The sequence below is a fragment of the Okeania sp. SIO2C2 genome, assembly GCF_010692625.1.
Classification (GTDB): Bacteria; Cyanobacteriota; Cyanobacteriia; order Cyanobacteriales; family Microcoleaceae; genus Okeania; species Okeania hirsuta.
Genome location: NZ_JAAHGM010000005.1, coordinates 1 through 57,671, shown reverse-complemented (window position 1 = coordinate 57,671; position 57,671 = coordinate 1). Strand labels below are relative to the sequence as shown.

The following is a 57,671-nucleotide window of genomic DNA, read 5'->3' as shown; positions in this document are numbered from 1 at the left end:
TAGAAGTAATAAAATTCTTACTAATTATCTAGGGCTATTTCATTCTAAACTGTGCCATTTTATTTATTGACAAAACCAAGTTATTTCAAGCTTTAGTAAATTTATCTTTCACTGCTTGAAAATCAATAATGAAATAACCCTGCTAACTATCTAGGATTCCTATCAACCAAATTATCATGAATATTTGTACCTCATATACCAACGAATCTGCTGTATATTATCACCTATAGGGAGTATATAGAATATTAGTTTATATTTTATCTTTTTATTTTGGGTTGAATACCCCGCCGTCATCCGCAGTTTTTACAAGCTTGTTGGGGTTTGTAGACAGGAAGTGGTAGGTCGTTTGCTGTCCCAATCCACTTTTTCTTTCTTCCTTCTTCAATTCAAATAATTTTTCTATTATTGGAGTTTTTTATGGCTCGCTATACTGGTATATTTACTGTCGCTGTTGATGTAGAAAATCTACAGTTAATTTTGACAGATATTTTAAGTTCTTGTGGTTTTGAAGTTGTGTATATTCGAGGCAACTATTTAATGGCTATTGAAGTTCATGGTCAAGTTGTTTTCTCTCAACTTGTTACTATAGATATCAATTTTGACATTGCAACTAATACTGAAAAAATACGCATAAATATAGTGGCTAGAAATGAAGAAATTCCTTTAAAATCAGATAATCATTGCCGTCAAAAATTTGATTTGTTAAGTAAGTCGATAATAGAAAATCCTAATTGGGAATTTATTGGCAGCATTTAATGGAGGAGTCAGGAGTCATTTCAGTTATCAGTTAGCCTCCTATCGGAGGAGCTACGCTATCAGTTATCAGTTAGCCTCCTATCGGAGGAGCTACGCTATCAGTACCTCTAGTTAAAGTCAGAGGCTTGAAATATTGAACTTTATTTTTTTTCATCCCCTTGAAAGATGAGGCTATTAACCTTATTTTTTGGTCAGGAGTCAGGAGTCAGGAGTGAAGAAAGAAGAAGAAACAGGAAGAAAAGGAGAAAGTCTTTGACCGCTAATTATCCGGACATGATATAACCAGTGGGAGCATCTTGCTCCCGTTCTAAATATTCCTTATCTCCACTTACCATTACTATGCAAGACTACCAAAAAATGTTTCATCTGAGCGCCAGAGCGCAAACCTTCCTAAATTCTCTTCACTTCTGGGTAGTCCTGCATGGTCATTTCAGTTATCAGTTATCAGTTATCAGTACCTCCGACTAAAGTCAGTGGCTTAAAATACTGAATTGAATATTTTTTTCATCCCCTTAAAAGGGGAGACTTTAGACCTCATTTTTTGGTAATGGTGAGGATATATATTTTTTAATTTCTCCCACACTCCCCATCTCCCACACTCCCCATCTCCCACACTCCCCATCTCCCACACTCCCCATCTCCCACACTCCCCATCTCCCCATCTGACTCCTAATTATCTAAATGTTCTACGCAGCAATAAAGAGTTTGTCACAACACTCACGGAACTAAATGCCATAAAAGCACCCGCTGCAGCAGGGTTGAGGATAATACCAAAACTCGGTAACAACACCCCCGCAGCTACAGGAATACCCACAATATTATAGGCAAAAGCCCAAAATAAATTTTGACGAATTTTGTTGAAAGTAGTACGACTGAGTTTAATTGACTGCACCACATCCATCAATTTATCCTGCATCAACACAATATCAGCAGCTTCCACTGCCACGTCTGTACCAGCTTGCATCCCAATACCCACATTTGCTTGAGCTAGAGCAGGAGCATCATTAATACCATCTCCCACCATTGCCACTTTTCCAGCATTTGACTGCAAAGAAGCGATCGCTTCTGCTTTTCCAGATGGTGCCACTTCTGCCAAAATATCCTTTGAATTTATATTTAACTGTTGGCCAATAGTTTCGGCAACAGAAGAGCGATCGCCTGTTAATAACATCACTCTTAAACCCATACTTTGTAAGCATTGCACTGTTGCTTTAGCGTCATCCCGAAGCACATCACTCACTCCAATAACTCCAACTAAAATTCCATCCACAGCAATATAAACTGTGGTTTTGCCGTTTAAAGTGGGGATATTTTCAGCATTCACAACAATTTCATGGCTTTTCAACCATTCCAAATTTCCTACTAAAGCAGGTTTACCATCTACAACAGCAGATATTCCTAAACCAGCTTCGGTTTGAAATTCTGTTGCTGTGAGTAATGAGATATTCTCTTGTTGAGCTTTTTGTAAAATTGCTTTTGCCAAGGGATGACTCGCACCACTTTCTACCGTCGCTGCAATTTGTAATAACCATTGCGGTTTATCCCCGACAATATCTGTAACGGTGGGATGACCTGTGGTTAATGTTCCAGTTTTGTCAAAGACAATAGTATCTAATTCATGTACTTTTTCCAGCACATCCCCACCTTTAATTAATAAACCTCTTTCTGCACCGACACCCGAACCTACTAATATTGCTGTGGGTGTTGCTAAACCTAATGCACAAGGACAAGCAATAACTAAGACGGCGATGGTTAATTTCAAACTTAATAATAGTGGGGAAGTGGAAGTGGAATGTGCCATCATCATCCCTTCATGGTCGGTCATCTGCAACACATTCGGCCAGATATTAGTACCTGCTAAATACCAAAAGAGGAAGGTTGCGGAAGCTATAGTCATTACGCCGTAGGTAAAATAACCTGCCACGGTATCTGCCAAATTTTGAATGGGTGCTTTGCGGGTTTGAGCGGTTTCGACTAATTTAACTATTTGAGCTAATGTAGTTTCCGAACCTGTGTGAGTTGCCTGGATAACTATAGCGCCTGAGTTATTGATAGTTCCAGCAGTAACTTTAGCACCACATTCTTTTGTTACAGGTATGGACTCCCCAGTCAGCATCGACTCATCTATTGTTGTTTTGCCACTGTATATTTCCCCATCCACAGGAATTTTTTCTCCGGGTAATACTTGGAGATATTCTCCGACTTTGACTCGCGAAGCTGGAATTTCTACAGACTCAAAATTATTCTCCCCATTTGGTGGTGGGATTAAATGTGCGGTAGCAGGTTGGAGTGCTATTAATGACTGGAGGGTAGATGCTGCTCGATATCTTGCTTGTTGTTCGAGGGTTTTGCCAAGAAGGATGAAACCAAGGATCATTACTGGTTCGTCAAAAAAGCATTCCCAACCTAATTCGGGAAATAGTAGAGCAACAACACTGGCAATGTAAGCGGTCATGGCACCGAGACCAACTAGGGTGTTCATGTTGGGAGCATTTCGCCAGAGACTTTGAACACCGTCGATAATAATTTCGCGTCCTGGTAGTAATAAAGCTAAGGTTGCTAATGCTGCATGAAACCAAATATTGCTCACAATGGGAATTTCTAGACCAATGAGGTGACCCAAATGTCCGATACCTGAGAGAATAATCAGGAAGGCAGCGATCGCTATTCGTCTAATTTGTTGTTTAATTTCTTGGTTATGGCGCTCGGTTTGTTTTTTGGTTGCGTCTATTTCGGAGGTGTCGAGACGTGGTTGAGTAGGGAAACCGTTATTTGTGAGTTTTTCAGCGAGAGTGTTTGGGTCGATCGCTCCTGTTTCACATTGGACGGTTGCTACTTCGGTTGCTAGGTTGACTAGAGCGGAGATAACACCTGTTTGTTGGGTGAGTTGGCGTTCGACTGCTTTGACACATCCGGCGCATTTCATCCCAGTGACATCTAGGGTGATGGTTTCTGATGGAGAGCGATCGATATTTGTTGTTTCTGGTTTGGAGGCAAGTTGCATAAAATTTTCTCTACTAATTAAACTATTGAAGAAGAAGTTATTTCAGTTATCAGTTATCAGTATCTCCTATTAAGTAGGAGGCTTGAAATACTGAGTCAGGAGAATGGAGTTAGGGGAATTATATAAGGAGATAGTAGGAAGAATTGTCCCTTGATTTTTCTGCCCAACTCTTGACCAAAATCTTAATTTTTTGAACCATTAGCACCTAAAACCTCGCATTTTTTGATACTTAAAAAGGCACTTACCTCTATCTGTAAAGACTTTTAGATTTAATCAGCAAGCCCTAATATTAAGATGGGAAAAAGAACATAAAATGGATTTAAACTTGAGTAACCGAGTATTCAAATTTTTAATGTTAAATAACTTCCGTAAATTACTCTAACATCAAAGTTTTGAACTGATAAAATCTTATTTTTGACTTTTGACTTTTAATTAAGGATGAGATTTACCTGTTCAAAAAAGATTCATCCCTTGATTCAGCAATGCCCAAACTTTAAAGTTTTGAGCGGATAAAATCTTACTTTTGACTTTTGACTTTTGAATTTTGAATTTTAACTTCTGCGTAGCAGCACTACTGTCCGACTTGAAATATTTGTTCTGCAGTCAAATTGAGTTCTGGAAAAGTCGGGGAACTTACTACATCTTGACCTCTAAATAAATTAATTGCATATTCACTTTCCACTAAATTACAAACCGAAATAGTTGGTTGTTTGGGGTCTCCAATATATCGGCGACCTCCTAAACCTAAATAGTCAACTATCCAATATTCGTTTATTCCTAATCTTTCATATTCTGCAAGTTTTATTAAATAATCATCTTGCCAATTGGTACTTACTACTTCTATGGCTAATTTAATACTTTTACCTTGAGTAATAGTCGATCGCTTATTCCAGATTGGTTCATTTTCCATAGCATTATCATCCAATACCATTACATCAGGAATATAAGCCGATTTATCCGAATCTATAGCTTTAATTAGTCCCTGTCGAGGGATAAAAAAAGGTAAATTCAGGCGTTTAATTTCCACACCTAATTCCAAAGCTAGAAAACCAGCTACTTTTTCGTGAGTTCCAGTAGGTTGCACTTTAACAATTTCTCCATTATGTAGTTCAAATCGACCATAACCATCAGGATACCAGTCCCAAAACTCCTCTAAAGTCATTAACTTAATATCCGGTTTTTCTGCTGAAATAACCATCTTAAATACTCCTAATAATTTCAGTTATAAATCTATTTGGTCGTCAAGAAAAATTTACGGAGGAAAAGCAGCAAGAAAGTGAGATTATTTCTGTGGCTTGAACTTGCTTTTTTAAGTTATTTTCCAACAACTCTAATAGTAAGCGTTCAGCTGTCAGCTATTAATTTTGGGGAAGGTCATTTCAGTTAACAGTTATCAGTACCTCTGCAATAAGGAGGCTTGAAATATGGAATATGCTCTTTTTTTATCCCCTTAAAAAGCTATGCTTTATCAACATTTTTCTTAACATAAAATTTGACAACATAGACAAGTTATGCGTAAGTCTTTAAAAGGTTTTTGTCAGAGAAAAAGTGTATTAAAAAGTACATTTTTTTTTGATAACTTAAGTAGTTTTTCCTATCTACTATGATTCTTTCTCCTTTCTCCCCTGCTCCCCTACTTCCCACAAGGTTTTCAGGAGTTATTTATAAGGGATAGCTTAAAAGGGGAGGCTTTAGAGCAGAATTTTTCGGTAAAAATAATTGAGAAATTGAGACAGAATAAAAGTTACTGTTAAAGTCCCCTTCCTACACCTTAGAAGTAATGAATAATTACTAATTGCTGATAGCTGACTGCTGATAGCTGTTTGCTCCGCATTCCGCAGGAAATGCTTACCTCTAATATAGGAAAAAAAATAGCGATCGCTCCATAGTTAACTTAATTTTTTAACATTTTATTCAGGCAACTTTTATTTATTAATTCAAATCCAATTACAGCACTTCCCACTGCCCGTATATGTAGCGGGCAAGATGCCTACATCACAAGAGTTTTACTATTCACGCCATATAAATCAGAGACAACAGGCAGCAGGCAACAGGGAGAAATAATTGATAATTTCTGGATAAGAATTGATTTTATTTTTAATTTTTTGAGATGTCTAATTGTTAATTGTTAATTATTAATTGTTAATTAGGGCTTGCTAATTAAATATAAAAGTATTTACATATAAAGGTTTTAGCCTTTTTTGGGCCTTTAAAAAGTGCCTGGTTTTCAGCTCTTCACGCTCAAAAAGGAGGGTATTTTAGGCTCATAGTTGGGCAGAAAAATCACTCTTACAAAACTTAGCTCCTATCTCCTCGCTCATTCCCATTTCTCCTGTCTCCTGTCTCCTGTCTCCTGTCTCCTACCCCAGCAAAAAGACTTTTTTCAGCAAACCCTAATTATTCATTATTCATTATTAATTATTAATTATTGAATGCCTTCTTCATTTTTGCTGATAAGCTAAATAAACAGCTTCTAAAAATTCTGTAGCAGAAACTTTTTGTGGAGTTTGTGTCAATCCAATAATTTCTTTTGCTTGAGATGCTAATTTTTTACTCAACTCTATTTTTGCTTGTTTAGTCATTAACTTAGAACGTTGTAAATATTCTCGAATTACAGCAAAGTCTTCAGGCAATAATTGAGAAATATCTGCTTCTTCTAGTAAATATTTTGCCAATTTTTTTGCTGTTTGGGAAGTTGAAATTATATCGGCAACTGCCTTAATCTCTTGAATAACAATTGTACCTGCCATCCAGTCTCCTAAACGTTTTTCTTTTTTACTAAATAAGATTAATAACATTCCAATAAATAAAGTATCATCTACCGGACGGAATAAAGCTCTCAGAGTTGTTTGTTGTAATCTAACTGGTCTACCATCATCACGAATAACCCTAATTTTCACATAACGTTTTCCCGGTGTTTGCCCTTGCCAGATAGTTTCAAAAATTACAAAATATCCGACATAGATAATAAATAAAATTAATAACAGAATTGAACTTATCCACAATGATGCCTGCTTATTATTACCTCCAAAAGTTTTCCATATATCTAAAAATTGAATAGAAAAAAAGATGCCAAACATCAGGACAAAAAGTAAAATCAGACTCCAGATAATGTAATCAATTAATAAAGCATAAGCACGGTTGCCTACTCCGGCTAAATTAAAATCTAATTCCACACTCTCTGGAGTTTGTAGAGAGATTTGATTAAAAAATTTCATTGTTAATATTGATGAGATTTTCTGCTTACTTCTTTGCTGCTAATAAGATTAAATATTTTGTTTTCTTAACTGTAAATCTATACCTTCTCTACGAGTTCGGAGATCATAATAAATCACAGCTTTTATTGCTTGCCAAAATGGTAATATAAGTACATTGCTTAAAGAAAAAATGACATAAGAAAATACCAATAATAGCAGTAGAGAAGTTGGATTGTTTAGTTCAATATCTAGCATAACTCCTACAGGAACTAAGATTAGCCCCAAAGTCATACCAAATGGCAATATTAATATAGTTGCTATTATCAATATGTCAAAAACTATCTCCAAACTGGAATCAATTTTTGAGCCAGAAGATATAGGTGGTTTTAGTCTAAAAATTTCATAGAGTATTTTGAAAATATCATAGAATATTTCAGAATAAATATACAATATTACACCAACAGGTAATGCAACTAAAGTTGCTACTAGCAATATCACAAAAATCCGCCTTATATATCCTTTAGTTAATGCCCAACTGCGTCCTAAACTTCGAGTTGCAGTCATATTTTCTTCAACAACCAAAGGCATTTAAAAAAAAATAAAGCGATTCAATAATGTCATAAACAAAATCAAATAAATAGCCCAAAAAGTAATTCCTACAGCTAAATAAGTTAGATCGTTATCTACCGGAAAATTTGTAAAAATACTGATAATAGCAAAAACAAATGCTATGAAAACAAAAACTACAAATGCAACTCCAATCCCAATTAAAATCCCAATTAAAAATAATCCCAAAAATGCCCATAAAAAAATCCACAGTTTCGGGGCTAAAGTCCGTCGAGTTTCACGAACAGTTTCTGGTTTATTTGCTAATACTCCAAATACTAATTTACCAATTATCGCACGATTAACAATTGATTTTGTAGTACAAAAAGCAAATAATAATAACCAAACAGGAATTAACAATAAAAAACTTGAGTTATTGGCTCGGTCGTCAACCAAAATTAGAGGTATGGGAATGATAGCTAAAAATGGCAACAAAAACCATAAAGTTGCTCTAATAGCTACACCACAATAAGACTTAAAATTATCTCGATAAATTCGGATACTAGCACTAACAATATTGCCCACGCTTAACAGTTTAGTTACTGTTATTAGATTTTGAGACATGACTAAATTTACCTTGCTACAAAATTAAATATCTTGTTTTCTTAACTGTAAATCTATACCTTCTCTACGAGTTCTGAGGTCATAGTAGACGACAGCTTTTATGGCTTGCCAGAATGGTAACAAGAATACATTACCTAATAATCCAATAGCATATCCAAGTAGAAATGATAGAAACTGAATATTTGGATTTGTTGCATCTATTGGTTGAGTGGGAGAAATAGCTAATAGTAGAATACCTTGAAGCATTGTGGTAAAAATTTGTAAAATTATCCCAACAGGAAGAGTTATCAAACCTGCTATTACTAATATAATAAAAATTCGTCTCACATATCCTTTGGTTAATTCCCAACTCCTTCCTAAAGTTTTAGTTGCCCCGGCAACTTCTTCAACCGCCAAAGGTATTTCAAGAATAAAAAAACGAGCCAATAATATAGCAAGCACAATGAATAAAATAGCTAAAAAAGTACTTCCTAAAATTACACTACCTAAATCATTATTATTTACTGACAAACCTAAAATAGTTATGATAATACCACCAATAAATGACATCAAAAACAAAAGTATAAATGGAACTAAAATTACAATTAAATAAAATAGAAAAAATGCCCATAAGAAAGACCATATTTTCGGTGCTAAACTTCGCCTAACTTCACGAACAGTTTCTGGTTGATTAGCTAATATTCCGAATACTAATCTACCAATTATTGCACTATTAACAATTGATTTTGCCGTACAATAAATAAACAATAATAACCAAACAGTAATTAATAATAAAAAAATTGAATTTGAGATATTTGCTTGACCATAAGCCAAAATTAAAGGTACAGGAATTAAAACTAAAAATGGCAATAAAAACCATAAAGTTGCTCTAATAGCTACACCAAAATAAGACTTAAAATTATCTCGATAAATTCGGATACTTGCACTAACAACATTCCCCACGCTTAAAAGTTTAGTTAGTGTTATTGGATTTTCAGACATAACTAAATTTACAACTGATAACTGATAACTGAAATGACCTTGCTACAAAATTAAATATCTTGTTTTCTTAACTGTAGACCCATACCTTCTCGACGTGTTCGGAGGTCATAATAAACTAGAGCATTTATAGCTTGCCAGAATGGTAATAAGAAGACATTACTTAATAATCCAATACTATATCCCATGAGAAATAATAGTAATTGAAAGCTGGCATCTGTTGGGTTAGCAGGAATAGTTGCTTTCAGAATATTTTCGAGTATTCCAGCAATAATTTGTACAATTATCCCAATTGGTAATGTCACTAAACTTGCGATGAACAATACAACAAAAATTCGCCCTACATATCCTTTTGTTAATTCCCAGCTACGTCCTAAAGTTTGAGTCGCTGTTATATTTTCTTCTACAGCTAAAGGCATATCAAAAACAAAAAAACGAATTAATAATCTAACTATAAAAATTAAGGCAATAATAAAAATAACAATTCCAATTAAAACTAAAACTACTATAGTTCCCACATTTGGTTGACCAGCATTTGCCATTGCAGCAATAATACCAGCCAAAATTCCAATAACCACAGAAAGAATCAGCCAAATTCCAATTCCAATTAAAGAAAATAGAAAAAATGCCAATAAAAAAGCCCACATTTTTGGCTTTAAAGTATGCCTAGCTTCACGAACAGTTTCTGGTTGATTGGTCAATTCTCCAAATACTAACCTAGCAATTATGGCATTATTAACAATTGACTTTGCCGAACAATAAATAAACAATAATAACCATGCAGGAATTAATAATAAAAAACTCGAAGTATTTGCTTGACTATAAATCACAATTAAAGGTATGGGAATTAGAGCTAAAAAAGGCAAAAAAGACCATAAAGTTGCTCGAATAGCTACACCAAAATAAGGCTGAAAATGGTCTCGATAAATTCTCATACCAGCACTAACAATATTCCCAGCACTTAGGGGTGCAATTGGCGTTGCTGAATTTTCAGACATAACTAAATTTATTTCAATTATTTGCAGTGAAAATTTTATATTTATCTTAAGCTAGCTATAGGTAGCTATTAGGAAAACTTAATGAATATTAACCGTTGGATTAAACGTAGAGAAAAAAATTGGCAGCATTTAGACTCTTTATTAAGGCAAGTAGAAAAAAAGGGATTAAAATCATTGCCCGCAGCTCAAATCAGAGAAATGGCCAGTTTGTATCGTTCTGTATCGGCAGATTTGGCCCGTGCTAAAACTCACCAAGTGGGTAATATTCTGGAGCAAGATTTGCAGAGGTTGACCACTCGTGGTTACACTCAAATTTATCAGGGAAACCAGAAGCAGGAATGGCGAGCAGTCTGGGAGTTTTGTCGTTGGGGGTTTCCAGCAGTGGTGCAAAAAACTTGGGCTTATACAGCAGTGGCGACGGCGTTTTTTTTGGTTGGTGGCCTGGTGGCCTGGTGGTATAGTTGGCAAGACCCAGTGTTTATGTCGTTGATAGTGCCAGAATCTTTGATTTCTCAAGTACGAGACCGTCAAGAATTATGGACGGGGTCAATAGTAGGAGTTGAACCTATGGCTTCTACTAATATTATGATTAATAATTTACGGGTTTCTTTTTCTGCAGTAGCTGGTGGTATTAGTGGTGGTATTTATACAGTTTATTTGTTGGTATTTAATGGATTATTAATTGGGGCAATTGGTGCTCTTGTTGGTCAGCATAATTTGGCTGTTCCTTTTTGGGCTTTTGTATTTCCTCATGCTGCTTTGGAGTTACCTGCAATATTTTTGGCTGGTGGGGCTGGTTTATTAATAGCAAGAGCTATTTTATTTCCGGGTAAATATGGTCGAGTTGATGCTTTAAAGTTTTATGGTTTTCAAGCTGCACAGTTGGTTTTTGGTGTTGTGGTGTTGTTAGTTATTGCTGGAATTATTGAGGGTTTTTTTTCGCCTAGTCCGTTAGTGCCCGATATTTTTAAATATATTGTTGGAATGGGATTATTTTTGCTTTTATGTGTTTATTTTAGTCAGGAGAAGGGAGTAGGGAGTAAGGAGTAGGGAGTAGGGAAATACAGCATATTTATCGCATAATAAATACAGAGATTAACAATTAAATATTTGTAGTGCGGGCATCTTGCCCGCGATAGGTGTATTACCAATTTGATAAATGTTTGCTACAAGTAGCTAGGGTATTTATTCTAATTTATAATTTATAATTTAGAATGCATAATGGATAGATTTAATACCATTTTTAATATTTTAAATTACTTTTTTCGTGAAATAGACTGTATCGGAAAGTATTTTTATGCTGCTTATTATTCGTAACATTCTTTTTTCAAAATGGTATATCTCACGTTTGGTGGAATCTGCTGTACGGAATAAGATATCTTTATTTCATGGAAATAAATTGCTAAAAATATTCTTACTTATTACTTAATAACTGAAATGTTCAATCAGTATCGCATTATTTTTAGGAATTACTATCAGGCAGAAAAAATGCAGAATAACTCAATTATTCAATTATGAAGTACAAATAACTCCTCCATTACTTCCGAGTAAAGTGTGAAAAATATTTTTTTTAGAGTTTAATTAAACATAGCATTTTTTTGAGAATAGGTATTATATTCTGTCTGGATAATTAGCGATATAACTAAGTTCCGCACTCTGCAAACAAAAAACTTATCCAGAGCAAAATTCCCTATTCTCTCTACTCCCTTATTTATCAGAGATGATATTAGAGATATAGCAGTCGAAGGAAAGGTTAAGACATATCAAAAGCTTAAAACTCAGACAACGCAAAATTTTTCCTTATTTCTTCTTCCTTCTTCCTTCTGCTAATAAATATGAATAGCAAGCCAAATTGTTTCTATATTTGGATCGGTTGAAATAATTTTATGTGGGGTTTTAGCTGGTATAAAAATATGACTATCTTTGACTAATTTTGTTGTTTTTTGATTAATCTCTAATATGGCAGTTCCTTGAAGCAATGTTACCCATTCATCTTCATCTTGCATAAATTCTTCACTGACGAAATTAGGGGGTGAAATTATTTTATTAATTTTGACATTTTTATGTGATAGTAAATTTTTTAATATCTCTTCCATGATTTTTGATTAAGGTTGTAGGTGATAGATTTTAGGTAGTATAAGAGGTAAGTGGAAAAATTTACAACTATGTCATTGCGACTGGAACGGAGTGGAAGGAAGCAATCTCAAAGGTTTCAATTACATTTAGGAAATATCATCAAGTTTAAAACTCAGACAGCACCAGATTTTGGTTCCTTCTTCCTTAATAAGATAACTAAACCCCTCTTCCTTCTGCCTTCTGCCTCCTGCCTTCTCCTATACAACTTTATTCAGAATAAATAAACTTTCATCCCCTCCACGTCCAATTCTTAAAGTTTCGTCTAAATAAGTAATATCTAGTGTAGCAATTCTACCTTGAGGATTATTAGCTGCTACAACTTTAAAGGGATTTAGTTTAGGAGTATTAATACCCACAATTTTCTCAATTGCCAAATAACGTTTATCAAAATAAACATTGATGCGTTTATCTGCTAAACCAGATGTATCTATAGCTGGTTCAAAACTAGCAGTTACTTTGACATTTCCTAATATTAATTTCAGAGGATGTTGTACTTGGGCTTGATTAAAAAATACTTTATTAGCAATATCAATTACTTGATAAACTTTACCTACTTGTAAACCCAATGGTAGGGAATCTAAAGAACGAATTTCTCTCGCTGTAGAGTATTGCAATTGCCAAGTTCCATCTAATAAATTAGTCGCGTGGAGAAGAGGTTGACTATGAGGATTGAGATTTTCTAATTCTATTGTTAACTGTTCAATTTCTGCAACTAAAGTTTTATCTAACTTCAAGTTCGTAACAGGAGAAACATCATTTTTAGTTTGAATATTTTTGATTTTTGCTTGTAATTTTTCTTTCAAGAGTTGATTATTCATTTGATTAAAAATTTATAAAATACTGAGAATACTATAAACGAAGGCAGAGGGCAGAGGGCAGAGGGCAGAAGTAACAATTGGTTGGAATGTTATATTATGTCCAGTTGAGTAATTAGATTTTAGGGGAAGGAAGGTAGAAGGCAGAAGGTTTTTTCCCATTGCTACATTAATTTTATATACAAACGATACTACCAGATTGGTATTAGGAGATATAAAAAGCTTAAAACTCAGACAAATCAGATTTTTCCTTCTATCCAAGATAAGATAACTAAACACCCTCTTCCTTCTGCCTTCTGCCTCCTGCCTTCTGCCTTCTACTATAACTTTAAAGCATTCATAGCTGCTTTAATTAAATTAAAAAAACGAGCATCTGAAACATCTACTTGTTTAGCACTATTACGAGTTTTACCTAACAAACCTATTTTTTGCCCCTTTTGAATTGCTAATACCTCTCCACGGGAATTTCTAATTCTTAATTCTTGCACATCTCCTATCTGATAAAGACTGCAACTATAAAGGCGACTATTGTAAGAAAATTCTGCCTTTTGAGGAAAATTTTGAGGCGAAATTGCTGAGTTCCTAGAAACTTCCATCGGCAAACGTACTCCTAATAATTCCAACTCAATATTACTCTGACCATTCCAAGTATTTTCCCGCATTTTATAAGCAATATCTACCACCGAAGGTAAAGGAAAATAATCCCCCCAACGCCAAGCGATCGCCTGAATTTTTTCCCCTTTAATCAAAGTTAATTTAATATGCCCCTTACCCACAATTCTTTGTTCAGAAATTTTGACATTCCGAGTCCAAAATACAGGATATTTATTTTCAATTCCACAGGGATGAAGTAAATCTATTTGACGATATAAGTCAAAACTTAACTCCTGAATTTCTGCCTCCGCATCAATACTAATTAACGGTTTTAGATGCTGAACTTCTAAACATTGATGAGCAAACTCACTCAGACGGGAACGAAACTTATCCAAATTTTCTGCCGAAAAAGAAAAACCACCAGCCGCTCTATGACCACCATACTTTCCTAATAGCTCATCGCAAAATTGTAACGCCTCAAAAACATCAAACTCAGGAATGCCACGAGCAGACCCACGAATTATTTCTTCCCCCTCCTCCTCATAAGCACCAATAAAAACAGGCACCCCATAACGCTCCACCAACCGAGAAGCAACAATACCAATAACACCATGATGCCATCCCGGTTGCACCACCACCAAAACCCTTTCCTCCTGTAAATTTATCTGACTTGACTCGCACCAAGCGATCGCCTCTTGTTCAATTTCCTCACATAACAGTTGTCGTCGCTGATTAATTTCTTCACATTGCATCGCCCTTTCCAAAGCTATTCCCATATCATCCGTAGTCAAAAGCTCAATCACAATTTGTGGGTCAGCAATACGTCCCACTGCATTGATGCGCGGGCCCAGGCGAAAACCAATATCATCAGGTTTAAGAGATTTTTGATGATCTTTTGATTTTGGGTTTAATACCCTGCTGTCTACAGAGTGCTGAAAATTGCTTGAGGTTTGAGTTCCCATCAACTTTTCTCCTCTTCCCTCTTCCTTCTTCCCTCTTCCTTCTTCATAAGTTTCCTGTTCCCTGTTCCCTGTTCCCTGTTCCCTTGCTTTGACACCAGATACCTGAATTAACGCTTGCACTCCTGGTAACTGGGAGTGAGGCAAATATTGTAACCCCCGTTTCACCAAGCGACGGTTTACTCCAGTTAGAGGTGCCAAGTCAGCAATAGTACCCAGGGTAAATAATTCTAAAAGTGGCTTAATTAAACCTTGGTGTTTTCCCAAACGTTGCGCTAGAGATACCGCCAAAATGTAAGCAACCCCCACTCCTGCCACACCGCGATAAGGAGAAGTTTCTGAAATAAGTTTGGGGTTGAGGATAGCATGAGCTGGTGGTAGTTTCGGTGGAATGTCGTGGTGGTCAGTAATAATAACATTTACACCTAATTCCCTTGCCCTAACAATAGGTTCATAAGCAGCAATACCATTGTCTACAGTGAGGATGAGATTTACTCCTTCTTGATGAAACTCCTCAACAATGCGTTGGTTAATGCCGTAACCTTCCTGCATTCGACTAGGAATAGCATAGTCAACTTTTGCCCCTAAATGTTTGAGAGCGCGCAACAATAAAGCAGTGCTAGTCATGCCATCTGCATCATAGTCACCACAAATAGCTATTTTCTGTTCTTGAGAAATTGTAGTTTGTAATAAGTTGAGACTAATATTTAAGTCGGGAAATTCTTCTATTGGTAGAGGCAGTTTTATTGACTCAGGGTCTAAAAATGCTTGTGCTTGGTCTATAGTAGAAATATCCCGGTTAATTAATGTCTGGGCTATTAGGGGTGATATTTCTAGAGTTTTGGCTAGTTGTTTAGTTATTTCTGGTTGTTCTGGATATATTAACCACCTTTGGTTAGGTAGGTTTTGCTGTTTTGGTGGAAGGGGGAAATTATTTTGCATATTATTTAGAAGGAAGAAGGAAAAAAAGGAAAAAGTGCGGCCATCCTGCCCACTAATACGGGAGCAAGATGCTCCCACTACCGTGTCTCGTAACAAATATAATTACAATGCACTACCACCTTAATTGTTTATATTCAGAATCATATTATACCAAGCGTGAAAAAAGAATACTTAACTTAAGTGAAATTTCAATTATCAAGTAATTAACACGCTAATTCAACAATTAATAATTAATAATTACCTCTCCCCTACTCTCCCATTCCCCCACTCCCCTACTCCCTCGCTCCACCGCTCAAAAAAATGTAGCAAACATTTATCAAATTGGTATTATTAGGAGTAAATAATGTTCAAAAGCTTAATTAGACAAAAATATTTCAGACTAATACTGTTCCGGAACAGTTATAACCAATGCTTGCTTCATTGATTAAAAAGCTGAAATGCTGAAATGCTCATAGCTTATTATTAGGAGGAAAAATTTTCAAAAGCTTAATCAGACAAAATATTTCAGACTAATACTGTTCCGGAACAGTTATAACCAATGTTTGCTTCATTGATTAAAAAACTCAAATTCTCAATTGCTCAAATGCTCATAGCTTATTATTAGGAGGAAAAATTTTCAAAAGCTTAATCAGAAAAAATATTTCAGACTAATACTGTTCCGGAACAGTTACAACCAATGTTTGCTTCATTGATGAAAAAGCTCAAATACTGAAATGCTGAAATGCTGAAATGCTGAAATGCTGAAATGCTCATAGCTTATTATTAGGAGGTGAAATTTTCAAAAGCTTAATCAGAAAAAATATTTCAGACTAATACTGTTCCGGAACAGTTACAACCAATGTTTGCTTCATTGATGAAAAAGCTGAAAAGCTGAAATGCTGAAATGCTCAAATACTCATAGCTTATTATTAGGAGGAAAAATTTTCAAAACTTTAATCAGACAAAAATATTTAAGACCAATACTATTCCGGAACACTTATCACCAATGCTTGCTTCATTGATTAAAAAGCTCAAATGCTCAAATACTCAAATGCTGATAGCTTATTATTAGGAGTCAATAATGTTCAAAACTTTAATCAGACAAAAATATTTAAGACCAATACTATTCCGGAACACTTATCACCAATGCTTGCTTCATTGATTAAAAAGCTCAAATGCTCAAATACTCAAATGCTGATAGCTTATTATTAGGAGTCAATAATGTTCAAAACTTTAATCAGACAAAAATATTTAGAAGCAATACTGTTCCGGAACACTTATTACCAATGCTTGCTTCATTGATTAAAAAGCTCAAATGCTCAAATACTCAAATGCTGATAGCTTGTTATTAGGAGTCAATAATGTTCAAAACTTTAATCAGACAAAAATATTTAGAAGCAATACTGTTCCGGAACACTTATCACCAATGCTTGCTTCATTGATTAAAAAGCTGAAATGCTCAAATACTCAAATGCTGATAGCTTGTTATTAGGAGTCAATAATGTTCAAAACTTTAATCAGACAAAAATATTTAAGACCAATACTATTCCGGAACACTTATGCGGTTAAACTAGGTCTCGCTTATATCTTTACTTTAATTGGAATAATTATCCCTCATCATTACGTTTTAGCTCAAACTACTACAGAATATTATGCTGCTGTGAGTGAGGATAAAATTATTAATAATGACTCGGAAAATCAAGATGCTTCTGTTTATTTTAATCGGGGTGTCGATAAATATAATGATGGAAATTTTCCCGGAGCTTTGAATTATTTTAGTAAAGCTATTGAGCTGAGACCGGATTTTATTGAAGCTTATTATAATCGTGGTATTTTACGAATTGAATTAGCAGACTATCAAGGAGGAATTGAGGATTTTACTAATGTGATTAATCTCGATCCTAGTTGCAGAGAAGCTTATTATAATCGAGGAAGTATTAATAGTATTATTGGTAATTATCAAGCAGAAATTGCCGATTTCAACAAAGTTATTGAAGTAGAGCCAAATTTATTTTATGTCTATAGTAATTGTGGTGTTGCTCGTTCTGGAATAGGAGACGAACAAGGTGCAATTTCTGATTTTTATAAAGTAATTGAATTAGAGCAAAATGCTGTAGATGCTTATAATAATCGGGGAATTATTAGGCGGAAATTAGGAGATCATCCAGGAGATATTGCTGATTTTTATAAAGTAATTGAACTGAAACCTAATGATGCTAAAACTTATTTTATCTGGGAGTTACTAGGACTGAATTTGGAGATAAACAGGGTGCAATAGAGGATTATAATTGGGCAATTAAAATTAAGCATGATTATGCTGAAGCTTATCTAAATCGAGACAATATTTGGCAAAATATGGGAAATTATCAGCAGGTAATAGCAGATTTTTCTCAAGCAATTAAATCAAATCCTGAGTTAGCAGATGCTTATAATAATCGGGGTAATATCCGTAGTTTATTGGGAGACTACTGGGGTGCAATTATTGATTACAACCGGGCGTTAGGAATTGAACCAAATTTACCTGATGCTTACAATAATCGAGGGAATGCTTATAGTTATTTTGGAAATTATCGGGAGGCAATTTCTAATTATAATCAGGCTTTAAAACTTAATCCAGAACTATTTTTTACTTATCATAATCGGGGAGCTGCTTATTTAGAATTAGGAGATTATGAAGCCGCTTTAGGAGACATTAATCGAGCGATTGAATTGCAGCCTAATTTTGCTAATGCTTATGAAAGACGGTCAATATATTTCATTAAAAGTTCAATTATTTTATTAATTACTTCTGGTTCCATACTAATTAAAATCTCTTCTTCTGTAACCAGAGTTCAATACTTTTTTCCGAGACTTACGAAACTTAGCTGTATCTGCATAAATCTTCCAAGCTTTGATCTGAAACTTGATAAAATCTCCCGAATTTTTTTCATAGATAAGTTTCCCATCTCGTGCCACATGAAAACTTAATAATGGGGAACAGTGATTAAGCTCCACAATATCAATAATCTCACTGTTAATTTGAAAAATATTTCCTAACTTTTCTGGAACTTAAAACCAAGCAAAAGCATTATTTTCTATATGATTTTTGCGAATTTCGTTATCATAAACTACAGCAAAATCCCAGTCACTTTTGGCGTGAGTATCCCCTCTAGCGCGAGAACCAAATAATACCAATATTTTTAGATAAGGGATTTTTTCTGGTAGTTGGAGACAGCGGTTTTTTAAGTCGGAAAACGATTGTGTTTTCATAAAAATTTCATTACTTATTATCTTGTTATTTCTACACCGTAAGCAAGACAAGCAAAAATATCCTCTCGCTCAATACCAGGATCTTCTTCAAGTAACTCCTCAACAGTCGGTCTACTGCAAGCTAGAGGGAAGTATAGAACACTTACTCCCCACTTCCTCAAGTAACCACAATTAACCGTGACAATTAACTGTCTCGTGATTCTAAATCAAAGTAATCAGCGACCTGCCACTCCAAAATGATGAAACAGATTGAATAGTTATTGTATAGTTGGGAGTAGGGGATATTGAAGTAATTATAGAATTATCAACATACATTATATTACCGGATTTTATATGAGATGGTAATCAAATATAGCATTACTATTCAGAAATGGTATTATATCAAATCTGTTTAATTCGGTATAAAAAAATGTTCCAACCGATGCGTCATTCTCAAATCTTTCTCAATATTCCCCTCCTGGGAGGGGTTAGGGGTGGGTCCCCATCTCCCTATCCCTATTCCCTAAACTTGTAAAACTTCGTACCTCATCAACTCCAAAACTGCTGTAAAACTAAGACAACAAAACTGCTGTAAAACTAAGACAACGCAATATTCTTCCTTATTCCCTCTTCCTTCTTCCTTCTTCCTTCTGCTATAAAAAAAAACGGCGTTGGTAAATCAAGAGATGAAACTTTCAGACTAATCCCCTTCTGACTCACTCTAAATTTTTAACCAGAGTAAGTAATAGGTATCACCCCTGCTAAAAAATCATCTTACTAATTACCAACCCCAAAAAAACAAAATCACCCCCAATCAATGGAGGTGGTCTAAACACAATACACACTATTTATAGCAGTCAAAGTAAAGGGGGCAGACAGATCAAAAGCTGAAAACTCAGACAACACAATATTTTTCCTTCTTCCTTCTTCCTTCCTTCTTTTGCCATACACGAACAAATTGGAGAGGGGCAATTCTCAAATTACCCCCCATCTCAAAAAACTTAGTAATCGAAATCTCCACCGCCCATACCAGCGCCAGCAGGAGCACCTTCCTTGGGTTCAGGTTTGTCAACAACAATACACTCAGTTGTCAACACCATACCAGCAATAGAAGCAGCGTTTTGTAGAGCAGAACGAGTTACCTTAGCAGGGTCAACAATACCAGCTTCAAACAAATCTATAAACTCGTTAGTAGCAGCATTGTAACCAGTATTAAAATCTTTCTCTCTCACGCGCTCGGCAATCACAGCACCATTCTGGCCAGCATTTTCAGCAATGCGCTTTAGAGGAGCTAACAAAGCACGACTCACAATTAAAGCACCAGTTAACTCTTCTGCTTGCAAATTCTCATTTGCCCAATTTTCTAGATCGGGAGCTAGGTGAGCTAGAGTTGTACCGCCACCAGGAACAATACCTTCTTCTACAGCAGCTTTAGTTGCGTTGATAGCGTCTTCCAAGCGTAATTTGCGGTCTTTCATTTCTGTTTCAGTAGCAGCACCAACTTTGATTACAGCTACCCCACCAGCTAACTTAGCTAAACGCTCTTGTAACTTCTCTTTGTCGTAGGAAGATTCAGTTTCTTCCATCTGACGGCGAATTTGGTCGCAACGAGATTTAACTTCTTTTTCGTTACCTTCAGCAACGATGGTGGTGTTTTCCTTAGTGATGTTGATGCGACGAGCTTTACCAAGCATATCTAGTTTGGTGCTTTCTAGTTTCAAACCAGCATCTTCAGTAATAACTTGACCGCCAGTTAATACAGCGATATCTTCTAGCATCGCTTTACGGCGATCACCAAAACCAGGAGCTTTCACAGCAGCTACATTCAACACACCCCGCAAACGGTTAACAACCAGAGTAGCTAAAGCTTCTTTCTCAATATCTTCAGCTAAGATTAATAAAGGTTTGCCAGAACGAGCTACTTGTTCTAACACTGGTACTAAATCTTGTACTAAAGCAATTTTCTTATCAGTAATTAGAATCATTGGTTCTTCGAGTACCGCTTCCATCCGCTCCATATCTGTTGCAAAGTAGGGAGAGATGTAGCCTTTGTCGAAGCGCATACCTTCAGTAATTTCTAGTTCGGTCTGCATTGACTTCCCTTCTTCTAGGGAAATTACACCTTCCTTGCCCACTTTATCCATTGCTTGGGCAATCATATTACCCACTTCTTCGTCGTTACCAGCAGAGATGGAACCAACTTGAGCGATCGCCTTAGAATCTTCAATTTGACTAGCGTGAGATGCAATTTTTTCTACCAAGAAACCTGCTGCTTTATCAACACCGCGCTTGATGGCAATGGGGTTAGCACCTGCAGCTACGTTCCTTAGACCCTCTTTTACAATTGCGTGAGCTAAAACGGTGGCTGTAGTAGTACCGTCACCTGCTGCGTCATTGGTTTTGGAAGCTGCTTGACGAATTAGAGCAACTCCTGTATTTTCAATATGGTCTTCTAGTTCGATTTCTTTAGCGATTGTCACACCATCGTTAACGATTTGAGGAGCGCCAAATTTTTTCTCTAGAACTACGTTCCTACCTTTTGGACCGAGTGTTACTGCTACAGATTCAGCCAGAATATCCATACCTCTTTCGAGAGCGCGACGAGCATTTTCGTTGTAGATAATACGTTTAGCCATAGTTGTAATTCTTATTGATTAGTAATTGTGGATTTGACATCTCCAGGGGTTGAAACACCCTGAATTCTGTGTAAAAAAACACCACAAAAGGGATAAATCCACTTTTGCTTCCAGCCTGTCAACAGACTTCTAGACTCCTCGGGATAGACAAAAATCTATCTGTGAGCTTGCTTTGAGAGTGGTTTCACTCAAGGTATTGGAGCAATCTTCTCGCTGCTCTATTTGTTATTTTGTTGATAATTAGTTGTTTTAGCACTTTGGCAAACATCAAATAGGTCGAAGAAGTTTGCTAGTGCTATGGAACAACTTGATAATTCTTAGTTAACAATTGCGAGAATATCTTTTTCTGCAAGTAGCACATACTCATCGCCACCGAGTTTGATGTCTGTTCCGGCGTATTTGGAGTACAGCACTTTGTCTCCGACTTTAACTTCCATTTCTGCGCGGGAACCATCGTCATTGCGCTTACCAGGACCAGCAGCAGCAACTTCTCCTACTTGGGGTTTTTCTTTTGCATTGTCAGGTAGAAGAATACCACCTGCTGTTTTTTCTTCAGCTGCACTAACTTTGACAAATACGCGATCGCCTAAAGGCTTAACAGTAGAAACACTCAATGTTACGGCTGCCATTGTTTTCCCTCCAGATAAATTTGATTTTTCCTGAGAGGCTAGAATCTGAAGCTAAATTACCGGCTTCGTTTTCTTTTTTAGCACTCTCACTACCTGAGTGCTAATTTAGCTGAATAGGAGTTGCCATTGCAACTGATGAAACTGTACGGGTTCCCGAACTGAGGGATTTGGTTTTTGGTGGTGGTGCATAGTAATGGTAAAGGAAGCACCGGGAGTGTGGGGGAATGGGAGATGAGGAGTGTGGGAGAAATTAAAAAATATGTATCCTACAATTACCATGCAGGACTATCGGTTTTTTGTGTCAAAAGTCCAAATTAAATCGCCAAAACAACATTCCTCTCAATTGAATTGAGCTTTTTAAATTAGGACAGTAGGCTAAAATTATCTGAGTAAATCGAGAATTTCACCGTCAAAGTCATTTATTATTTAAAATAGGACATTTGACCAAAAAGACAATATCCCAAGAAGTTCGTTGGAAGGTGTGTCGAAAATTTTATGACAGATAATATATCATCTCAAAAAACCGATAAATCTGATGGGACTAACTTCCAGATAGCTGAATGCCAGGAAAATTATCAACTGGACGATATTGACCAAGATATTTGCCAGGAATCCCTTGGTGTTTGTATCCAATCTCTGGGACTAAGTAAAATTCAGCGACATATTTTTATTTGTGCTGACCAAACAAAGCCTAAATGTTGTTCAACAGAGACTGGTTTAGAGGCGTGGAATTATCTCAAAAAACGGCTCAAAGAGTTAAAACTTGATCGGGTTAACACTGATTTACCTGGCTATATATTTCGCACTAAAGCTAACTGTTTACGAGTTTGTTGTCAAGGTCCAATCATGGTTGTTTATCCTGAAGGAGTATGGTATCATTCCGCAACTCCTCCTGTAATTGAAAGAATTATTCAAGAGCATATAATGGGCGATAAACTTGTAGAGGAATATGTTTTTCTAACTCATCCTTTGCCCGAATCAATGATTATTTGATCAAATAGCCTTAGTTGATTCATTCGCTAATACTCATAAATCATGGACATTTACTTGACTGCCAAACTCAAAAGTTCAAAGTTAACAATTAGTAACTAATAGTTATCAATATAAATTATGATAATATTAGTAGCCAATACTGTCAAATTTTCATATATTATTAAAAGTAGTGGAAGTTATTTTTCACAAATACAAAACTATTATCTAGTTATATATATCTAAATATTGTAGAACTATTGATTGAGTCTAAAATCTATAATTAATAATAGATAGGGGCATAATTTCTTTAGATCATTAGGTGCAGTCCAAGCCCTGTGGCTAAGGATATATATTAATTTAAAAGAAAGTAGCAAACTCGCCCTACTTCCTTAATCTTTTATGAAAGATGTGGTTTATACCTGTCTTTGAAGTTAATGTTTGCGGGAATTAAAGAAAGTGAGTTCTTCATTATGAAGGAAATTAATACTACAGACCAAAGACGGTTAATGTTGGTTGATGATGACCCTAATTTAATTTTATTAGTCAAGGATTATTTAGAATTTCGTGGGTATCAGGTAACAACGGCAGAAAATGGCCGAGATGCACTAGAAAAGCTGGAAAATGAAATTCCTGAGCTAATTATATGTGATGTGATGATGCCAGAAATGGATGGCTATACCCTTGTGCAACACATCAGAGAAAACCCAGCTACAGAATGGGTTCCAGTTCTATTTCTATCTGCCAAAGGTCAAAGTCAAGACCGAGTCAAAGGTTTAAATACTGGAGCTGATGTCTACATTGTCAAACCATTTGAGCCAGAAGAACTCGTAGCTCAAGTAGAATCTTCCCTGAAGCAAGCTTCTCGCCTAATTAAACATCAAAATTCTGCCATGGTTAGTAATGGGCCAAAAATCAAGGTGCGCAGAAACGTAGAATTAACTCCCACAGAGTTAAAGGTAGTCCAACTTGTAGCCCAGGGGATGGCAAATCGTGACATTGCACAATTGATGGAAGTTAGTCAAAGAACGATTGAGAGTCATGTAAGCAATATGCTTGGTAAAACTGGTCTACACAATCGGACAGAATTAGCTCGTTGGGCGATAGAAAGTAAAAAGGCTTAGGTATAATTACCCAGGAATTTATCGGGGTGTAAGTCTTTATCTTGATGTAATTTGTATATTTGAGGGCTGTAATTTTGTACTGCCCCAGTTTTTCTATATTCCGAATTTTATATATAGCAGTCGAAGGAAAGGGCGCAGACAGATCAAAAGTTTAAAACTCAGACAACGCCAGATTTTTCCTGATTACTTCTTCCTTCTGCTATACATAGTTTTTATTAAGTCAATTGTTTTTGATTTGACTGAATTATTAGAATATTGGACGAATCAAATCTTCAAAATATGGCCTTAATGAAAAATTATTGTCTTATATTGAAGATATGGAAGGGGATCAATTAATTTAATAAGTATAAAAAGTATTTTTTTACAGAAAAAAGACTAAAATAGATAGTATATAACTACTAAAATTATTAAAATTATTAGTAGAGAAAAATATTATCGGTTTATGATATAAGGGTGATTTTTTGCAGTTTAAATCTGAAAAATACAAGTAATAATATTAGTTTATCTAAATTAAAAATAATTGCATTGATGATAGGAATATTACTAAAATAATAGATTTAGACTGAATTATCTAAAATCAATATTAAACTTAAGTTTCTATGAATAATTCCAAGAACCGTCTTTCTATATTTGTTGACGGGAATAATATGTTCTACGCTCAACAAAAAAATGGTTGGTTTTTTGACCCAAGAAGAGTATTAGAACATTTCAACAAACCAGAAGTCAGACTAATAAATGCTTTTTGGTATACAGGTTTAAAAGACCCACAAGATCAAAGGGGATTTAGAGATGCTTTGATTAGTTTGGGTTATACAGTACGCACTAAAATTCTTAAAGAATATTATGATGATGTTTCGGGTCGCTATTCTCAAAAAGCTAATTTAGATATTGAAATTGTAGTAGATATGTTTAATACAGTAGACCAATATGACCAAGTAGTTTTATTTAGTGGAGATGGGGATTTTGAAAGAGCTATAGAGCTACTGCGTTCTAAAAATACTCATATCACAGTTGTATCAACGGAGGGAATGATTGCTAGAGAATTACGAAATGCCACAGACCAATATGTAGACTTAAATGATATTCGCGACCAAATAGAAAAGGCAGAGTATTAATTAATAATTAATAATTAATAATTAATAATTAATAAGGAAAAAAATATCAATTTCTTTGAGAATGCACCAAGTCAGAAGGCAGGAAGTATTAATTGAAGAAGGAGACAGGAGACAGGAGACAGGAGACAGGAGGAAAATTACATGGGGATTCTCACCCCAAGTAATTTTGAACACCGTGTAGACGGTGGGGTATTAAACCCACAAAGAAAATGATAAAAAATATCTACTTGAAGAACAGCGTATTTGATATTAGTGAGGTACACCAGTCGCGGGCAAGATGCCCGCACTTGTATTCACCTTACCATTTATATTTGTACCTCATATATAGTCATTCTGAATAAGACTGGAACACTTTATTTAGCTGAAACTCTTTCAAGGCAAAAAACCTTTGTCCCAATCTTAACTGGAATGACTATATCTGCAATCTGCTGTAAATATCTTCCTAGAAAACTCACAAAAATTAGACTAAATTTACGTTTAATTTAATTAAAAAACGTTTCGGTCCGGAATGCTCCGCAAATAGTATTTCAGCCTTTAGCAGTTAGCTTTTGATCAGGGGATACGCGACCCCTACTAAAATGAAATGACAAGCTAGAAGTCGGGGATTTAAACCAAAGCTTTTAGTACGCTGAAAGCTGAGTGCTGTTTGCAGAGCATTCCGGTACGGAAAATGCTGATAGCTAGTTAATTTAAACTATATTCACTAGTTTGTAAGACAAGGTAAGATCGAAAAAAGCTCAAGGCTAATTGCTGTAAAATATTAAACTATAAGGGAAAAATAATGACAAGTAATCAAGACCGAATTATTATTTTTGATACGACTCTCCGGGATGGGGAACAATCTCCTGGAGCAGCTCTCAATATAGATGAAAAATTGACTATTGCTCGGCAACTATCTCGCCTGGGAGTAGATGTGATTGAAGCTGGTTTTCCCTACTCTAGTCCTGGAGATTTTGAAGCAGTACAAAAAATTGCTGAGACAGTGGGTGTAGAAGGAGGCCCAACAATCTGTGGTTTGGCAAGAACGACTCGTGCAGATATCGAAGCGGCAGGTAAAGCTCTTAAACCCGCAGCTAATGCTCGTATTCATACTTTTATTGCTACTTCCGATATTCACTTAGCTTACAAACTTAAGAAAACTAGAGAAGAAGTATTGGCGATCGCTCCTGAAATGGTGGCCTATGCTAAAACCTTTGTAGATGATGTAGAATTTTCTCCTGAAGATGCAGGTCGCTCTGACCCAGAATTTCTCTATCAAGTATTGGAGGCGGCGATCGCTGCTGGAGCGACTACGGTGAATATTCCCGATACTGTTGGTTATACGACACCTGCTGAATTTGGGGCACTTATCCGAGGTATTAAGGAAAACGTTCCTAATATTGACCAAGCTATTATTTCTGTTCACGGTCACAATGACTTGGGTTTAGCAGTCGCCAACTTCCTCGAAGCTGTGAAAAACGGTGCTCGTCAACTGGAATGCACTATTAATGGTATCGGTGAGCGAGCTGGTAATGCTGCTTTGGAAGAGTTAGTTATGGCATTGCACGTCCGGCGACAATATTTCAATCCTTTCCTTGGTCGCGCACCAGAGTCAGAAGCAGCACTTACTAATATTGATACTCGTCATATTTATAAAACATCTCGTCTGGTTTCTAACTTGACAGGAATGTTTGTGCAACCAAATAAAGCTATTGTCGGTGCTAATGCTTTTGCTCATGAGTCAGGTATTCATCAAGATGGGGTACTCAAGAATAAGCTTACTTATGAAATCATGGATGCTGAGTCCATCGGTTTGACAGATAACCAAATAGTCTTGGGTAAACTTTCCGGTCGTCATGCTTTCCAAACTCGTCTCAAAGAACTTGGGTTTGATATTTCTGATGAAGAGGTGAATAAAGCTTTCCTCAGATTTAAAGATTTGGCAGACAAAAAGAAAGAAATTACAGATTGGGATTTGGAATCTATTGTTAACAGCGAGATTCAACAACCACCAGAACTCTTCCGTATAGAGTTGGTACAGGTTTCCTGTGGCGATCGCTCTCGTCCCACCGCCACAGTTAGTATCCGGACTCCTAATGGGGAGGAATTGACTGATGCTGCCATTGGTACTGGACCTGTGGATGCTGTATACAAGGCAATTAACCGAGTGGTGAATGTGCCTAATGATTTAATTGAGTTTTCTGTGCAGTCGGTAACTGCTGGCATTGATGCTATTGGGGAGGTGACTATTCGTTTGCGTCATGAAGGACGGGTGTATTCTGGTCATGCTGCTAATACTGATATTATTGTGGCATCAGCTCAAGCTTATATAAATGCTTTAAATCGTTTGTATGCAGCTTTGCAAAGTGATGTGAAGAAAATACATCCGCAAAAGAGCGATCGAGCAGTGGAAGTGGTAACTAATTAGGGTTTGCTGAAAAAATCTTTTGGTAAGGGTAGGAGTCAACCCACCCCTAGCCCCTCCCAGGAGGGGAAAGACCGAGTCAGGAGAAATGGGAATTAATGGGGAGTGTGGGGAGATAGAGACCCACCCCTAACCCCTCCCACTCCCCAGGGCTAATTCATTGTCGCCAGAGAAAAATATTGAGAAGTGCAATAGTGACGTGATGGTCAAGTATTCCATGGGTGTTTTCCCTAAATTATCACCCTTAAACAGAAAAAATTTATGTCACAGAGGCAGTCGCGATCGCCAACACCAGAACTAAGGGCCAATGGAGAACTAGAGCGGAGCGATCGTCTTTCTCTGAGCAAGTTTCAACTTTCAACCAGTGCAGAACTAGATTTATAGAAGCAGAAAAATCTGCTCGAGGTCGTGAGCAATGGTACGAATCGCAGTAGTAAGGGAAGAATAACCATGAAGGCGACAGATAGCGATCGCTAGCTGACGAATAACGGAAAAATTAGCCGCTGCAGCGCAGTGTCTAATTATGGCTTGCTGATTCAATATCAAACCATTGACTGATATTGGTTTTAGGCTTTTTATGTCTTAAAAAAGTATGAGCTTTTCGGTTGCTCTGGTTAAAAAAGTGAGGATTTTCACCGAAGCACGCAGCCGAAAAATCACTCTGACAATTCTTACTCCTACCTCCTCGCTCCCGACCCATTTCTCCTGTCTCCTGTCTCCTGTCTTCTACCCCAGCAAAAAGACTTTCCATACGCAAACCCTAATTAGACTGGTGTCTTCACCAAAGACTACATCCTTAATCCAATGTAGTCGATTCTCAATTCCCCAATGTCCCTGAATTCCTACTGCAAATTCTGCTGCACTCAATACTAGACTACTAATGTAGTAAGCTGTTTGATGATAGCCAACACCAGCTCGTGTACTAGGTACGCTCTACTCTAATCACAGACTTAACTCCCACCCACTCAGAGCTGATTCCCAACAGATTATTAAACACAGATACTGTTCTAGAAATCACACGATTTCTACATCTTTGTCCTGAAATATCAACACTACAAGGTTTGTGATGGATAACGTCTTCCTCTGGTAGCTCTAAAATCTGGTAACTGGGCCAATAAAAGTAACAAGTTCATTTCCATCTGATGGTTAAAAAGGAGAAACAGTTAGCTTAATAAATAGTTTACTGTTATTTTGCACTCCTCAATATTTTTCTCTGGCGACAATGAATTAGCCCTGCTCGTGAGGGGTAGTTATCAATCATTGCCTACCCCATCATATTGAGTGGATACAAAAAATCTGTATTTTTTACAGGGCTTTAATTATTGAAAACCTTATCCAGCAATAGTTTTTAGGTGCTTGTCACTCCGTGAGATTTTCTAGATAGTACCTCAAATATGCTACCTCATTCATACGACCAAGATTATGTGACTGGCGTAGAGGAGCTAACATTTTATAACCTAAGAGCAATGGGTAATGAAATGGCGAGGTTTCTCCGATGAGGCGATATGTTGCTCCTCCCTTCAGGAGGCCAAAAGTCTACCTGGGTTATATCTCGAAAGGATATCTAGGAACACAAAAAACATTAAGACATATTAAAGCACTAATCCGAGCAGGAGCAAAAAACTTCTATGTCCGGCAAAAAGCGATTGATATTTTGCTAGCAAAAAATGTCCAACCCAAGGATTATCTGGGGGAAATTAAAGCAATGTTCAAGTGGGTTCAGCATAATATTCGCTATACCAAAGATCCGTTTCGCGTGGAGATGCTTCATTCAGCATTTCGTATGTTGCAACTTCGTGCTGGAGACTGTGACGATATGACTATTTTGCTAGGGGCAATGTTGGAGTCTATTGGACACCCAGTGCGACTGGTATTAACAGGACCAGACCCGAAACGTCCTCGACTTTTTACCCATATTTACTTGCAGGTCAATTACAAAGATCGCTGGATTTCACTAGATGCAACTATGCCTTATGCAATGGGCTGGGAACCCAAAACGTTTGTCAAAAAAGTTTTTCCAATTGAACGAAACCAAAGAAGGCAACAAATGTATCGACTACCCATTTATCCTTACAGTTTTCAAACTACTATACCGGAGGTGTGGTAATGCCTCCTAGACATCCTAAGTTTCTGAATTTAGATGGATACATTAAATATCCTCAGTCATTCCATAGCACTAGATTTAGGAAAGGTATTCACCAGGGGGAATCTTTATATCAGCAATTTAATCAATTTGAAGCATCTCATATCGTCCGCATCAAATATCCCCGCTTGATTCCACCTGTAGTAGTGGAACTAGGTGAATTGGTGGGTTTAATTTATCGCTCAGATAAATGGCAACCCGGACAACCCCACCCCTATATCCATTTGATGCAAGATCCACCGTGTTTAGTCAGTAACGTCGAAGGAACACAACTCTATATTTTAGGAGGAAGTTACCGTATTACAGAACACGGCATTGAAGGCTAAAAATGAATAATCAATCCAAAATCTAAAATAGAATGACTTGGGGACAACCACTTGGACTTGATGAGTTAATGATTATCAACCCTGGCTTACCTAGTTCAGAAACTTACTTCTTGGGTGATGACGGAACTGTTTATCAACTTCAAGAAATAGACGACGAATTTCCAGGTATCGGGGAATTGTTTTTAAGTGATGACGGTATCCTATATCAATTGCAGAGCTATAGATTACCGAATCAAAAGCGACGAAGAAGAAAGAGTTCCACTTGTCGCTGTCGCAGAAAATCATACTGAGTCTTTTAATTAACCAGTAATTACGGATTTGTCACAACTGTTTTGTTACGCAACACAGGAGGTTGCTAATGGGAAAATATCAAGGCGTAAAAGAAAAGCTACATTATCCAGTTTACGATGCCTTTCTAGTTCCTGGAGAACCGGAGGGTAAGACATTCATGGAGTCCATGACTGACCCACGTATGGTTCGGTTCTTTGTGGATGTACAAAATAAAACTAGATTGGAAACTAACTTGCAATCTTCTGGTGTCCTTCCTAGTTTGAATACTTTTGAAGCTAGGGCAATGCGGATTGTGGTTAGCCCTTCACCAGTAGAAGTCGAATCTACCAAAATTCAAGAGGCTGCTGACAAGTATTGCACAGTGGCTAATGCTACTCAAACAGATACAGCAAAAAAAGAAGAAGCGAGAAAAACTCTAATTAGTGAAGTTCAGGCTGAATGCGATCGCACTTGTGCTGGAGCCAGCTTAATACTATCTGAGTTGATTTACAACTCTGTAACCACATTACTTGTGGGTGAAAAAATCATGATTGAAATGCCCACTTGGTTCTTTCCTGGTGGTGCTGGAGTACATCCAGGTAGTGGTAAAATTTCTAACCATGGTGAACCAGACCCCATGGCAACATTCCGTTTTGCAGAACCAGTAACCATTGAGCCACAGCAAAACTTTCGGGTTGAAATGCTTTTCCCTCAAGGAGTTCCCAAAAAATTGGCTCAAGTCAAAGGAGCTTTCAGAATTTGGGTAGTCCTAGATGGCTATCTCACAAGAGATGTACAGTAATTTACCACTTACGGAGATAAAGCAATGAGATATCCAGACGAAGATATGAATCAAATGATGGGAATTGGTCAATATTTAGGAGAAATACGCCAAGCTCCAGATGGGAATTTGTACCAATGGGTTGAAGGTATTGACGGCTTAGGAAGACGTGGTGGTTTTTGGAAGCGAGCCAAACGAAGAGCTAAAAAGCTTGTGAAAAAGGTTGCCAGAATGACTCCAGCTGGTCAAGCTCTAAGATTGCTGCCCGTTGCCAAGCGAATTGCTCGACGTCGCGCTCGGATGGCTGGCTATGAGGGTATTGGAGGGCTTTATGAAGCACCAGATGGTTCGATTTATCAAATGCAAGGCATGGGAGATTATGAAGATATAGATGGTATTGCAGCATCAGAAGAACTTTATGGTTTATCAGAAGATGACCTGACTGAAATAATGGGGATAGGTACCCTAGGTGAAATCCAACAAGGTCCTGATGGCAATTTGTACCAGTGGACCGAAGATTTAGAGGGTATAGATGGCTTGGGAAGACGGAGAAGACGGAGAAGAGGCGGTCGCTGGAAACGCTTCAAAAGACGTTTTAAACGCGGATTGAAAAAAGTACGCGGTGGTGTAAAAAAAGTTTTGCGTAAAGCGCTCCCCGTGGCTTCCACTGTAGCTACTTTCTTACCTCTCCCTGGTGCAAGGGCTGCTGCTGCGGGAATCAGGGCTGCAACTCCACTTTTACGTCGAGCTGGTTTTGCTGGTCTTGGAGAACTCTATGAATCCCCAGATGGTACTCTCTACCAAATGCAAGGAATTGCTGATTATGAAGAAATTGACGGTTTAGCCCAAGAGGATGAATTAGAAGGCTTGGGACAAGAGTACGAGATGGAAGGTTTTGCCGATGACCACGACGATATTGATGGTTTTGTAGAAGAAGATGATGAGTTGGAAGGTTTTGCTGATGACTATGATGATATTGATGGATTAGCAGAAGAAGATGAAGAAGAACTCGAAGGATTAGGACAAGGTTATGTCCAGCACCAGGACAATATTTATGGTGTAGAAGGTTATGTACCTCATCGTCCACCAGCAACCCGGTGGTTTAAAGAACCGTCTCAAGTCCCAAAAATATGGGAAGCACCTTGGTAATTTTTGATTTTGTCAGTTCACCGGGGTCTACCGTTACTAAAAAAACAGTTGCTAACCCCGGTAATTCTCACCGAATTTAATCAAGCGAGATATTTCTATGCCTTTACAACAAACTTCTTCCCAATTCCGAAGAACCACCCGTCCTGTAGCAGAAGCGATGGTATCATCAGGTTCTCCTTCAGCTAATGAAATTCCCTTTGATTATGTATCAAGATTTCCTCTAACTGGAATACGAGCAACACGGATTCAAGATGTAATTAACATCAGCGTGGAAGGAGCATTTGTAGCCGTGGCAATTGGCTATAGTTTTGTTCCAGCATCTTTACCTATCCTTAATGAAGCCATTGAATCCTCTCCCTCTACCCCCGCCGAAGGAATACAGGCTGCAAATCAAAGTCATCCATTATTGTCCTTTATTGAACCTTTTGTTCGACCTCGGTCGGATTCAACTCCGATTGATTCACCAGATGGGAGGCAAACTCAACAACTCCAATTCATCAAAATGTTCACCGAATGCTCTTTGGTTAAACTTTGTGGGATTAATTTCCGCTACAGTATTGTTGATAGCGGTAGCGGAAGAGAATTGCAAAATCAACCAATTCATAACATTGCTGGATTAGGAGAATCAAATGGCGATCGCCCCTTCCGTCCTTTTGCGAAACCGATGATTTTCTTACCTCGTTCCACCATCCGGATTGAAGTAGAGGAGATATCAGAAGGTCCACTCTATGAAGGTGCTGAACTCTACATAGTGCTGCACGGTTACAAAATGCTTGGTTATGGAACTGCAATATGAACGTTTGTGATATTTGTGGCATTCCCTTGGATGCCAACTACTTTGACAATGCCAGTATTCAGCCTGCTCCAGTGAATGTGGGTGATGAAGTGGAATTAGCTCGCTATCAACTTCATCCCCAATACTGCGGTCGTTTGCTCTGCTTTGCTCAATATGCAGAACCCCAGGAAGAAACCACTCGCAAAATCGTCCAAACTCCTGGTTATGAATGGGCGGTTCTGTGTAACAATCAACCCCGCGACCCTTATTTACCTAGTAATTTGATTTTGAATCCCTGGGGGGAGAATAACCTCTCGATTCATCTGCGATTGGAAGAAGGATGTGCGGTGCGGTTTGTGGTGCGGAAGGTTTCTAGTTCGCCAGAGATTGAGTTAGCCAAAGTGGGCGGTCGTTTGCAGGGTCGTTATTGGTATAACAAGATTTATGGTGGGTTGCCGAATCGATTGTAAATAACTAGTACAGTACAGCGGAAATAAACCAACCATTTGTTAAAGGTCAAAGCTAGATATAATAGTACTTTTGACTTATTACCTTGAGACTTCTGCGGAGCAGTACTACACATTACAAACAATACAGTTAAGTCTGTATTTATACTCCAAACACAAGGAGATATAAAGTGTACTTTAAAGTTAATGATGAATTAGGGTTAGGCTATTTAAGTGCCACTATTGATATTGCCAAGTCAGTAGATAGAAACCAAGGTTATATGATCGACCTTGGTTGGCAGAAATATATTGATGAAATAGTAAGTTTACTTGGTTTTACTAGCTTTACACCCAATGAAGAAATTTTTGCTCAAGCCGTTGCTGATTGGCAAGAAAAATGGAATTTAAAGCCAGACGGAATTATTGGACCTAAAACTTGGCAATTAATGCAAGATAAACTTAATCTTAATCTAGATGTAATTAAGACAGATCGTATTAAAGACAGAACTGCTTTAACACCTAAAGACAAGCGCAAGAATCTCAAGCGTGGTCTAGTCTATGCCCTTGTACTGCACCAAATGGCATTTAGCCGTGGTAATGATGTCAGAAAATACAATAATGTGACAGCTCACTTCATTATTACTCCTGATGGTCAGATAGCTCAGTTACATCCAATTTCAGCTTACTTATATGCATCTAATGGATTTAACAAACATAGTGTGGCAGTTGAGTTTGCTGGTAATTTGCCTAGCGTCAAAGGAAGATGCTGGAAAACCGAAAACTTTGGTTGTCATAGATTAACCTCTGCTCAAATTGAAGCAGGTCGATATTTGGTTCGCACTTTAATTAATAAAATTGGATTAACTCATATTCTTGCTCATCGTCAATCCTCTAGATCTCGCAGCAATGATCCAGGTCCAGATATTTGGTATTACATTGGTCAATGGGCTGTAAACAATCTGGGATTAAAAGATGGAGGTTCGGGTTTCAAGATCGGAAACGGTAAACCCATTCCAGACTCCTGGCGTGAATGGGGCAAATTGTAGTACAGCAGACATTCGATAAATGATACATTGCTCTTTGTTACAAAAAAATACATTTCAGTTAATATTTATACTCTAAACACAAGGAGATATAAGGTGTATTTTAAAGTTAATGATGAATTAGGTTCCCTAGCTGCAACTATTGATGTTGCTAAAGCGGTTAAAAACAACCGGATATACATGGTAAGTGTTGGTTGGCAAAAGTATTTTGATGAAATTGTAAGTTTACTAGGATTTACCACCTTTACTCCCAATGAAGAAATATTTGCTCAGGCAATTGCTGATTGGCAAGAAAAACGTAAGTTAAAGCCAGATGGAATTATTGGCTCTAAAACATGGGCAAAGATGAAAGTTGCTTTGGGTTTAAAGTCTGTTCCTAAACCATCTAAACCATTACCAACTAAGCCTAGTGAAGACTTGACAAAAGCTTACAAAATTAAATACGAGACTATACCAGGTAAAGAATATGGGGGTAAGTGGAAGTCTACTAAACCTCCAGGATTACCTAATTATGCAAGAAAGGCAAGTTCAAAAGGAGAACCCTTAGTACATATCGAACGAATTGCACAAGAAGAAGGTTTAGGAGATATTTTTGTTAAAGCAGTTTTACAAATGGCAAAGATTGAAAGTGGAGGAAGTAAATTTGCACTTCCAGCAAATATTTTTAACGCATTACCAAAGTCAGACAGAAAAGGTAAACCTCTAATTACAGCATGGGGTGTATTTCAGTTCAATCGAGATGCTTGGCGCTCACTTCCTGGTGTTGCGAAAAATGAGTTCCCCTGGGATAGTACAGCCTATGAAGAAATAGCAAGACCTATTAAATGGTGGTACGCTAAGCGATTTCGTCAAGTTCTGAGTAAAGGTGGTAGTGCTATTGATGGAGCAGGGGCTATAAGAATATTCCATATCACACCGCGTTTATATGGAAAGTGGCTTAAATATGCAATAGCTAATGGAAACTTCCAGCAGGCTTGGGCTGAATTAAATGATATACAAATTAAAGATTTGAATCAAAGATCAAGTAAAGCACGCAAAACATCTAAGAAACAAAGGCTTGAAAAATATTTAGCAAAAGCAAAGAAAAATCCTCTCAGACAAAGGATTGAAAAATTCTTAAAAGCAGCAAAAATATTGAGTTCTAATGAAAGCCTCTTATAAAATATGAGCTATACAGTTAACAATAAGTTAGTAGATATAAACTTAGATTGTGAAAGTGAATTGGGGTATTTTGGAAACGCAAACTCATTTACATGTGAGCCTGGTCGTTTTCAGAATAATAAGCTAAATGTAGTCATCTGGAAAAATAGAATTACTCCTGGTAAGCGTAAAATTCCGAAGAATTTAAAATTAGCTATTCTTGCAAGAGGTCGCATTAAACTGCCCATCGAAAAAATAAAATGGATTCTTGATCAAAATCAACAACTTGACTGGATCAAACAATTACCTCAAAATTTTGAAGAACAATTTCCTAAGGCTGATGTTACAATAGAACTTTTTTTAAGACGAACCATTCTAACTGTGAATGAAGTTAGTAGAATATTTCAAGGTTATTTAGAGCATCGTCATTATCAGGAATTAACAGGTTGCAAATATTTTGCTGGATATTGGTATTGGGCTGAAGGAAAAGAAATATTTGAACAAAATCTAGGAATAAGCATTAAAAAGCTATTTGATAAAGCTAATGTTAAATTGCCACAATACATGCAACAAAAGGATAAAGAAAGATTTTATCTACTAATCTATGTTAGCTTCTCTAAGACAATTGAAAAGTTCTTTGTTAAACCAAAACCAATACAGCCCGATATTATTATTCCTCCTCCTCCATCAATAAAAGATAAGTTTCAACCTCTGATTGGGTTAACGTCAGAATCTTACTACAATCTCCGTCAAGAACCGAGTGAAAAGTCTTATATACTTGGTAAGATGCTTGGCAAATCAATTCCAGTTAAAATTACAGATAAAGCTCTAAATAACGATGGTAAAACCTGGTATTACATTACGCTTCAAGAGCAGATGCCGATTAAAAAGGATGGTAAATTACTGGAATTGCCTAAAGGAAAAAAATGCTGGGTAATTGAAGATGCTTTAATCGTTCGTGTTGCGAATTGGAATTACTTCCGAAATCAATTAATTAATTTTGAGGCAGCTAATAGGACTCTCAGTTTAGACGAGCGTATTACTAAATTGCGTCAAATGAGTCATAGTCGAAATTTACCATTTGATGACGTTATTGGCACGCCAAAAGGCGATGAGTATCTTGATACACGACGTTTTAATAAAGTAGGTTGGCAAATTTCAAAAGATTATCAAGCTGTCCAAACACCGGATGGACGTTGGGTGGATATTTTTCATTTGCTTGTAGGACTCGATGTTCTTAGAAAACCAGAAAAAGATACATCATATGCTGGAATCGACATTGGTACAAACTATTCAGCTGCTACGTGGGCAGGTGATATTGGTGCAGCAGCAGCAGATGCCACTTTAAAAAGTTCAAAGACTTGGGAGGAACGAAACTCTGCAGCTACTTCAACAAGACGGATCGAATTTTATTACAATACCCGTTCCCCAGAATGGGACTTACTCGGAGATATTGATGCTTGGGGTATAAATAGTCTACGAAAAAGTCATAAAACTATTCATCTAGACACTATAGATAAACTACTTACTTTTTATTACAAAGAATTGCGTAGGGTTAATTTAGAGCTTCTTACCGTGCAAAGAAAAAAATCGATTAAGCTTTTTCTGCGTCATTATAATTTTAAATATGATGTAAGAAAAAATTATAAAGATTATCCTGCTTTGATTAAGCAAGAAAAACCTTATCTAAGAATTTATCATGAGATTCGTAAATTTGGTAGAATATGGATTTTCAAAAAAAAGCCTTTTTCTAAAATTAAATTTCCAAATCGGACATACACTTCCAAAATGGCTCGTCTTTTCCTAATTTGGCTGGAGAGAGAAGCGATTAAAAATGGTTAGCTCTATATAGAGTATCTCGTGTATCAATTTTCCTTTTTCGACAACAAATGGGAGTAATAAGTCTTCAAATAGAAGTATGTAAAATGTTTATTTTAGAGTTAACCATAGATTGGCATTAATTTCTTGTTGATATTTGCTTTTACACAAACTCAAGGCTGACAAACCTCGGAAAAGACATGACTACCCTATCACCTCACATATCCATAAACCTAAATCACCACCATTCAACCTGCATAATCGATCCAAACCTCGCTCTCTCCTCCTACGGATTAACACTCACTAAAAATTTAGCGAATTTTTTAGAACTATGGATAGCACGTGAATTCTGGCAGATTCTCGACAATATTAATTACTACAAACAACATCCCGAATCTTTACAACTAAAAACGAGTGTTCCAACAACAAATCAACAAGAACTAATTCAAACATTACAAAATTGGCAATCCCTTCGGATAGCAACAGTTCCAACAAATCTCAATTTATTTTGGATTGGAGACAACAAGAGCGAATCCTTCCTACCAAGTAATGTAGATCCACAACTCATCTACCACTGGGAATCTCTAGCTCATTCCCTTGATAATCAATTAGAGCAACATTCTGTCACTCAATCTACCATTACTTCTGCTTTCCGAGACACCGTAGCACTCGCTGCTGCTTTAAAATCCGCTTTTATCCTCACTTATCAATCACCAACAAAACAGGATAAAAATCTTCCCCCTGATATCTGTAGTGCATTAGAAAGTTGGGGAATCTCCTGTCAACAAATAGATTCTAATGACTCCATAGCTGCTATAGAACGAGAAAAACTTCTACATTTAATTATCCAAGCTGGACTTTCCAAATTCCTCTGGGCTGGACTTAACCTAGTTGTTTTACACTTGGTTGTACCATCCCCTTCTCACCTACCTTATGGTGCTTCCGAAATTCAGGAGACTCAATCCTCTAATATGCAAACCTATATAGAGGAATTCCCACTAACTCCTAATTTCTGGAAGAAAGCTAGAGGTTTTTGGTATCGAGTCAAAATGTAAATTTATCTTTCAAAACCTATTGACCATTACGAAAATTATTTATACTAATAGTACCACAACAAACAAAAAAGTTAGTTGTAATTTTTGCTCTGACAAAGCTCTCTGATTTTAAATACTCTAGTGCAGAATGGGGGAAATAACTGACCAGTTACAAAATCTTAAAAGTGTTACTAATCAATACTTTTGACTTTTGATTTTTGACTTTTAACTTCCGCATAGCTGCACTAGGTAAAAATACCTTTTTTATCTATATTTAAGGTAGAGAGATGTGAGGTACATATAGTTCTAGATTTTTCAGTGACAAATAGTTGTCTTGATTTCTTCCTCCTTATTCCCAATTCCTTGTTCCCTGTTCTCTATCTCCCTTTTATATTTTCTAATACATTCAATATCTTAGTTAGGGTTTGCTGGTTAAATCTAAAAGCATTGACATATAAAGGTTGAGCGCATTTTTTAGTTGAAAAAAGTCCAAGCTTAATGGTCGTAATGGTTCAAAAAATTAGCATTTTAGGCAGTTTTGTTGCGCAGAATAATCAAGGGATTATTCTTCCTTCTACCTCCTCTATAATTCCCCGTTCCTCCTGTCTCCTACCCTTACCCATAAGACTTTTTCAGCAAACCCTAGTTATTTTTCAATAGGATGAAAACAAAGGAGTATTCATGAAAGAAAATCTTGAAAATTACCACCAACACTCAAACATTAATGATTTGAGTGCTCCTAATATTGTTGGTAGTTTCCATATTAGAAAACATCTTTATGTTATCATTATTCTTGAAGGTTTTAGGGAAAATTTTACAGATTTTGAGTTTAATTGTTTGCCTTTATTTTCCCAGGGGGTAAAAGTTGGTCAATTTGAAGCTCATGGACAACGTTTTGCAATTGTTGAAGTAAAAGACTATCAATCAAATAATAAATTAAATATTGCTGATATATTGACTGAACGTGAACTCCAGATTGTTAAACTCGTTGCTCACGGGAATGTAAATAAACAAATCGCAGGCAAACTCCATATCAGTGAGTGGACTGTCTCAACCCACATACGTAGGATTTTTGCCAAGCTTGGGGTAGATAGCCGTGCTGCTATGGTTTATAAATGTGCTTCTTTAGTCCTGGGGTAACAAGCTAGCTAAAAGCTATATATAGAAAGAGATTTGCGGACGGGAACTGAAGAATACTTCAACAGAAAGGAAACGCTTATTGAGAATATAAGGGGGTGTATTGCGTTGACACAATAGTTCAAGTTAGCCTCTAAATAATATTATCAAAAAACTTACTTTTATTGATTTTAGTTAACCAGAGATAATGCCCTTATTAAAAAGTCTATTTGTAACGGCTTGCAAACAAAAACGCTTCGGCTCGTAAACAAGGCAATTTTTCCTACGGAATGCTGCGCAAACAGCTCACATTATCTGCAAACAAGCTCAGATTATTTGCAAATAAGCTCGCAAACAGAATTTTCGGCTCACATTAACTGCAAATAGCCTGTAACCTTGACACAGAAAGTATTATAGTCTTTTGGCCTAACTTCTTGGCTATGTAATGTCCAATTAAGTGCCTTTTTGATAGTAAAACGACGTTTTATCCCTAATTAAGGTCTTTTCTCTAGTCAATAATGTATATAAAAGTATTTTTTTGCTTCATTAATTAGTATATATATTGAATAAATATATTCTACCATATATTAAATATTAATTACCTTATTCTCTACTTATATTGTTGATTTAAAATATGTGCTAACTAGGCAATTTACATAACTATTTTTCCTGTCAAAGTATATATATAACGCCACAATAAATTTGCAAAAATCTTAGAATCAAAGGTTTGAAATCCAATAATTACAACATTATTTAGCTACATAAATAGTTAATCTAATAGAGCTTATCGTAATCATTAGTTTAATTGATAATAATGTTTATGCTCTTATATCGTCTTAAAAAGCTAGTAAAAGGAAAACTCAAAAGCGATAGCTCTAGTTGTTGCTGTCAGGCCAGATGATGACGGCGAGCAAAGTCTTCTAGAGCAAGATAGGAGAAACAACCGCTCATTGTACCCATAATTACTAACAGTAATACTAACCATAATGGATAACGTCTTCCTCTGGCAGCTCGAAAATCTGGTAACTGGACCAATATTTGTAACAAGTTCATTTCTATTTAACCCGAAATAGAAATAGTTAGCTTAACTAAATAATTTACACCGAATCATTGTACTCCTCAATATTTTTCTCTGGCGACAATGAATTATACCAATTCCCAAAAATAATGCTATACTTCCGATGCAACTTCAGTTATTAAGTAATCATAATGCTTCAGTAATGTTTGTAAAGATTATAGGTATTAAATCAAAATATATTATATCTTTTAACCCTACTGCCTACTGCCTACTCCCTACTCTCAAGGAAATGTAGCAAGACTTTTGAGAATGGTATTAGCTCTGCTTCTTAAGGGGGGGAATATTGAGAAAGATTTGGCAATGACGCATCGGTTGGAACATTTATTGATACCGAACCAGAGCGGATTTGATATCAATTATTTCTCCCCATTCCCCTACTCCCCCACTCCCCCACTCCCCTACTCCCCACCTCCTAGAGCGGAAAGATATGAATAGTCTCCTTTGTTGCGATCGCCATTAGCATTATTAGGATAATTTTGAAAAGTTAGAGACTGTTGTGGTACACCAATAGCAATACCTTCTTGGTCAAATGCTTGTTTAACTCTGAGGCGGAATTCACGTCCCACAGCAAACTGTTGTATTGGTGCAGTCTTAATCCAAATTTGAATTAAAATGCCTGTGTGCGAGATATTATCAACTCCGAGAATTATTGCAGGTTCGAGAATTTTATCTTGCCATTCAGATTCGTTTCGCATTTGCTCTGACACTTCTGCCATCATATTTAGTGCTTTTCTAGCATCTGCACTGTAGGCAATTTCAACTCGAAAGTCTACCCGAGACCAATCTTTTGTCAAGTTTTGCACCACCTCAAAACTACCATTAGGAATAGTAATTAGTCGTCCTTCTGCTCCCCTCAGTTGAGTTAGATAAAGATTTATATGTTCTACAAAACCTGCCACATCAACTATTTGAACTACATCTCCAACAGCATATTGATCCGTCCTTGACATCCTCCCGACGCTGCTCTTAGGAGACAGCGCGGGATTCCCTGGCATCACTGTTAGGGGCTTTCTGTTTCTTAGCACCCGCCTTCCGGGATTTACTCCCAGATGGTCTAAAAGCGCGCTCCACAGACTGACACTGCGAGTCCCGCAGCCAAAATATTTATTGCAGCATTGATGTCACGATCATGGTGACTACAACATTCTGGGCATTCCCACTCTCTAATATTTAGAGGTAATTTCTCCACGACATGACCACAATTAGAGCAGCGCTTAGAACTAGGGAAATATCTGTCAATTTTAATTAATTGGCGACCGTACCATTCTGCTTTGTATTCTAATTGCCTGACTAATTCTCCCCAGTTGGCATCACTTATTGCTCTTGCTAATTTGTGGTTTTTAACCATGTTTTTTACCCCTAAATCTTCAACTACAATCAATTGGTTTTCTTTGATTAGCTGAGTCGTTAGCTTATGGGTATAGTCTAGTCTTGAATCTTTAATTTTTGCGTGTATTCTAGCTACTTTAAGCCTAGCTTTTTGATAGTTATTTGACCCAAAGGTTTTCCTAGATAGAGATTTCTGACCTAACCTCAGTTTCTTGTGTAATTTGTTTATATTTTTAGGGTTAGTAACTTTTTTTCCATCACTGGTAGTCAGTAAGCTGGTAATTCCTAAATCAATACCTATTTGTTTAGTTACTTGGTTCAGCTTTAAATCTCTAGGGTCATTGACTCTAAGGGACACTAACCATCTACCAGAGGGTTCAAGTTTTACGGTAATTGTACTTGGTACACAGTTTTGGGGTATTTGCCTACTCCATCTGATAGGTAATGGTTCACTACATTTAGCTAAATATACTTGACCATCTTTCCACTTAAATGCGGACTTTGTAAATTCTGCACTACCACCATTACGCTTTTTCTTAAAGTTGGGATATTTGGCAAGTCCACTAAAGAAGTTGGTAAACGCTGTTTGTAGATGTCTTAAACCTTGCTGTAATGGAACACTGCTAACTTCAGTAAGGAAATCTAAATCTTCCTGTTTTTTCCAGTGAGTCAGCATAGCAGAAGTTTGCTTATAACCTACTCGCTCTTTGTTTTCATACCAAGCTTGAGTTCTAGCAGCTAAAGCTTTGTTGTAGATCAGTCGAACACAGCCTAAAGTCCTCCTCAACAGGTTTTCCTGTTCTGGAGTAGGATAGAACCTAAACTTGTAAGCCTTTTCAACCATTTACTGCTTGCTAATTCTACGTTGACATCTTAACATATTCTGTGTGAAACCGCAACATTGAAGAGATAGCACTTTGATTATCTTTTGTATTAGCTGATGGTGCAGCGACAGTAATTAAAGGTCTGCCATTAAACCAGACTTTACTACACATTAAATTACCACATTGATATGGTCGATTAAACCAATCAAAAATTGGTCCTTGATTATCCGTTTGTTGTATATTTGGCAGGAATGGTATTTGTGCCCAAGCTACAGATGACCAAGTAATTGTTATGCCAAAAGTTAATAGAGCAACCAGAATAAATTTGACTGTCGAATTAATTTTGCGATGGTTTTTACTCGCGATCGCTCTCATATTATTCTGAAAATTTTTGATGAATTGATACTTGATTATATTGTGCATAAATCAATTAAATTACAATAACATTAAATGCAATAATATCTGAAAAATTTAGATTAAGTTAGTGAGCAAATAATTCTGTTCAATAGCTTCCCCTTTTAAGGGGATAAAAAAAGAGAATATTCCAGATTTCAAGCCTCCTTATTGTAGAGGTACTGATAACTGATATAGCGTTTCTCAAATTAGTGAGATACAGTTGTTTTTCTTTTTTTATATCCCCTGTTTCTCGAATTACTACTTCCTAAAAATTACGAATTTTGTACCTCACCAATATGAGAATTGCTATAACTGATAACTGAAATGACACTATATTCTACATTTTTTAGGAAAATTTCAAAGAAATCGAATATAGAGAAAAATGCTTATAGTTCAGTATAAGACCAATTAAAAAAAAGAATGTTACGAATAATAAGTACGATTAAAATAATTTACAGGAAATGTCCTTTTGATAAAAAAAGAGAATTTATGACCTAAAAACTGGTATTGAAGCAATTCATTCTGACTCCTGACTCCTGACTCCTGACTCCTAATAAAGAGAATAGTTATTTGTAGCAAATATTTATCAAAATGGTATAACTGATTGGTTTTTTATCAATTTATATATACAGCATCAGCTATTAGGATTACAATTATATTGATTTATTTTTGCAGAGTACAGGAGTATTTCTATGCCAGAAGCAGTAGGTCTCATAGAAACTATTGGTTTTCCCAGTATATTAGCTGCTGCAGATGCTATGGTCAAAGCTGCGCGAGTTACCTTAGTTTACTACGGTATAGCTGAAAGAGGCCACTTTGTCGTGGTAGTTCGGGGACCAACTTCTGAAGTTTATCCTTCAGTCCAAGCTGGCATTGAAGCAGCAGAAAAAGTCTATGGTGGTATTGTGGACAGTCACTATATTGTTCCTAATCCCCCGGAGAATGTAGAATCTGTATTACCACTAAGTTATACAGAAATTAGTGAACAATTTAGATGAATATTGTCCTAAACTTATTGATAGCTCAAATTAATATTATTGATAATTTGGCTGAATATATAGTTTAGTTATGATAGACATCTAAAATTTTTACAATTAATTGCAGAGATTAATTCTTAACTTAAATTTAGGAGAAATATAATGGCACAACAAGCTGTTGGAGCACTGGAAACTAAGGGTTTTCCAGGTATTTTAGCTGCCTCAGATGCAATGGTAAAAGCAGGTCGAGTCACTTTAGTGGGTTATATTAGGGTTGGTAGCGCTCGGTTTACTGTTCAAATTCGAGGTGATGTTTCGGAAGTAAAAACTGCTATGGATGCAGGAATTGCTGCTGTTGAAAAAGCTTATGGTGCGACCTTGGAATCTTGGGTAATTATTCCTCGCCCTCACGATAATATTGTGGCTGTTTTACCAATAGATTTTAATCCAGGTGTTGAAGAATACCGCCAACGAGTAGAAGGAATAACTGTACCAAGATTGCCTAATAGGTAGATGAATTTTGACTAATTAAATATCTACATAATTCTATTTTAAGCCGTCCATAAGACTATAGTATTACCAAGATTTACAATTTTGGTTAGTATTAAAAAATATAGACAGTGGACGGTACTATGGAAGCATGATTTGAGTAGCTAGTTTGGATTAAATATTAGATTTTAGGTATTCAATAATTAATAATTACCTGTATAAAAAAAGATTGGTGAATATTTTTTTTGATTTATTTATTCAAATAATAAGAGGCTTTAAACCTTAATGATTAGATAATTATAAAAAATCAATAACCAGAACACATAAAACTATCACAATTAATTAGGAAACTATATATTCTGTAAAAATAATCCCAAAATTGGTGAGATTTTAATAGTGAAAATTGAAAAAGTAATAAGTGAACATTTTCATTCAATATGCTATTGTTAAAATAAGTACAATTGAATCTCTGTAAAAAATATTGAATTTATCTATTGTTGACAATTAAAAACAAATCGAATGGAATTTTGATTGAGAATAGCTACAATGAGTAAAGACTATGACAGCAGGATAGTCTTTATTTATTGTAGCTAATTTCCTCTTGAATTTTGTGTAGGTAGCGCGAGTACATAGGAAAAAAACTAAAATACAGATAATAAAGTCTGAAACTATTACTACTGTTACCTACTTTCTAATTCCAAAATATTTTCTACATAACCCTGTCGAGGACTGCTATATATTGAATCTTATCTGAAGCTATGGATACTTGGATTATACAATTACACCGCTCTACTAATGAAATCACTTTTTTGGCAATTAGTGCCTTGGCAGCAATAATTTTTTGCTTTTGGTTTATCCCTATTGCTACAGATACTATGGTAAATTCTGCAGCAGGTTTAGCTGAAAAATATTTAGGTAAAAATCAACGCACAATAGTAATCAATTCTAGTACAAATAATCCTGAATTATTTTTGATGTTGCTATCATTGAGTCTCGGTAGGTTAGGAGGTATAGCAACTCCTCTAGGTTCAAATTTTGCCAATATTTATCTAATGTTTATTGTGGCACCAATAATTGTTATAGGTAAATGGGTATTTTTAGGAAAAATATCTAATATCAAAAATTTTATCGAAATTCTTAATAAAGAAAAAATGCTATTTTTATGGCATTTTTCCATGTCATTATCAATGTTTGCCTTTGCTACTACAGCTTATTGGTTTATTACTGGTGAATCGGAATTTGCACCTTTGCCAGAAGTCATAGATTCCCGAACTTTACCTTGGGTAATTGTTGGTGGTATAACTTGTTTAGCAGGTATATTTGTCTTTTTTCTTTATGAAAAACAGTTTAAGCAAAAAAGACCTGAATTATTTGAAGATATTAATGCAGATGATTATGAAGCAAGTTGGTGGAAGTTTATTGTAGGCACGGCTTTATTGATATTATTATGTTATATTTTAAATACATTATTTATAGCTTGGACTGAAATTTATGATGATTTACTGACTAAATTGTTTGGTGATTCAATCTTTGCAGGATTGCATTATTTTTTGGGAAGTTTAATATCATCTTTACCAGAAACAATTGTAGCTGTGAAAAATTATGAGCGTTTAACTTCACCAGATTTAAACACAGCAATGGCATCAGCTAGTCAGTCAAATATGACTAATTTGGGAATAGGTTTTGTAGGTAGTGTTTTAGCAAGTTTACTATTGGCTATAGGTATTAATTATCAGTTATAAAATCAAGCTATCGGCTGTGTTGAAAAATAATTTTGAAGAAGGAATAAGAAAAAAGTGGATGGGGTTTGTAGACAGGAGGTGGCAGGTCGTTGACTATCCCCAGACAATTGTAGACGGTGGGGTATTAAACCCTTGAGGAAGGAGACAGGAGACAGGAGACAGGAGACAGGAGGAAAATTACATGGGGATAGTCAACGAAGGGCCGCTCCGCGTCTACGCTCCCCCAAGTAATTTTGAACACCCCCGTTGACGGTGGGGTATTAAACCCACAAAGAAAATGATAAAGAAAAAGATAATTACCGAATAATTAAGGTTTAAATCCTCTTCTTTGAAGAATAAAGAAAGACAAAAAATTCTTTTCGCCAATCCTATAATTTTCAGGAGAGGTAATTATTAATTGTTATACTAATTTTATTTGAGGCTGCACAGGATTAGGTGTTAGGTTTTAGGTCGTAGGTCTCATAGCAATTTTATCTGAGATTACATAGAATTATGAAACTTATTAACTTTTCTATCTAGAGCTACAGTCAACTCCGATTAAAATATTATTCTATGCAAGTTAGAAATGAATTTGGTATTAATTATTAATTATCGAATATAGTTATAACTGAATTTAATATAGTTAAATGGAATTGATTGAAGAAGGAAGGACTGAAGTTGTAAAAAGTTTATGGGGATACTGAAAAAAGTTGCTCCACCTCTACAAAGTTCAACCAATTCACTCTGTAGACAGTGAGGTATTAAACTCATCAGAAAAAAGATAATATTAGACTCATCAAAAATCACAGATTTATGAGCTACAAAAATAAATTATTTTGGGTTTTGTGGGTAATAGGTATGATCGGAATGTTATCTTTATTGTTGCTCGATATACCTCTACCAGAAGATAATAAATTACCTCCTTCATGGATAATTAAACTGTTTACTTTATTCCAGCAAACTGTGTTGTTATCTATAGCAGTAATTATTAAAGTTGCTTTAGCTGAAAAAGTTAAATTATCAGCACCTTTAGCAGAAGCGATCGCTAAGAAAAATCCACTTATGCCAGTAATTAAACCGCAAATATTACCAGGTATGATTGGAGGTTTCATCGGAGATTTATCTTTAGTCTTCATTGCTTTATTATGGCAACCGTTTTTACCTTCAGACTTTGTAACTAAAAGTTCGGAAATATCCAACAATTTACCATTTATAACTCGCATTTTATTTGGAGGTATTACCGAAAAATTATTAATTAGATGGGGGTTAATGACACTCCTAGTTTGGATAGGATGGAAAATTTTTCAAAGAGGAAAAGGTAAACCCCAAGGGCGATACTTTGTTATGGCAATTTTGTTGTCATCTTTATTATTTGGGGTCGGACATTTACCAATAGCTTTTTGATTTCAAACTCAGGTAAATGCGATATTTATTTCCTATATTATTACGATTAATTCATTATTTGGTTTAATTCTCGGATATCTGTATTGGCAAAAAGGTTTAGAGTCTGCAATACTAGCTCATGGAATAGCTCATGTAGTGTTAGTAATATTTAATCAGTTATAGGTGGTAGGTGTTAGGTAAATTATTAATTGTTAGTTATTCAGGGAAATATTTACTGTTGCCTGTTGCCTGTTGCCTAGCGCTACGCGCTATATTAATTCCGCTGCTCCTTACCAGTCAAATTAACTTTTTTCCCATTGCTTTCCTGCTGGAAAAACTGCATCAACATCGCTTCCATTCGTGGGGATAAATCAATTGGTAAATTCCCAGACCGCAAATGCAAATCCTGTTGCGGAAACGGAATCTCTATTTGACGCTCCCGCAATGTTGCCTCAATCTTAAAATACAAATCACTCCTAATAATTTCCTGTTTGCTCGGTTCCGCTGTCCATACTCGCAACTCGAAATTTAGAGAACTATCTCCAAACTCAATAAACAATACCTGGGGTTCCGGTATCGATAATACATCGGGGTAAACTGCTGCTGCTGCATCTAATAAAGCTTGACGTACCCCCTCTACATTAGATCCGTAAGCAACTCCTACTGGTAACCGCAACGCCGAAACTGGGTGGTCATGATCCCAATTTATTAGCTCCGCCTCCAAAAACCGGGAGTTAGGTACAATAATAGACACATGATCGAAAGTTTTAATCATTGTACTGCGGGCGCCAATGCGTTCAACAGTTCCTTGATATTCTCCAATTTCTACAAAGTCGCCCACCTGTATCGGTCGCTCAAACAATAATACCAAACCACTGCCAAAATTTTTAGCAATATCCTGGAAACCTAAACCAATACCAACACCAAACGCACTTGCTAACAAGGTAATAGAACTCAAGTCTAAACCCCATACTTGTAATAATATCATTACACCAATAGTAATTAAACTATATTTGGTGATAGTAGCGATCGCTTCTTGAGCGCCTCGGTTAATTCCGGTTACTCGTAAAATGCGCGATTTTAAAATATTAGTTATTCCACCAACACCAATTATTAATGCCCAGACTAAACCTACTAAAATTAATAGATCGGGTACAGAATATGTTTGATTTCCCAAATGAATTACCGGAGAAGTAAAGGTGGAAATTAAGGTATCGGTAAACTGATAACTAAACTGTCGAGTTAGGGGAAATTTATTAGTAATATACAGAATTGTTCCTATCCATAAAGCTATTCTCGTAACTAGCAAACTTAAACTAATTAATATAGATAAACTTTTGCTCTCTTCAGGATGAGCAATGCCATGATTTCCCAAAAAAAACAATATAACTTGATATAAATATTTTCGCCATACTAACTTTAATAGCCAGTTTATTGCTATAGCTCCATTAATAATTAATCCTACTTTAATTAATGTGTTTCCCATAAATTTTAAAGAGCGTTCTTTTTGAGCGATTTTTACTGACTCCTCAATTTTTTCTGCCCAAATGTCTGTTTGCTCTTTGAGATTACTTCCTGGAAAAACATCTTTTTGAGTAACAGTTAATAGATAGGCATCGTTTAACCAAATTGTTGGTAGTTTTTCATCTGTTTTAACTTTTAAATGTATAGGTTTTGATGATGAAACTACAGTTGATAACTTTTGTTCAATTAATTCGGCTCTTTTCTGGGCAGTATATTCCCCTGCACTGCTAATCTTGAGTATTGGTCGCCCATCTAAAACTACTGGAGCTGTAGAATTTTTAAATTCTACTAATGCTGCTCCTGGAGTAAATATCATTAAGCTACTGAGGATGAGCGCGATTATGCTAAATATAATAAATTGAAGTATTCCTGATTGACGAGATTTATAATTATAGTTATAGTTATTTTTTACAATCACTCTTTTTTCCACCCTTTCGTATTTTAATATACAATAATATCAAATATCAATAAATTTTGAATGAATTGTAACACAATGTAGGACAAGTTGATAGAAGTTTGGTTTTCCATCAAAATTATTAATTCCTACACTGCTTTACTAATTGAATTGGATACATATATAGTGGAACAAGAGTATTGGGTATAGTTCCGGAAAAAAGTAATATTTTTTTATTATTAATAATTGGTAAATGGTAAGTTTTGAGCTATAAATCATTAGTCAATATAGTAGAAGAAAGAGAAGAAAGAGGGAAGAAGAAAAAATATTACATTATCTGAGTTTTAAGCTGGCAATCTGTCTTAAGCTTTCCTTCGACTGCTATATCTTAAGATTAAAATTTTAATTATCAGTTTTTTCGATGGAAGATCAAAACTCTGATAGTATATTTTTTTTGTTCAATAATTAATAATTAGAGGATTGAATCAAAGGGAAAATTATGTTTGTAGGACAACATCCTATGGTGTAGCTAGGGAGATATTTTTGGTCTTAATTATTCGGTTTAATTAATATTGAAATATAACTTTGAAATTCATGGCGATCGCCAATCAACTTAATTTAAAATTATCACTTCTAAGCTTCTAATACCAAGGGTAATATCATGTCCGGATAAGAGCGCGATAGAACTCCGTTCCGCTTACACGTTAACGCAGTTGTGCGCCAGCAAACAAAAAACTTTCTCTTTCTTCTTCTTTTTCCCCTCCTGACTCCTGACTCCTTTGTCATTTATTTATAACTTTTCAACCGGACATGATATAAAAAAGAATGCTAAAAAAGAGCTGCTCTAATTCATTATTAGACAGCTATCTCTATCATTTTCCCCTTTTTTTTCAAAATTTACTCCTTCTTCCCTCTTCCTTTTTCCCTCTTCCTTACTTATTACCTTGGTACTGAAACTTGTTTCAATATAGAATTAATTATACTATCAATTATTATTCCATCTAACTGCGCTTCAGGTTTCAAAATTAACCGATGACGTAATAGAGGTAATGCCACTGTTTTAATATCATCTGGAGTTACATAATTTCTATTATTTAACCAAGCTTGTGTTTTACTGGTTTGTAACCATGCTACTGTCGCTCGTGGAGAAGCACCTAAAGCTATATCCGGATGTTTTCTGGTTTGCTGAACTAACCCTAATAAATAATCTAATATTTTTTCTTGAACGTTAATTGCTTCTATTTCTTGACGAGTAAGAATTATTTGTTCGACCGTTGCTATAGGTTTAATTTGATTTAATTGAATACTTTTTGCAGCAAAACCTTGTTGAACATTGAGCAACATTTGTTTTTCTGCTGCTATGTCTGGATAATCAATAATAATCTTGAATAAAAATCTATCTAATTGTGCTTCTGGTAATGGATATGTACCTTCAAATTCTAGGGAATTTTGAGTAGCAATTACCCAAAATAAATTTGGTAATGGCAAAGTTTCTCCATCTAATGTTACCTGTTGTTCTGCCATAGCTTCGAGTAAAGCTGCTTGGGTTTTTGGTGGAGTACGATTAATTTCATCTGCTAATAATATTTCTGTAAAAATTGGACCTTTTTTTAGGGTAAAGTTGCGACTATTGAGGTCAAATACATTAGTTCCTAAGATATCTGATGGTAGAATATCTGGTGTTAGTTGAACTCTGCTAAATTCGGCTTGAATTAATCTAGCTAATACTTTGACTGTGAGAGTTTTTCCTGTGCCTGGAACTCCTTCAATTATTACATGACCTCCAGTCAACAGGGCGATTAATAATTGTTGAATAGGTATATTTTGACCGACAATTATTTGATTGAGAGTCTGATATAGTTGAGTAAATATTGAGTTAGTTTGTTTCATATTAATTCAGTTATTAGTATATATATAATGATAGGTCGTTCCAAATTAATCTGATATTATACCATTTGCCAAAAGTAATGTTATTGCAGAAGGAATAAGTAAGAAGGAAGAAGCAAGAAGAAATAAGAAATAAGAAATAAGTTTTATTATTTATCTGATTTTAAACCATTTGCCAAAAGTAATCTTATTGCAGAAGAAAGAAGTTTTATTATTTATCTTCTGTATTTATCTGATTTTAAACCATTTGCCAAAAGTAATCTTATTGCAGAAGAAAGAAGGAAGAAGAAAGAAGGAAGAAGTTTTATTATTTATCTTCCGTATTTATCTGATTTTAAACCATTTGCTAAAAGTGATCTTATTGTAGAAGAAAGAAGGAAGAAGTTTTATTATTTATCTTCCGTATTTATCTGATTTTAAACCATTTGCTAAAAGTAATCTTATCGCAAAAGGAACAAGGAATAACCGAAGCTGGAAGAGGAAAGAAGTTTTATTATTTATCTTCCGTATTTATCTGATTTTAAACCATTTGCCAAAAGTAATCTTATCGTAGAAGGAACAAGGAAGAAGTTTTATGGTTTATCTTTCGTTGTTTCTGCTGCGGAGTGCTACACAAACAGTTATTTCATCAGTTCTAATTATCAATACTGTTGCTATATAAATAAATTTTTGTATCAATAATTTGTAGGGGTAAATTACCATTTAGCAATGGATAATTGATAATTGATAATGAATCGCACTTTAGGTTGAAAGTCTCTCCTTTTAAGGATAAAAATAAATAAGATTTCCGCACTAGGTTCAATCCTCTCAGTTTTAACCAGAGGTAATTATCCATTATCAATTAATGATATCAAATCCGTTTAATTCGGTATAAAAAAATGTTCCATCTTCAACCATTACCAAATATTTCTCGATCTCCCCATCCCCCCATCTCCCCATCTCCCCACCTCCCCACCTAATTACACTGATACTACTGGATTTGATATCAATCCCTACTCCCATTAACCATCAACAGAAGATCGACCGCTTTTTATACCATTAAAAGAGAATGCTTGAGACCAAAAAAAATCGGTCAAAAATTCCTTTTTGCTTTGTTTTCAACTTGAAATATTTTCTCCCACTTATCTAACCAATTTAATAACTCTGATTCAGTAATTTTTCGTTTTTGAGATTGAATTTTTAGGACTTTTTCTAATTCTATTGATCGCTCTCCAGTTTGCTGTATCCAAGCATCTATCAAAGATTTATCTTCAACTATATTTTCTCCTAGTCCTAATTTCTTTTGCAGTTGAATTTTTTGCTCTTTCCCTGTAGTTTCTAAAATAAATTCCCGACTTTCTGCTTTTTGTAAGACTCCTGCTAAAGCTTGAATATAAGCTTGACTATTATCAATTATTGGTGCTGATAATTTTATCGGTTTAGCAAAACGACGATTTTGAGCAAAAATTAGGATAACTAAAATAATTAAACCCTGAATAAAAATTGGAAATAAAGGGGTTTCAACCAAATAATTCACTAAACTTTCTCCCAACTCCTCCTTAATTACTTCTTGGTCTTTATAACCATGAATATATTCATCTACTAAAATTCGTTGTTGACCTTGAGTAACAAGTTGAGCTAAAAATTCATAATTTCCAGGTATATCTTGATAAGCATTCGCAGCTAAATATTGAGTAGTAGCTAAGATAATTTTTCCTTTACCAAACTGTTTTTGCCAAACTATAGCACCGTAGCGATCGCCTAATAAATTCTCTTCTTTTTGTTGCTCAATTTTTATTGCCCTGCGACTTGTTTCTATTTCAACTTTTCCTACTTCCGTATCATGGATAGTAGTAAAATATGCCTTTGTTACCTGTTTTTTAATGCCTAAAATTACCAAAATATTCCCAGATTTTACCCAATTTTTTATCTGAGCATTAATTACTCGATTTTCTAGTTGACTATTAACCTGTAATAGAGTAACTGATGAGTTGATATCTTGAGTATTTTCTAAATCTATAAATGGTTTTTCCCAGCGTTGAATATCCGCGCCTTTTTCTAACATAAACTTGTACCAAGCACCATATCCATCTGGGGCACGACTATAAGTAGAACCGCTATTTAATTGATTATTTACTGGGGCAAAAAAAACAGTCATTATCATAATTGAAATTAGAGTTATCGCTCCAAATACCCAAAATTTATTAGTTTTTTTCATCTCTGATTTGTTGATAAGCTTCCTGGCATTCTGCAAATACAGCAGCAGAAACTTCTAAGTTACCAAATAATAACTGCTGATGAGTAATGAATAATTTTTGATATGGTTTAGGTAGAGATAACTGCTGAATTAATTCTAAATATTCTCCATCAGTGCGACTAGGTAGATCGGAAATAATACCCCGGTCATTTAATCCTTGTAACATTGCCATATATAAACAACGACAAGCTTCTCGATAATTGCCTATTTCTTGGCATTTTTGTGACTTATCTAACCAAGCTGTTACTGATAATTCTAGTTGAGATTCTGCTCTAATTTCTGTTGTTAAGTTGATTTTATTACGGATACCATAAATATAAGAATTTAACAGTCTAATTATTTGTATAGCTACCCAGCTCAACAGAAAAGCAAAAAATAGCCAAGCCATCGCTTTAGCAATCATTAATATTATGGGATTATCCCACCAAGAAGGCAAATCTACCCCTGGTAATTTAGCTGCTGTTTGAGAAGTTTGAACTTCCCACCATTCGGCAAATTTTTGTTGTAACTTTTGGAATTGCCAACCTAAACTATCTTTTTCAAATGAATTTTCAGACATACTTAACTTTCATCTCGCTCTGGTAGAAAATTTGTAGAATTAGCCATAGGAATTTCAATAATAAATTCAGTATATTTTTCCCCTTGAGTTTCCACTTTAATACTGCCATAATGTTCTCCAACAATAATTTGATGAACGAGAGATCAACCCAAACCCACTCCTTCTCCAGGAGGTTTAGTAGTGAAAAAATGGTCAAAAATTTTATCTTTAATTGTTGAGTTTATTCCTATACCATTGTCATAGATATGGACTTCTATTTTTTCTCCTAAATTATAGGTTTGTACAGGTAAGGTAGGATTAAAATCTTCATTAGCAGCTTCCTGTTGTTCTAACTTAGTTTTGAGAGCATAGCAAGAATTATCAATGATATTCATAAAAGCTTGAAATATATCAGAAAATGACAAATTTATTTTACTAATTGACTCATCATAATTAGTCTTAATTGTCATCGGAATCTTCTGTTTTTCCCACAGATTATGACAAGACAATTTTAATGACTCATTTAGCATCTGATGAATATTGCTAGATTGTAAATTATTGTGGTCAATCTGTGCATGTCTTACCATACCTTTAATAATTTTTTCTGCCCTTTTACCGTGTTGGTAAATACTATATTAATTTTGTTTAATATCATTAATAATTTCTTGAAATTATTCTAATTTTTCAGCTTCAATTTTATTACTTCCTAAAGTCAATTCCTCCATGAGTTCCTCAACTAAATCTGTGGAAAGTTGAGCAAAATTTTGCATAAAATTAAGAGGATTACAAAGTTCGTGAGCAATACCTGAAGTTAAAGTACCTAAGTACGCAAGTTTTTCTTTAGCAATAATGTGTTTTTGAGCTGTTTGTAACTGTCGCAATGTTTCTTGAAGTTTTGCTTCTGCTGCTCTTCTTTGTCTAATTTATTCTACCAGCAGTAAATTTTTATTCTTTAATTTTTCAGTTAGTTGTCGCAGTTGTATATGTACTTTTACTATTGCTAAAACCTCATCTATTATGATTGGCTTAGTAACATAATCTACAGCTCCTAACTCAAACCCTTTAATTTTATCTTCTATATCTGATAAAGCAGTCATGAATATCACAGGAATATCTCTAGTTTCTACACTTTCTTTTAAGCGTTTACAGATGTCAAAGCCATCAATTATAGGCATTAAAACATCTAACAAAATAATATCTGGACTACTTTCTCTTGCTTGTTTCAAACAATTTTCACCATCAACAGATACTAATACCTTAAAGTTATAGCTCTCCAGAACAGTAATTGCTAATTTAAAATCAATTGGATTATCATCCACAATTAAAATAGTAGTATTTTTCTCCCGATCATCAATACAATTAGCGACTTTATCCATTTTATTTCTACCTATTTTGCATTTGATAAATTTGGCGATTAATTTGATTAAATTATCAAACTATAGCAATATGATTTTAGTTGTGAGATGTTGGAGACTTTTATTGCTTTTTTGAAAAAGAATCTAAAAATTTTCGACTGCGTGCATAGCGATAAAAAACTTTACCAATAGGTGAATAAAAAAGATTCCATCTTAATTTTTGACTCACAAATGAATCAGCTTTTGTCATCAATTCCAACTGAGGCGGACCCGATAATATTAAACCATCAATTAAACTTGATTCTTGCTGTAGTTTGACCAGAGATACAGCCACAGGAAACAAAGCACCTTGTACAACTAAAATTACTGGTCTTTGTACAACCTTCTCTAAAAAATATTGTAATTGTTCAGCCCAGTCCATAGGATAGTAAGCCACAGATGGCATATCACTTTCACCACACCCTAATAAATCTGGACTATAGATAGGATTTAGTAAACTTTGCTCCTGCCATAAAGAACAAAATCGATGCCAGAAATTTTTAGATAAACCTACTCCAATAGGATGCAGTAATAGTAAAGGTATAGTAGAACAGTTTCCTTCTTTCTGAGGATAAAATTCGTAAGCACAGCGGTATTTTTTCCAGGTATAAAATTCTTTCATCTGTCAGATAATGAAATATTTTTTGCATATATTCATAACATAAATATATAATAATTCTGACACATAAAGGATAATTTTGTCCAGGAATAAAACCATTGGTTATGAGCCTGTACGATGGAGGAAACATGACCTAAGGTAAACTTCGAGAATTTTTATCAGATATTGGTATTTCAATGTCAGCAGAATACCTATCAAATTTATTAATCAAAAATCAATCAGGTTTTGAAGTTGAATAGCTTCTAGATTCCTGAACAGAATCAGTATCAAAACTTACAGCACTTTTCAAATTGATGAACCACATCTTCACAAGCAAAACCTTGTAGGGACCTTCCATGGAACGTCCTTACTGTGGTCTATCCAAATGAAAACCACTGTAACACAGTTCCTCTTTCTAACGGTGTCGGAACTTTTACTGAAATTTCGCTGGATTTTGATGCTAAAAAGGCATCTAAACTTGCTGAAAATAGATAAATTCTATATCCAAAACCAAAATCGGAACTTTATCACTTCAGTTGGCATTTCCTGACACCTCCTCTATCATTGCGCCAATTTCGGGAGAGGTCTAATTAGAAACGAAGAGATGGCGATTTGAAGTCCTTGCCAAATGATGATGGCGTTGACTAAAAAATGTCTAAGTACCGTTATGATCCCTCATGTGGCATTTGTCCACGAGCTACAATATTGACGGAAGTGATATGCCCATCTGAAGACAAAATATTGACGATTGCTTTTCCAACACTAGAAGGAGGCATTAAACGAATATCATCAGGATCGCTCCCAAAACCAAACGACTCTCTTATTTTAGCGATCCGACTCTTTACTATATTCTCATCATATAAACCCGTATCACACCCACCAGGGCGGATATTTGATACATAGATTTTTTCAGGAGCAAGTTCTAAAGAAATTGCATTGGCAAATCTACTTATTGCACCTTTTGCAGAATTATGGACTGAACCTGATACAAACGATCTTATTCCGCTCATTGAAGAGACAATACAAATACGGGTTTCAGCTTGCTTACCGAAAAAATTGGGTTTAAAGCCCCGTCCTAGAAGGACGGCTTTTCTTAGAACTATAGTAGTTACAAATAAGAACCAGCAGTAGAATAGGGGGAAGAATTAACTTTTTGGATTATGGCTTACAGCATAGATTTACGGGAACGAGTTGTCAACTTTGTGAAGAATGGTGGTAGTAAGGCACAA

At 35.7% G+C, this 57,671-nt stretch carries 54 protein-coding genes and 2 pseudogenes; 25 read left to right on the top strand and 31 right to left on the bottom strand.

Annotated elements, in window-relative coordinates; translation table 11 throughout:
- Positions 1-417: 417 nt before the first annotated feature.
- On the top strand, positions 418-756 hold the full coding sequence (locus F6K18_RS04980; RefSeq protein ID WP_287519227.1) for a hypothetical protein: 339 nt from the start codon (positions 418-420) through the stop codon (positions 754-756).
- Positions 757-1,283: 527 nt separating this feature from the next.
- Here F6K18_RS04980 and F6K18_RS04975 read toward each other — a convergent pair.
- The 8 genes from F6K18_RS04975 to F6K18_RS04940 form a co-directional block, all read right to left on the bottom strand.
- Positions 1,284-1,418 carry a hypothetical protein gene (locus F6K18_RS04975; protein WP_287519226.1) on the bottom strand — a complete coding sequence of 45 codons (135 nt, stop codon included), beginning with the start codon at positions 1,416-1,418 and terminating at the stop codon, positions 1,284-1,286.
- A gap of 11 nt (positions 1,419-1,429) precedes the next feature.
- Positions 1,430-3,760 carry a heavy metal translocating P-type ATPase gene (locus tag F6K18_RS04970; protein WP_287519224.1) on the bottom strand — a complete coding sequence of 777 codons (2,331 nt, stop codon included), beginning with the start codon at positions 3,758-3,760 and terminating at the stop codon, positions 1,430-1,432.
- A 571-nt stretch (positions 3,761-4,331) separates the two neighbouring features.
- The gene (locus F6K18_RS04965; RefSeq protein ID WP_287519221.1) at positions 4,332-4,958 is read right to left on the bottom strand and encodes a Uma2 family endonuclease; all 627 of its coding nucleotides are present in this window, start codon (positions 4,956-4,958) and stop codon (positions 4,332-4,334) included.
- 1,243 nt (positions 4,959-6,201) lie between these two features.
- Complete coding sequence (locus F6K18_RS04960; protein WP_287519218.1) at positions 6,202-6,978, bottom strand: RDD family protein; 777 nt, start codon at positions 6,976-6,978, stop codon at positions 6,202-6,204.
- Positions 6,979-7,026: 48 nt separating this feature from the next.
- On the bottom strand, positions 7,027-7,539 hold the full coding sequence (locus F6K18_RS04955; RefSeq protein ID WP_287519215.1) for a hypothetical protein: 513 nt from the start codon (positions 7,537-7,539) through the stop codon (positions 7,027-7,029).
- A 6-nt stretch (positions 7,540-7,545) separates the two neighbouring features.
- A complete protein-coding gene (locus F6K18_RS04950) occupies positions 7,546-8,127 on the bottom strand; it encodes a hypothetical protein (protein WP_287519213.1) in 582 nt (193 codons plus the stop codon).
- Positions 8,128-8,151: 24 nt separating this feature from the next.
- Complete coding sequence (locus tag F6K18_RS04945; RefSeq protein ID WP_287519211.1) at positions 8,152-9,108, bottom strand: hypothetical protein; 957 nt, start codon at positions 9,106-9,108, stop codon at positions 8,152-8,154.
- A gap of 50 nt (positions 9,109-9,158) precedes the next feature.
- Positions 9,159-10,103, bottom strand: coding sequence for a hypothetical protein (locus F6K18_RS04940; protein ID WP_287519209.1), 945 nt, complete (start codon positions 10,101-10,103; stop codon positions 9,159-9,161).
- 81 nt (positions 10,104-10,184) lie between these two features.
- On the opposite strand from F6K18_RS04940, the gene F6K18_RS04935 reads away from it, so the two are divergent.
- Entirely contained in the window at positions 10,185-11,153 is a 969-nt protein-coding gene (locus F6K18_RS04935; RefSeq protein WP_287519207.1) for a stage II sporulation protein M, read from the top strand.
- A gap of 776 nt (positions 11,154-11,929) precedes the next feature.
- Here F6K18_RS04935 and F6K18_RS04930 read toward each other — a convergent pair.
- The 3 genes from F6K18_RS04930 to F6K18_RS04920 form a co-directional block, all read right to left on the bottom strand.
- Positions 11,930-12,199 (bottom strand): cupin domain-containing protein, encoded by a 270-nt coding sequence (locus F6K18_RS04930; RefSeq protein WP_287519205.1) that lies wholly within the window; start codon positions 12,197-12,199, stop codon positions 11,930-11,932.
- A 237-nt stretch (positions 12,200-12,436) separates the two neighbouring features.
- A complete protein-coding gene (locus F6K18_RS04925) occupies positions 12,437-13,057 on the bottom strand; it encodes a PAP/fibrillin family protein (RefSeq protein WP_287519202.1) in 621 nt (206 codons plus the stop codon).
- Positions 13,058-13,374: 317 nt separating this feature from the next.
- Positions 13,375-15,549: a DHH family phosphoesterase gene (locus F6K18_RS04920; protein ID WP_287519200.1), complete on the bottom strand. Its 2,175-nt coding sequence runs from the start codon at positions 15,547-15,549 to the stop codon at positions 13,375-13,377.
- A gap of 1,480 nt (positions 15,550-17,029) precedes the next feature.
- Between F6K18_RS04920 and F6K18_RS04915 the strand changes: the two genes are divergently transcribed.
- Both F6K18_RS04915 and F6K18_RS04910 read left to right on the top strand, forming a co-directional pair.
- Positions 17,030-17,806 carry a tetratricopeptide repeat protein gene (locus tag F6K18_RS04915; RefSeq protein ID WP_287519197.1) on the top strand — a complete coding sequence of 259 codons (777 nt, stop codon included), beginning with the start codon at positions 17,030-17,032 and terminating at the stop codon, positions 17,804-17,806.
- A gap of 77 nt (positions 17,807-17,883) precedes the next feature.
- Positions 17,884-18,495 carry a tetratricopeptide repeat protein gene (locus tag F6K18_RS04910; RefSeq protein ID WP_287519196.1) on the top strand — a complete coding sequence of 204 codons (612 nt, stop codon included), beginning with the start codon at positions 17,884-17,886 and terminating at the stop codon, positions 18,493-18,495.
- Between the two features lie 81 nt (positions 18,496-18,576).
- Here F6K18_RS04910 and F6K18_RS04905 read toward each other — a convergent pair whose 3' ends face one another.
- The 4 genes from F6K18_RS04905 to groES all read right to left on the bottom strand — a co-directional run bounded on the left by F6K18_RS04905 (position 18,577) and on the right by groES (position 22,021).
- On the bottom strand, positions 18,577-18,777 hold the full coding sequence (locus F6K18_RS04905; protein WP_287519194.1) for a nucleotidyltransferase domain-containing protein: 201 nt from the start codon (positions 18,775-18,777) through the stop codon (positions 18,577-18,579).
- Positions 18,778-18,794: 17 nt separating this feature from the next.
- The gene (locus F6K18_RS04900) at positions 18,795-18,938 is read right to left on the bottom strand and encodes a hypothetical protein (RefSeq protein WP_287519191.1); all 144 of its coding nucleotides are present in this window, start codon (positions 18,936-18,938) and stop codon (positions 18,795-18,797) included.
- A gap of 819 nt (positions 18,939-19,757) precedes the next feature.
- Positions 19,758-21,392, bottom strand: coding sequence for a chaperonin GroEL (gene groL, locus F6K18_RS04895; protein WP_287519189.1), 1,635 nt, complete (start codon positions 21,390-21,392; stop codon positions 19,758-19,760).
- A gap of 317 nt (positions 21,393-21,709) precedes the next feature.
- On the bottom strand, positions 21,710-22,021 hold the full coding sequence (gene groES / locus F6K18_RS04890) for a co-chaperone GroES (RefSeq protein WP_124147414.1): 312 nt from the start codon (positions 22,019-22,021) through the stop codon (positions 21,710-21,712).
- 495 nt (positions 22,022-22,516) lie between these two features.
- Here groES and F6K18_RS04885 point away from each other — a divergent pair, with 495 nt between their 5' ends.
- The 5 genes from F6K18_RS04885 to F6K18_RS04865 all read left to right on the top strand — a co-directional run bounded on the left by F6K18_RS04885 (position 22,517) and on the right by F6K18_RS04865 (position 28,017).
- A complete protein-coding gene (locus F6K18_RS04885; protein WP_124147413.1) occupies positions 22,517-23,014 on the top strand; it encodes a ferredoxin in 498 nt (165 codons plus the stop codon).
- 449 nt (positions 23,015-23,463) lie between these two features.
- Positions 23,464-24,114, top strand: coding sequence for a response regulator transcription factor (locus tag F6K18_RS04880; protein ID WP_124155235.1), 651 nt, complete (start codon positions 23,464-23,466; stop codon positions 24,112-24,114).
- 599 nt (positions 24,115-24,713) lie between these two features.
- Positions 24,714-25,229, top strand: a complete 516-nt coding sequence (locus tag F6K18_RS04875; RefSeq protein ID WP_287519186.1) for an NYN domain-containing protein — start codon at positions 24,714-24,716, stop codon at positions 25,227-25,229.
- Between the two features lie 781 nt (positions 25,230-26,010).
- Positions 26,011-27,636, top strand: coding sequence for a 2-isopropylmalate synthase (locus F6K18_RS04870; RefSeq protein ID WP_287519183.1), 1,626 nt, complete (start codon positions 26,011-26,013; stop codon positions 27,634-27,636).
- Between the two features lie 258 nt (positions 27,637-27,894).
- Positions 27,895-28,017, top strand: coding sequence for a hypothetical protein (locus F6K18_RS04865; RefSeq protein ID WP_287519180.1), 123 nt, complete (start codon positions 27,895-27,897; stop codon positions 28,015-28,017).
- Positions 28,018-28,150: 133 nt separating this feature from the next.
- Here F6K18_RS04865 and F6K18_RS04860 read toward each other — a convergent pair whose 3' ends face one another.
- Both F6K18_RS04860 and F6K18_RS04855 read right to left on the bottom strand, forming a co-directional pair.
- Entirely contained in the window at positions 28,151-28,384 is a 234-nt protein-coding gene (locus F6K18_RS04860; protein ID WP_287519177.1) for a hypothetical protein, read from the bottom strand.
- A 23-nt stretch (positions 28,385-28,407) separates the two neighbouring features.
- Positions 28,408-28,521, bottom strand: a pseudogene (locus F6K18_RS04855) (ISAs1 family transposase); the annotation flags it as partial.
- 607 nt (positions 28,522-29,128) lie between these two features.
- Here F6K18_RS04855 and F6K18_RS04850 point away from each other — a divergent pair.
- From F6K18_RS04850 to F6K18_RS04795, 12 genes are all read left to right on the top strand, one after another.
- Positions 29,129-29,740, top strand: a complete 612-nt coding sequence (locus F6K18_RS04850; RefSeq protein WP_287519174.1) for a transglutaminase-like domain-containing protein — start codon at positions 29,129-29,131, stop codon at positions 29,738-29,740.
- Positions 29,740-30,102 carry a hypothetical protein gene (locus F6K18_RS04845; protein WP_287519173.1) on the top strand — a complete coding sequence of 121 codons (363 nt, stop codon included), beginning with the start codon at positions 29,740-29,742 and terminating at the stop codon, positions 30,100-30,102. Before F6K18_RS04850 ends, F6K18_RS04845 begins: the two co-directional genes overlap by 1 nt.
- A 32-nt stretch (positions 30,103-30,134) precedes the next feature.
- Positions 30,135-30,392: a hypothetical protein gene (locus F6K18_RS04840; RefSeq protein WP_287519171.1), complete on the top strand. Its 258-nt coding sequence runs from the start codon at positions 30,135-30,137 to the stop codon at positions 30,390-30,392.
- Between the two features lie 68 nt (positions 30,393-30,460).
- On the top strand, positions 30,461-31,174 hold the full coding sequence (locus tag F6K18_RS04835; protein ID WP_287519169.1) for a hypothetical protein: 714 nt from the start codon (positions 30,461-30,463) through the stop codon (positions 31,172-31,174).
- 24 nt (positions 31,175-31,198) lie between these two features.
- Positions 31,199-32,302, top strand: coding sequence for a hypothetical protein (locus F6K18_RS04830; RefSeq protein ID WP_287519168.1), 1,104 nt, complete (start codon positions 31,199-31,201; stop codon positions 32,300-32,302).
- 97 nt (positions 32,303-32,399) lie between these two features.
- The gene (locus F6K18_RS04825) at positions 32,400-33,098 is read left to right on the top strand and encodes a hypothetical protein (protein ID WP_287519165.1); all 699 of its coding nucleotides are present in this window, start codon (positions 32,400-32,402) and stop codon (positions 33,096-33,098) included.
- Positions 33,095-33,547: a hypothetical protein gene (locus F6K18_RS04820; RefSeq protein ID WP_287519163.1), complete on the top strand. Its 453-nt coding sequence runs from the start codon at positions 33,095-33,097 to the stop codon at positions 33,545-33,547. The genes F6K18_RS04825 and F6K18_RS04820 overlap by 4 nt, the downstream gene beginning before the upstream one ends.
- A gap of 167 nt (positions 33,548-33,714) precedes the next feature.
- Positions 33,715-34,569: an N-acetylmuramoyl-L-alanine amidase gene (locus F6K18_RS04815; RefSeq protein WP_287519161.1), complete on the top strand. Its 855-nt coding sequence runs from the start codon at positions 33,715-33,717 to the stop codon at positions 34,567-34,569.
- A 93-nt stretch (positions 34,570-34,662) separates the two neighbouring features.
- Entirely contained in the window at positions 34,663-35,727 is a 1,065-nt protein-coding gene (locus F6K18_RS04810; RefSeq protein WP_287519159.1) for a peptidoglycan-binding domain-containing protein, read from the top strand.
- Between the two features lie 3 nt (positions 35,728-35,730).
- Positions 35,731-37,548 (top strand): hypothetical protein, encoded by a 1,818-nt coding sequence (locus F6K18_RS04805; protein WP_287519157.1) that lies wholly within the window; start codon positions 35,731-35,733, stop codon positions 37,546-37,548.
- A gap of 176 nt (positions 37,549-37,724) precedes the next feature.
- On the top strand, positions 37,725-38,579 hold the full coding sequence (locus F6K18_RS04800) for a hypothetical protein (protein WP_287519156.1): 855 nt from the start codon (positions 37,725-37,727) through the stop codon (positions 38,577-38,579).
- 660 nt (positions 38,580-39,239) lie between these two features.
- The gene (locus F6K18_RS04795) at positions 39,240-39,698 is read left to right on the top strand and encodes a helix-turn-helix transcriptional regulator (RefSeq protein WP_287519153.1); all 459 of its coding nucleotides are present in this window, start codon (positions 39,240-39,242) and stop codon (positions 39,696-39,698) included.
- Between the two features lie 864 nt (positions 39,699-40,562).
- Here F6K18_RS04795 and F6K18_RS04790 read toward each other — a convergent pair.
- The 4 genes and pseudogenes from F6K18_RS04790 to F6K18_RS04775 all read right to left on the bottom strand — a co-directional run bounded on the left by F6K18_RS04790 (position 40,563) and on the right by F6K18_RS04775 (position 43,328).
- A complete protein-coding gene (locus tag F6K18_RS04790) occupies positions 40,563-40,727 on the bottom strand; it encodes a transposase family protein (protein ID WP_287519151.1) in 165 nt (54 codons plus the stop codon).
- A 423-nt stretch (positions 40,728-41,150) separates the two neighbouring features.
- A complete protein-coding gene (locus F6K18_RS04785; protein ID WP_287519150.1) occupies positions 41,151-41,702 on the bottom strand; it encodes a mechanosensitive ion channel family protein in 552 nt (183 codons plus the stop codon).
- Between the two features lie 16 nt (positions 41,703-41,718).
- Positions 41,719-42,925 (bottom strand): annotated as a pseudogene (locus tag F6K18_RS04780) (RNA-guided endonuclease InsQ/TnpB family protein).
- A 16-nt stretch (positions 42,926-42,941) separates the two neighbouring features.
- Complete coding sequence (locus F6K18_RS04775) at positions 42,942-43,328, bottom strand: hypothetical protein (RefSeq protein ID WP_287519148.1); 387 nt, start codon at positions 43,326-43,328, stop codon at positions 42,942-42,944.
- A 665-nt stretch (positions 43,329-43,993) separates the two neighbouring features.
- On the opposite strand from F6K18_RS04775, the gene F6K18_RS04770 reads away from it, so the two are divergent.
- From F6K18_RS04770 to F6K18_RS36445, 4 genes are all read left to right on the top strand, one after another.
- A complete protein-coding gene (locus tag F6K18_RS04770) occupies positions 43,994-44,299 on the top strand; it encodes a BMC domain-containing protein (RefSeq protein WP_124143536.1) in 306 nt (101 codons plus the stop codon).
- Positions 44,300-44,440: 141 nt separating this feature from the next.
- Complete coding sequence (locus F6K18_RS04765) at positions 44,441-44,791, top strand: carbon dioxide-concentrating mechanism protein CcmK (RefSeq protein WP_287519145.1); 351 nt, start codon at positions 44,441-44,443, stop codon at positions 44,789-44,791.
- A 734-nt stretch (positions 44,792-45,525) separates the two neighbouring features.
- Complete coding sequence (locus F6K18_RS04760; protein ID WP_287519144.1) at positions 45,526-46,509, top strand: hypothetical protein; 984 nt, start codon at positions 45,526-45,528, stop codon at positions 46,507-46,509.
- A gap of 792 nt (positions 46,510-47,301) precedes the next feature.
- Complete coding sequence (locus F6K18_RS36445) at positions 47,302-47,892, top strand: type II CAAX prenyl endopeptidase Rce1 family protein (RefSeq protein WP_353735014.1); 591 nt, start codon at positions 47,302-47,304, stop codon at positions 47,890-47,892.
- A 253-nt stretch (positions 47,893-48,145) separates the two neighbouring features.
- On the opposite strand, the gene F6K18_RS04750 is transcribed toward F6K18_RS36445, so the two are convergent.
- From F6K18_RS04750 to F6K18_RS04705, 10 genes are all read right to left on the bottom strand, one after another.
- Complete coding sequence (locus F6K18_RS04750) at positions 48,146-49,711, bottom strand: mechanosensitive ion channel family protein (RefSeq protein ID WP_287519141.1); 1,566 nt, start codon at positions 49,709-49,711, stop codon at positions 48,146-48,148.
- Between the two features lie 1,017 nt (positions 49,712-50,728).
- Entirely contained in the window at positions 50,729-51,679 is a 951-nt protein-coding gene (locus tag F6K18_RS04745) for a MoxR family ATPase (RefSeq protein ID WP_287519139.1), read from the bottom strand.
- Positions 51,680-52,513: 834 nt separating this feature from the next.
- On the bottom strand, positions 52,514-52,678 hold the full coding sequence (locus tag F6K18_RS04740) for a hypothetical protein (protein ID WP_287519137.1): 165 nt from the start codon (positions 52,676-52,678) through the stop codon (positions 52,514-52,516).
- A gap of 70 nt (positions 52,679-52,748) precedes the next feature.
- The gene (locus F6K18_RS04735; RefSeq protein WP_287519135.1) at positions 52,749-53,873 is read right to left on the bottom strand and encodes a DUF4350 domain-containing protein; all 1,125 of its coding nucleotides are present in this window, start codon (positions 53,871-53,873) and stop codon (positions 52,749-52,751) included.
- Positions 53,860-54,471 (bottom strand): DUF4129 domain-containing protein, encoded by a 612-nt coding sequence (locus F6K18_RS04730; RefSeq protein ID WP_287519133.1) that lies wholly within the window; start codon positions 54,469-54,471, stop codon positions 53,860-53,862. Before F6K18_RS04730 ends, F6K18_RS04735 begins: the two co-directional genes overlap by 14 nt.
- A gap of 143 nt (positions 54,472-54,614) precedes the next feature.
- On the bottom strand, positions 54,615-55,037 hold the full coding sequence (locus F6K18_RS04725) for an ATP-binding protein (RefSeq protein ID WP_287519131.1): 423 nt from the start codon (positions 55,035-55,037) through the stop codon (positions 54,615-54,617).
- 84 nt (positions 55,038-55,121) lie between these two features.
- The gene (locus F6K18_RS04720; RefSeq protein ID WP_287519128.1) at positions 55,122-55,331 is read right to left on the bottom strand and encodes a histidine kinase dimerization/phospho-acceptor domain-containing protein; all 210 of its coding nucleotides are present in this window, start codon (positions 55,329-55,331) and stop codon (positions 55,122-55,124) included.
- A 42-nt stretch (positions 55,332-55,373) separates the two neighbouring features.
- The gene (locus tag F6K18_RS04715) at positions 55,374-55,826 is read right to left on the bottom strand and encodes a response regulator (RefSeq protein ID WP_287519126.1); all 453 of its coding nucleotides are present in this window, start codon (positions 55,824-55,826) and stop codon (positions 55,374-55,376) included.
- Positions 55,827-55,926: 100 nt separating this feature from the next.
- Complete coding sequence (locus F6K18_RS04710) at positions 55,927-56,466, bottom strand: hypothetical protein (protein WP_287519124.1); 540 nt, start codon at positions 56,464-56,466, stop codon at positions 55,927-55,929.
- Positions 56,467-57,107: 641 nt separating this feature from the next.
- On the bottom strand, positions 57,108-57,545 hold the full coding sequence (locus F6K18_RS04705) for an SDR family NAD(P)-dependent oxidoreductase (protein ID WP_287519322.1): 438 nt from the start codon (positions 57,543-57,545) through the stop codon (positions 57,108-57,110).
- Positions 57,546-57,671: the final 126 nt, after the last annotated feature.

What these genes read in the sequence shown, in the direction of transcription:
- F6K18_RS04980 (WP_287519227.1), top strand. Translation starts at nt 418, where the DNA reads ATGGCTCGCTATACTGGTATATTTACTGTCGCTGTTGATGTAGAAAAT.
- F6K18_RS04975 (WP_287519226.1), bottom strand. Translation starts at nt 1,418, where the DNA reads ATGGGGAGATGGGGAGTGTGGGAGATGGGGAGTGTGGGAGATGGGGAG.
- F6K18_RS04970 (WP_287519224.1), bottom strand. Translation starts at nt 3,760, where the DNA reads ATGCAACTTGCCTCCAAACCAGAAACAACAAATATCGATCGCTCTCCA.
- F6K18_RS04965 (WP_287519221.1), bottom strand. Translation starts at nt 4,958, where the DNA reads ATGGTTATTTCAGCAGAAAAACCGGATATTAAGTTAATGACTTTAGAG.
- F6K18_RS04960 (WP_287519218.1), bottom strand. Translation starts at nt 6,978, where the DNA reads ATGAAATTTTTTAATCAAATCTCTCTACAAACTCCAGAGAGTGTGGAA.
- F6K18_RS04950 (WP_287519213.1), bottom strand. Translation starts at nt 8,127, where the DNA reads ATGTCTCAAAATCTAATAACAGTAACTAAACTGTTAAGCGTGGGCAAT.
- F6K18_RS04945 (WP_287519211.1), bottom strand. Translation starts at nt 9,108, where the DNA reads ATGTCTGAAAATCCAATAACACTAACTAAACTTTTAAGCGTGGGGAAT.
- F6K18_RS04940 (WP_287519209.1), bottom strand. Translation starts at nt 10,103, where the DNA reads ATGTCTGAAAATTCAGCAACGCCAATTGCACCCCTAAGTGCTGGGAAT.
- F6K18_RS04935 (WP_287519207.1), top strand. Translation starts at nt 10,185, where the DNA reads ATGAATATTAACCGTTGGATTAAACGTAGAGAAAAAAATTGGCAGCAT.
- F6K18_RS04930 (WP_287519205.1), bottom strand. Translation starts at nt 12,199, where the DNA reads ATGGAAGAGATATTAAAAAATTTACTATCACATAAAAATGTCAAAATT.
- F6K18_RS04925 (WP_287519202.1), bottom strand. Translation starts at nt 13,057, where the DNA reads ATGAATAATCAACTCTTGAAAGAAAAATTACAAGCAAAAATCAAAAAT.
- F6K18_RS04920 (WP_287519200.1), bottom strand. Translation starts at nt 15,549, where the DNA reads ATGCAAAATAATTTCCCCCTTCCACCAAAACAGCAAAACCTACCTAAC.
- F6K18_RS04915 (WP_287519197.1), top strand. Translation starts at nt 17,030, where the DNA reads ATGTTCAAAACTTTAATCAGACAAAAATATTTAAGACCAATACTATTC.
- F6K18_RS04910 (WP_287519196.1), top strand. Translation starts at nt 17,884, where the DNA reads ATGGGAAATTATCAGCAGGTAATAGCAGATTTTTCTCAAGCAATTAAA.
- F6K18_RS04905 (WP_287519194.1), bottom strand. Translation starts at nt 18,777, where the DNA reads ATGAAAACACAATCGTTTTCCGACTTAAAAAACCGCTGTCTCCAACTA.
- groL (WP_287519189.1), bottom strand. Translation starts at nt 21,392, where the DNA reads ATGGCTAAACGTATTATCTACAACGAAAATGCTCGTCGCGCTCTCGAA.
- groES (WP_124147414.1), bottom strand. Translation starts at nt 22,021, where the DNA reads ATGGCAGCCGTAACATTGAGTGTTTCTACTGTTAAGCCTTTAGGCGAT.
- F6K18_RS04885 (WP_124147413.1), top strand. Translation starts at nt 22,517, where the DNA reads ATGACAGATAATATATCATCTCAAAAAACCGATAAATCTGATGGGACT.
- F6K18_RS04880 (WP_124155235.1), top strand. Translation starts at nt 23,464, where the DNA reads ATGAAGGAAATTAATACTACAGACCAAAGACGGTTAATGTTGGTTGAT.
- F6K18_RS04875 (WP_287519186.1), top strand. Translation starts at nt 24,714, where the DNA reads ATGAATAATTCCAAGAACCGTCTTTCTATATTTGTTGACGGGAATAAT.
- F6K18_RS04870 (WP_287519183.1), top strand. Translation starts at nt 26,011, where the DNA reads ATGACAAGTAATCAAGACCGAATTATTATTTTTGATACGACTCTCCGG.
- F6K18_RS04865 (WP_287519180.1), top strand. Translation starts at nt 27,895, where the DNA reads ATGTCACAGAGGCAGTCGCGATCGCCAACACCAGAACTAAGGGCCAAT.
- F6K18_RS04860 (WP_287519177.1), bottom strand. Translation starts at nt 28,384, where the DNA reads ATGGAAAGTCTTTTTGCTGGGGTAGAAGACAGGAGACAGGAGACAGGA.
- F6K18_RS04850 (WP_287519174.1), top strand. Translation starts at nt 29,129, where the DNA reads ATGAGGCGATATGTTGCTCCTCCCTTCAGGAGGCCAAAAGTCTACCTG.
- F6K18_RS04845 (WP_287519173.1), top strand. Translation starts at nt 29,740, where the DNA reads ATGCCTCCTAGACATCCTAAGTTTCTGAATTTAGATGGATACATTAAA.
- F6K18_RS04840 (WP_287519171.1), top strand. Translation starts at nt 30,135, where the DNA reads ATGACTTGGGGACAACCACTTGGACTTGATGAGTTAATGATTATCAAC.
- F6K18_RS04835 (WP_287519169.1), top strand. Translation starts at nt 30,461, where the DNA reads ATGGGAAAATATCAAGGCGTAAAAGAAAAGCTACATTATCCAGTTTAC.
- F6K18_RS04830 (WP_287519168.1), top strand. Translation starts at nt 31,199, where the DNA reads ATGAGATATCCAGACGAAGATATGAATCAAATGATGGGAATTGGTCAA.
- F6K18_RS04825 (WP_287519165.1), top strand. Translation starts at nt 32,400, where the DNA reads ATGCCTTTACAACAAACTTCTTCCCAATTCCGAAGAACCACCCGTCCT.
- F6K18_RS04820 (WP_287519163.1), top strand. Translation starts at nt 33,095, where the DNA reads ATGAACGTTTGTGATATTTGTGGCATTCCCTTGGATGCCAACTACTTT.
- F6K18_RS04805 (WP_287519157.1), top strand. Translation starts at nt 35,731, where the DNA reads ATGAGCTATACAGTTAACAATAAGTTAGTAGATATAAACTTAGATTGT.
- F6K18_RS04800 (WP_287519156.1), top strand. Translation starts at nt 37,725, where the DNA reads ATGACTACCCTATCACCTCACATATCCATAAACCTAAATCACCACCAT.
- F6K18_RS04795 (WP_287519153.1), top strand. Translation starts at nt 39,240, where the DNA reads ATGAAAGAAAATCTTGAAAATTACCACCAACACTCAAACATTAATGAT.
- F6K18_RS04790 (WP_287519151.1), bottom strand. Translation starts at nt 40,727, where the DNA reads ATGAACTTGTTACAAATATTGGTCCAGTTACCAGATTTTCGAGCTGCC.
- F6K18_RS04785 (WP_287519150.1), bottom strand. Translation starts at nt 41,702, where the DNA reads ATGTCAAGGACGGATCAATATGCTGTTGGAGATGTAGTTCAAATAGTT.
- F6K18_RS04775 (WP_287519148.1), bottom strand. Translation starts at nt 43,328, where the DNA reads ATGCACAATATAATCAAGTATCAATTCATCAAAAATTTTCAGAATAAT.
- F6K18_RS04770 (WP_124143536.1), top strand. Translation starts at nt 43,994, where the DNA reads ATGCCAGAAGCAGTAGGTCTCATAGAAACTATTGGTTTTCCCAGTATA.
- F6K18_RS04765 (WP_287519145.1), top strand. Translation starts at nt 44,441, where the DNA reads ATGGCACAACAAGCTGTTGGAGCACTGGAAACTAAGGGTTTTCCAGGT.
- F6K18_RS04760 (WP_287519144.1), top strand. Translation starts at nt 45,526, where the DNA reads ATGGATACTTGGATTATACAATTACACCGCTCTACTAATGAAATCACT.
- F6K18_RS36445 (WP_353735014.1), top strand. Translation starts at nt 47,302, where the DNA reads ATGAGCTACAAAAATAAATTATTTTGGGTTTTGTGGGTAATAGGTATG.
- F6K18_RS04750 (WP_287519141.1), bottom strand. Translation starts at nt 49,711, where the DNA reads ATGATATTTACTCCAGGAGCAGCATTAGTAGAATTTAAAAATTCTACA.
- F6K18_RS04745 (WP_287519139.1), bottom strand. Translation starts at nt 51,679, where the DNA reads ATGAAACAAACTAACTCAATATTTACTCAACTATATCAGACTCTCAAT.
- F6K18_RS04740 (WP_287519137.1), bottom strand. Translation starts at nt 52,678, where the DNA reads ATGGGAGTAGGGATTGATATCAAATCCAGTAGTATCAGTGTAATTAGG.
- F6K18_RS04735 (WP_287519135.1), bottom strand. Translation starts at nt 53,873, where the DNA reads ATGAAAAAAACTAATAAATTTTGGGTATTTGGAGCGATAACTCTAATT.
- F6K18_RS04730 (WP_287519133.1), bottom strand. Translation starts at nt 54,471, where the DNA reads ATGTCTGAAAATTCATTTGAAAAAGATAGTTTAGGTTGGCAATTCCAA.
- F6K18_RS04725 (WP_287519131.1), bottom strand. Translation starts at nt 55,037, where the DNA reads ATGGTAAGACATGCACAGATTGACCACAATAATTTACAATCTAGCAAT.
- F6K18_RS04715 (WP_287519126.1), bottom strand. Translation starts at nt 55,826, where the DNA reads ATGGATAAAGTCGCTAATTGTATTGATGATCGGGAGAAAAATACTACT.
- F6K18_RS04710 (WP_287519124.1), bottom strand. Translation starts at nt 56,466, where the DNA reads ATGAAAGAATTTTATACCTGGAAAAAATACCGCTGTGCTTACGAATTT.